Origin of the sequence: Vibrio crassostreae 9ZC13, from assembly GCF_000272045.2 — a bacterium.
GTDB classification, from domain to species: domain Bacteria; phylum Pseudomonadota; class Gammaproteobacteria; order Enterobacterales; family Vibrionaceae; genus Vibrio; species Vibrio crassostreae_C.
This window is the reverse complement of record NZ_AJYZ02000011.1, coordinates 1-57671: the sequence shown is the minus strand read 5'-3', so window position 1 is coordinate 57671 and position 57671 is coordinate 1. Positions and strand designations below refer to the sequence as shown.

The 57671-nt window shown below is 44.9% G+C and carries 56 protein-coding genes and 1 riboswitch (1 of these 57 running past the window's edge); of the genes, 17 read left to right on the top strand and 39 right to left on the bottom strand.

Going from position 1 to position 57671, the window contains the following annotated elements; all coding sequences use genetic code 11:
• Positions 1 to 84: the end of an RNA recognition motif domain-containing protein gene (locus A136_RS01540; RefSeq protein WP_017061054.1), read on the top strand. It extends 369 nt beyond the left edge of the window; only the last 84 of its 453 coding nucleotides appear in the window; its start codon lies off the left edge, out of view; the stop codon is at positions 82 to 84.
• On the opposite strand, the gene murI is transcribed toward A136_RS01540, so the two are convergent.
• From murI to btuB, 3 genes are read right to left on the bottom strand one after another with little or no spacing between them, the layout of a single operon-like run.
• The gene (murI, locus tag A136_RS01535) at positions 47 to 853 is read right to left on the bottom strand and encodes a glutamate racemase (protein ID WP_029235160.1); all 807 of its coding nucleotides are present in this window, start codon (positions 851 to 853) and stop codon (positions 47 to 49) included. The two genes, A136_RS01540 and murI, sit on opposite strands and share 38 nt — an antisense overlap.
• Positions 854 to 913: 60 nt before the next feature.
• On the bottom strand, positions 914 to 1579 hold the full coding sequence (locus tag A136_RS01530; RefSeq protein WP_017063778.1) for an ATPase: 666 nt from the start codon (positions 1577 to 1579) through the stop codon (positions 914 to 916).
• 48 nt (positions 1580 to 1627) lie between these two features.
• Entirely contained in the window at positions 1628 to 3445 is a 1818-nt protein-coding gene (gene btuB / locus A136_RS01525) for a TonB-dependent vitamin B12 receptor (protein ID WP_017063777.1), read from the bottom strand.
• Between the two features lie 40 nt (positions 3446 to 3485).
• Positions 3486 to 3689: riboswitch (cobalamin riboswitch) on the bottom strand.
• 154 nt (positions 3690 to 3843) lie between these two features.
• Here btuB and trmA point away from each other — a divergent pair.
• Positions 3844 to 4953 carry a tRNA (uridine(54)-C5)-methyltransferase TrmA gene (trmA, locus tag A136_RS01520; RefSeq protein ID WP_017061050.1) on the top strand — a complete coding sequence of 370 codons (1110 nt, stop codon included), beginning with the start codon at positions 3844 to 3846 and terminating at the stop codon, positions 4951 to 4953.
• A gap of 80 nt (positions 4954 to 5033) precedes the next feature.
• On the opposite strand, the gene A136_RS01515 is transcribed toward trmA, so the two are convergent.
• Together A136_RS01515 and fabR are read right to left on the bottom strand one after the other, a co-directional pair.
• Positions 5034 to 5405 (bottom strand): YijD family membrane protein, encoded by a 372-nt coding sequence (locus tag A136_RS01515; protein ID WP_004736696.1) that lies wholly within the window; start codon positions 5403 to 5405, stop codon positions 5034 to 5036.
• Complete coding sequence (gene fabR / locus A136_RS01510) at positions 5405 to 6046, bottom strand: HTH-type transcriptional repressor FabR (protein ID WP_010438693.1); 642 nt, start codon at positions 6044 to 6046, stop codon at positions 5405 to 5407. Before fabR ends, A136_RS01515 begins: the two co-directional genes overlap by 1 nt.
• Positions 6047 to 6373: 327 nt before the next feature.
• On the opposite strand from fabR, the gene sthA reads away from it, so the two are divergent.
• Entirely contained in the window at positions 6374 to 7774 is a 1401-nt protein-coding gene (sthA, locus tag A136_RS01505; protein WP_017061048.1) for a Si-specific NAD(P)(+) transhydrogenase, read from the top strand.
• 183 nt (positions 7775 to 7957) lie between these two features.
• On the opposite strand, the gene dinF is transcribed toward sthA, so the two are convergent.
• The 4 genes from dinF to A136_RS01485 form a co-directional block, all read right to left on the bottom strand.
• Positions 7958 to 9313 (bottom strand): MATE family efflux transporter DinF, encoded by a 1356-nt coding sequence (dinF, locus tag A136_RS01500; protein WP_017063776.1) that lies wholly within the window; start codon positions 9311 to 9313, stop codon positions 7958 to 7960.
• Positions 9314 to 9430: 117 nt separating this feature from the next.
• A complete protein-coding gene (locus tag A136_RS01495; RefSeq protein ID WP_017063775.1) occupies positions 9431 to 10309 on the bottom strand; it encodes a class I SAM-dependent methyltransferase in 879 nt (292 codons plus the stop codon).
• Positions 10310 to 10406: 97 nt separating this feature from the next.
• On the bottom strand, positions 10407 to 11027 hold the full coding sequence (lexA, locus tag A136_RS01490) for a transcriptional repressor LexA (protein ID WP_019820514.1): 621 nt from the start codon (positions 11025 to 11027) through the stop codon (positions 10407 to 10409).
• 94 nt (positions 11028 to 11121) lie between these two features.
• A complete protein-coding gene (locus A136_RS01485) occupies positions 11122 to 11484 on the bottom strand; it encodes a diacylglycerol kinase (RefSeq protein ID WP_017061045.1) in 363 nt (120 codons plus the stop codon).
• A gap of 220 nt (positions 11485 to 11704) precedes the next feature.
• Here A136_RS01485 and plsB point away from each other — a divergent pair, with 220 nt between their 5' ends.
• Positions 11705 to 14128 (top strand): glycerol-3-phosphate 1-O-acyltransferase PlsB, encoded by a 2424-nt coding sequence (gene plsB, locus A136_RS01480; protein ID WP_017063774.1) that lies wholly within the window; start codon positions 11705 to 11707, stop codon positions 14126 to 14128.
• Between the two features lie 101 nt (positions 14129 to 14229).
• On the opposite strand, the gene ubiA is transcribed toward plsB, so the two are convergent.
• The gene (ubiA, locus tag A136_RS01475) at positions 14230 to 15084 is read right to left on the bottom strand and encodes a 4-hydroxybenzoate octaprenyltransferase (protein WP_017063773.1); all 855 of its coding nucleotides are present in this window, start codon (positions 15082 to 15084) and stop codon (positions 14230 to 14232) included.
• Positions 15085 to 15627 carry a chorismate lyase gene (locus A136_RS01470; RefSeq protein ID WP_164091128.1) on the bottom strand — a complete coding sequence of 181 codons (543 nt, stop codon included), beginning with the start codon at positions 15625 to 15627 and terminating at the stop codon, positions 15085 to 15087. It lies immediately after the preceding gene.
• A 162-nt stretch (positions 15628 to 15789) separates the two neighbouring features.
• Between A136_RS01470 and A136_RS01465 the strand changes: the two genes are divergently transcribed.
• Complete coding sequence (locus tag A136_RS01465; RefSeq protein WP_017063771.1) at positions 15790 to 16197, top strand: flagellar basal body-associated protein FliL; 408 nt, start codon at positions 15790 to 15792, stop codon at positions 16195 to 16197.
• Positions 16198 to 16284: 87 nt separating this feature from the next.
• Here A136_RS01465 and glpG read toward each other — a convergent pair whose 3' ends face one another.
• The 6 genes from glpG to ftsY form a co-directional block, all read right to left on the bottom strand.
• The gene (glpG, locus tag A136_RS01460; protein WP_017063770.1) at positions 16285 to 17127 is read right to left on the bottom strand and encodes a rhomboid family intramembrane serine protease GlpG; all 843 of its coding nucleotides are present in this window, start codon (positions 17125 to 17127) and stop codon (positions 16285 to 16287) included.
• Between the two features lie 58 nt (positions 17128 to 17185).
• Positions 17186 to 17506, bottom strand: a complete 321-nt coding sequence (gene glpE / locus A136_RS01455) for a thiosulfate sulfurtransferase GlpE (protein WP_017061039.1) — start codon at positions 17504 to 17506, stop codon at positions 17186 to 17188.
• Between the two features lie 440 nt (positions 17507 to 17946).
• On the bottom strand, positions 17947 to 18804 hold the full coding sequence (rpoH, locus tag A136_RS01450) for an RNA polymerase sigma factor RpoH (protein ID WP_017055518.1): 858 nt from the start codon (positions 18802 to 18804) through the stop codon (positions 17947 to 17949).
• A 177-nt stretch (positions 18805 to 18981) separates the two neighbouring features.
• Positions 18982 to 19950, bottom strand: a complete 969-nt coding sequence (gene ftsX, locus A136_RS01445) for a permease-like cell division protein FtsX (protein WP_017061038.1) — start codon at positions 19948 to 19950, stop codon at positions 18982 to 18984.
• The gene (gene ftsE, locus A136_RS01440; protein WP_004736585.1) at positions 19937 to 20614 is read right to left on the bottom strand and encodes a cell division ATP-binding protein FtsE; all 678 of its coding nucleotides are present in this window, start codon (positions 20612 to 20614) and stop codon (positions 19937 to 19939) included. Before ftsE ends, ftsX begins: the two co-directional genes overlap by 14 nt.
• A 78-nt stretch (positions 20615 to 20692) precedes the next feature.
• Positions 20693 to 21931: a signal recognition particle-docking protein FtsY gene (gene ftsY / locus A136_RS01435; RefSeq protein ID WP_017063769.1), complete on the bottom strand. Its 1239-nt coding sequence runs from the start codon at positions 21929 to 21931 to the stop codon at positions 20693 to 20695.
• A gap of 230 nt (positions 21932 to 22161) precedes the next feature.
• On the opposite strand from ftsY, the gene rsmD reads away from it, so the two are divergent.
• Both rsmD and A136_RS01425 read left to right on the top strand, forming a co-directional pair.
• The gene (rsmD, locus tag A136_RS01430; RefSeq protein ID WP_017061036.1) at positions 22162 to 22764 is read left to right on the top strand and encodes a 16S rRNA (guanine(966)-N(2))-methyltransferase RsmD; all 603 of its coding nucleotides are present in this window, start codon (positions 22162 to 22164) and stop codon (positions 22762 to 22764) included.
• Between the two features lie 10 nt (positions 22765 to 22774).
• Positions 22775 to 23041 carry a DUF1145 domain-containing protein gene (locus tag A136_RS01425; RefSeq protein ID WP_016784000.1) on the top strand — a complete coding sequence of 89 codons (267 nt, stop codon included), beginning with the start codon at positions 22775 to 22777 and terminating at the stop codon, positions 23039 to 23041.
• A gap of 117 nt (positions 23042 to 23158) precedes the next feature.
• Here A136_RS01425 and A136_RS01420 read toward each other — a convergent pair whose 3' ends face one another.
• The 4 genes from A136_RS01420 to A136_RS01405 form a co-directional block, all read right to left on the bottom strand.
• Positions 23159 to 23743 (bottom strand): YhgN family NAAT transporter, encoded by a 585-nt coding sequence (locus tag A136_RS01420; protein WP_017063768.1) that lies wholly within the window; start codon positions 23741 to 23743, stop codon positions 23159 to 23161.
• A gap of 217 nt (positions 23744 to 23960) precedes the next feature.
• Positions 23961 to 24197, bottom strand: a complete 237-nt coding sequence (locus A136_RS01415; RefSeq protein WP_017063767.1) for a YecH family metal-binding protein — start codon at positions 24195 to 24197, stop codon at positions 23961 to 23963.
• A 90-nt stretch (positions 24198 to 24287) separates the two neighbouring features.
• Positions 24288 to 24908, bottom strand: a complete 621-nt coding sequence (locus A136_RS01410; RefSeq protein ID WP_017063766.1) for a lysoplasmalogenase — start codon at positions 24906 to 24908, stop codon at positions 24288 to 24290.
• A gap of 928 nt (positions 24909 to 25836) precedes the next feature.
• Positions 25837 to 26211 (bottom strand): hypothetical protein, encoded by a 375-nt coding sequence (locus A136_RS01405; protein ID WP_004736595.1) that lies wholly within the window; start codon positions 26209 to 26211, stop codon positions 25837 to 25839.
• A gap of 244 nt (positions 26212 to 26455) precedes the next feature.
• On the opposite strand from A136_RS01405, the gene A136_RS01400 reads away from it, so the two are divergent.
• Positions 26456 to 26785 carry a DUF2500 domain-containing protein gene (locus A136_RS01400; protein WP_017061032.1) on the top strand — a complete coding sequence of 110 codons (330 nt, stop codon included), beginning with the start codon at positions 26456 to 26458 and terminating at the stop codon, positions 26783 to 26785.
• Between the two features lie 60 nt (positions 26786 to 26845).
• Here the strand turns inward: A136_RS01400 and A136_RS01395 are convergent, their stop codons facing one another.
• The 7 genes from A136_RS01395 to rhtB form a co-directional block, all read right to left on the bottom strand.
• Positions 26846 to 27859, bottom strand: a complete 1014-nt coding sequence (locus A136_RS01395) for an acyltransferase (RefSeq protein WP_017061031.1) — start codon at positions 27857 to 27859, stop codon at positions 26846 to 26848.
• Positions 27860 to 28028: 169 nt separating this feature from the next.
• A complete protein-coding gene (arsJ, locus tag A136_RS01390) occupies positions 28029 to 29249 on the bottom strand; it encodes an organoarsenical effux MFS transporter ArsJ (RefSeq protein WP_029235159.1) in 1221 nt (406 codons plus the stop codon).
• A gap of 96 nt (positions 29250 to 29345) precedes the next feature.
• Complete coding sequence (locus tag A136_RS01385) at positions 29346 to 29837, bottom strand: cyclin-dependent kinase inhibitor 3 family protein (RefSeq protein ID WP_017061028.1); 492 nt, start codon at positions 29835 to 29837, stop codon at positions 29346 to 29348.
• A 21-nt stretch (positions 29838 to 29858) separates the two neighbouring features.
• Entirely contained in the window at positions 29859 to 30860 is a 1002-nt protein-coding gene (locus A136_RS01380) for an ArsJ-associated glyceraldehyde-3-phosphate dehydrogenase (protein ID WP_017061027.1), read from the bottom strand.
• 173 nt (positions 30861 to 31033) lie between these two features.
• The gene (locus tag A136_RS01375; protein ID WP_017063763.1) at positions 31034 to 31375 is read right to left on the bottom strand and encodes a metalloregulator ArsR/SmtB family transcription factor; all 342 of its coding nucleotides are present in this window, start codon (positions 31373 to 31375) and stop codon (positions 31034 to 31036) included.
• Positions 31376 to 31474: 99 nt separating this feature from the next.
• Positions 31475 to 32695, bottom strand: a complete 1221-nt coding sequence (locus A136_RS01370; RefSeq protein WP_017061025.1) for an EAL and HDOD domain-containing protein — start codon at positions 32693 to 32695, stop codon at positions 31475 to 31477.
• Positions 32696 to 32740: 45 nt separating this feature from the next.
• On the bottom strand, positions 32741 to 33358 hold the full coding sequence (rhtB, locus tag A136_RS01365; RefSeq protein ID WP_017061024.1) for a homoserine/homoserine lactone efflux protein: 618 nt from the start codon (positions 33356 to 33358) through the stop codon (positions 32741 to 32743).
• An 81-nt stretch (positions 33359 to 33439) separates the two neighbouring features.
• Between rhtB and A136_RS01360 the strand changes: the two genes are divergently transcribed.
• Together A136_RS01360 and A136_RS01355 are read left to right on the top strand one after the other, a co-directional pair.
• A complete protein-coding gene (locus A136_RS01360) occupies positions 33440 to 34420 on the top strand; it encodes an alpha/beta fold hydrolase (RefSeq protein WP_017063762.1) in 981 nt (326 codons plus the stop codon).
• A 182-nt stretch (positions 34421 to 34602) separates the two neighbouring features.
• Entirely contained in the window at positions 34603 to 35430 is an 828-nt protein-coding gene (locus tag A136_RS01355) for a Cof-type HAD-IIB family hydrolase (protein ID WP_017061022.1), read from the top strand.
• An 87-nt stretch (positions 35431 to 35517) separates the two neighbouring features.
• Here the strand turns inward: A136_RS01355 and A136_RS01350 are convergent, their stop codons facing one another.
• Positions 35518 to 35985, bottom strand: coding sequence for an EVE domain-containing protein (locus A136_RS01350; RefSeq protein ID WP_017061021.1), 468 nt, complete (start codon positions 35983 to 35985; stop codon positions 35518 to 35520).
• 39 nt (positions 35986 to 36024) lie between these two features.
• Between A136_RS01350 and A136_RS01345 the strand changes: the two genes are divergently transcribed.
• Positions 36025 to 37569 (top strand): COG3650 family protein, encoded by a 1545-nt coding sequence (locus A136_RS01345; protein ID WP_017063761.1) that lies wholly within the window; start codon positions 36025 to 36027, stop codon positions 37567 to 37569.
• A gap of 2 nt (positions 37570 to 37571) precedes the next feature.
• Positions 37572 to 38168, top strand: coding sequence for a tRNA-uridine aminocarboxypropyltransferase (locus tag A136_RS01340; protein WP_017063760.1), 597 nt, complete (start codon positions 37572 to 37574; stop codon positions 38166 to 38168).
• 145 nt (positions 38169 to 38313) lie between these two features.
• Here A136_RS01340 and A136_RS01335 read toward each other — a convergent pair whose 3' ends face one another.
• The 8 genes from A136_RS01335 to lptM all read right to left on the bottom strand — a co-directional run bounded on the left by A136_RS01335 (position 38314) and on the right by lptM (position 48284).
• Positions 38314 to 40794, bottom strand: coding sequence for a bifunctional diguanylate cyclase/phosphodiesterase (locus tag A136_RS01335; RefSeq protein ID WP_017063759.1), 2481 nt, complete (start codon positions 40792 to 40794; stop codon positions 38314 to 38316).
• A gap of 192 nt (positions 40795 to 40986) precedes the next feature.
• On the bottom strand, positions 40987 to 43485 hold the full coding sequence (locus A136_RS01330) for a bifunctional diguanylate cyclase/phosphodiesterase (protein ID WP_017061017.1): 2499 nt from the start codon (positions 43483 to 43485) through the stop codon (positions 40987 to 40989).
• Between the two features lie 168 nt (positions 43486 to 43653).
• Complete coding sequence (gene yigB, locus A136_RS01325) at positions 43654 to 44370, bottom strand: 5-amino-6-(5-phospho-D-ribitylamino)uracil phosphatase YigB (RefSeq protein ID WP_017063758.1); 717 nt, start codon at positions 44368 to 44370, stop codon at positions 43654 to 43656.
• Positions 44371 to 44385: 15 nt separating this feature from the next.
• The gene (gene xerC / locus A136_RS01320; protein WP_017061015.1) at positions 44386 to 45318 is read right to left on the bottom strand and encodes a tyrosine recombinase XerC; all 933 of its coding nucleotides are present in this window, start codon (positions 45316 to 45318) and stop codon (positions 44386 to 44388) included.
• The gene (locus A136_RS01315) at positions 45287 to 45985 is read right to left on the bottom strand and encodes a DUF484 family protein (protein ID WP_017061014.1); all 699 of its coding nucleotides are present in this window, start codon (positions 45983 to 45985) and stop codon (positions 45287 to 45289) included. The genes xerC and A136_RS01315 overlap by 32 nt, the downstream gene beginning before the upstream one ends.
• Positions 45986 to 46029: 44 nt before the next feature.
• Positions 46030 to 46860 carry a diaminopimelate epimerase gene (dapF, locus tag A136_RS01310; protein ID WP_017061013.1) on the bottom strand — a complete coding sequence of 277 codons (831 nt, stop codon included), beginning with the start codon at positions 46858 to 46860 and terminating at the stop codon, positions 46030 to 46032.
• Between the two features lie 11 nt (positions 46861 to 46871).
• Positions 46872 to 48125, bottom strand: a complete 1254-nt coding sequence (gene lysA, locus A136_RS01305; protein ID WP_017061012.1) for a diaminopimelate decarboxylase — start codon at positions 48123 to 48125, stop codon at positions 46872 to 46874.
• A gap of 42 nt (positions 48126 to 48167) precedes the next feature.
• Positions 48168 to 48284, bottom strand: coding sequence for an LPS translocon maturation chaperone LptM (gene lptM / locus A136_RS23205; RefSeq protein WP_017063757.1), 117 nt, complete (start codon positions 48282 to 48284; stop codon positions 48168 to 48170).
• Positions 48285 to 48359: 75 nt separating this feature from the next.
• Between lptM and cyaY the strand changes: the two genes are divergently transcribed.
• The gene (gene cyaY, locus A136_RS01295) at positions 48360 to 48674 is read left to right on the top strand and encodes an iron donor protein CyaY (RefSeq protein ID WP_017063756.1); all 315 of its coding nucleotides are present in this window, start codon (positions 48360 to 48362) and stop codon (positions 48672 to 48674) included.
• 71 nt (positions 48675 to 48745) lie between these two features.
• Here cyaY and A136_RS01290 read toward each other — a convergent pair whose 3' ends face one another.
• A complete protein-coding gene (locus A136_RS01290) occupies positions 48746 to 51274 on the bottom strand; it encodes a class I adenylate cyclase (protein WP_017063755.1) in 2529 nt (842 codons plus the stop codon).
• Between the two features lie 344 nt (positions 51275 to 51618).
• Here A136_RS01290 and hemC point away from each other — a divergent pair, with 344 nt between their 5' ends.
• From hemC to A136_RS01270, 4 genes are read left to right on the top strand one after another with little or no spacing between them, the layout of a single operon-like run.
• Entirely contained in the window at positions 51619 to 52557 is a 939-nt protein-coding gene (gene hemC / locus A136_RS01285; protein ID WP_017061008.1) for a hydroxymethylbilane synthase, read from the top strand.
• 2 nt (positions 52558 to 52559) lie between these two features.
• The gene (locus tag A136_RS01280) at positions 52560 to 53288 is read left to right on the top strand and encodes a uroporphyrinogen-III synthase (RefSeq protein ID WP_017063754.1); all 729 of its coding nucleotides are present in this window, start codon (positions 52560 to 52562) and stop codon (positions 53286 to 53288) included.
• Positions 53289 to 53307: 19 nt separating this feature from the next.
• Positions 53308 to 54534, top strand: coding sequence for a uroporphyrinogen-III C-methyltransferase (locus tag A136_RS01275; protein WP_017063753.1), 1227 nt, complete (start codon positions 53308 to 53310; stop codon positions 54532 to 54534).
• Positions 54534 to 55715, top strand: coding sequence for a heme biosynthesis protein HemY (locus A136_RS01270; protein WP_017063752.1), 1182 nt, complete (start codon positions 54534 to 54536; stop codon positions 55713 to 55715). Before A136_RS01275 ends, A136_RS01270 begins: the two co-directional genes overlap by 1 nt.
• A gap of 724 nt (positions 55716 to 56439) precedes the next feature.
• Here A136_RS01270 and A136_RS22045 read toward each other — a convergent pair.
• Positions 56440 to 57475 (bottom strand): IS630 family transposase gene (locus tag A136_RS22045; protein WP_102394396.1). Its coding sequence is split into 2 segments (ribosomal slippage): positions 56440 to 57015 and positions 57017 to 57475, totalling 1035 coding nucleotides; the frame shifts between segments, so codons are not numbered across the junction.
• Between the last annotated feature and the right edge of the window lie 196 nt (positions 57476 to 57671).

Here is a 57671-nt window from a genome sequence, read left to right as displayed (position 1 = left end):
AAAGATTACATGCAACGCACTTTAAAAGTACGTGTTGCAAATGATCCTAAACATCCTGAAGCGGACGAATCTGAACTGAGCTAAACCCTAACTGCTTTAACATACTATTTAGTGCACTTTCTTTTTTAGGAAGTGCACTACAAAAAACTTCACGTACTCCCCCTTCTTTATTAACGCTTTCCAAACCCAACAAATCTTGAACCCGCTTAGCTATCGCTTTACCAGAATCTATCAGCACTACACTTTCACCTAGTACTTGTTGAATCTCTGATTTGATCAATGGGAAATGAGTACATCCTAATACAGCCACATCAATTGTGTTGATCATCGGCTGAAGGATTTGCTGTAACTCTTCAAGGCTAATCTCCTCGCCTCTGAGTTTATCTTCGGCCATATCCACCAGCCGAGTAGAACCCAACAGCTCTACTCTTTTATTACTCGAGAAGTTTTTGATGAGCTCGTGTGTGTATTCACGAGTAATCGTCGCGGGAGTCGCAATAAGGCCAACCGCTTTATTAGCCAGTAACGAAGCAGGTTTGATTGCCGGGACTACGCCGACAATAGGGATAAGGTTATTAGCGCGAAGTGTCGGCAGGACTATCGTACTGGCCGTATTACAAGCTATCACCACGATATCAATAGCGTGACTCGCCACAAAACTGGCGACGATACTTTGGACTCGCTGAATGAGGACTTGCTGATCGAGCTCACCATAAGGGTAAGCCTCGTTATCGAATACATAGATATAGTTGTGATTGGGTAGTAACTGGCTTATCTCTTTATATACAGACAGACCGCCAACTCCAGAATCAAAGACCAATATGTTTTTTTGTAGACTATCCGACACAACGATTACCTATAATAAGTTTCGCTGCAATGATACTCCTTCGCTTAGTTTTCGCCAATCCTCACTCTATATAATGCAAGCCTGATAGCGTTGATGAACAAAACGCTCACCTTGCTCTACATTTTCTAACTCTATCTTGAGCTTTCCTTTAAAACACGGTGCTGACGTCACTAGTGTATGGAACTCACCATCTTCTCCACATGGGTCGACGTGACTTGGCAAACTGTCTATTAGTTCAGGCGTGTATTCTTTCCCGCAATAGCTCATATCTAGTGCATCTCTATCAACTGTGACGAGTAAGGTTTCGATTCCTCTGTTTATTATCTCACTAGCAAGAGCCTGGCTACTCTCTCCCATTAGTGGAAACACACACTCCCAGCCAGCCGGTTCTATATAGCTTTTTCTATAGTCGGCAATGCCATTGCAAAACATATCGCCGAATGCCACGGCATCAATTGATAAACCCGACCCTTTAAGCGCCGTAACAATCGTACTTTGATAGATCTCGTTACTTGGGAAGACTTCCGGCAGCTCAATAGTTATTAATGGCAAGCCGATCAATGTTGCCTGCATTTTGACAACCTCGATTGGCGTGACTTGGAAAGGAACCTCATCTCCAACATACGTAGTATAGAGAGCAACAACTTCATACTCGGTGCTTTCAAGTAGACGTTCTAGGGTTAATGTAGAGTCTTTGCCTGACGACCAACTTATGACGACTTTCTTTTTCATTGATATATCCAATAAGAAAAAACCGCCCGAAGGCGGTTTAGGTGAAAATTAGAATTGGTAAGTAGCATTTACGTAATATGTACGCTCTGGAGATGGGTATCCACCAGCTGTCTCGTACTCTTCATCAGTAAGGTTCTCGACTCGACCATTTAAAGTAAGATTTTCATTTGCATAGTAGTTAACTGAAACATCAAACAAACTGTATGCAGCCAACTCTTCAGAGAAATCTGGTCGTGCTCCTACGTATTGGTACCCCAATGACAGATCAACATCATCGAAACTAGCTACCGCGTTATACTTATAAATCTTCTTTGCGCGGCGAACTAACTGCTCACCAGATTGATCTTCGGGGTCTTGAAAGTTAGCGCTCACTTCATGATTAATAAAGCTAGTATCAAATCCTACGACCATTTCCACACCACGTAGTTGGCTTTCGCCATCAGTATTGTAGTACTTGCTTGTCGCGTAGTTATAATCTATTAAGTCTTCGACGTTCGTATCATAGCCAGTAATCGACCAATCAACATCCTTGATTAAGCCACCAAAAGTCAGTTCAAATGAATCTGCCTTTTCAGCTTCTAACTGTGCATTACCGTAGTAGCTATATAGTTGATACAAGTTAGGTGCTTTGAAGGATGTGCCATAAGCTGCTTTTACAACAAGCCACTCAGCATAACGATAACCTAACCCTGTGTTGTAAGTAGTTTCTGTACCAAACTGCTCATTGTCATCAACACGAAGACTCAGTTCTCCGAACGCTTTATCCGCATCTGCGTTTAATGCAGCGAAGTACGCAACATTCGTTCTGTCGTATTCAGTATTCGAAGGCTTAACAATATAAGCCTCATCACGCCAATCTACACCACCACTAAGAGTCAGTGACGACGTTAGTTTGTATGAATTCACCCATTGAACATTTAGCTGTTCAAGCTCATCAGATGTTGCTGACGCTGAGTTCTTGCCTAAAGACTGTTCGTAGTTCCAGTTATCTTGATTCTGATAGTTAACTAAGAAATCAGACTTAAGTTCACTGCCACTATATTTAACACCAGTAGCAAAGGTCGAATTTTGAACTTCAGCTTCTTTGTAAGAATGGTCTGTACCAAATGAACCATCGTACTGAGAAATGGTTTCAAACATACGGAAATTCGCGAAGCCACTCCATTGCTGATCAAAATTATGAACATAACCAATTAGAGCATTGCGTGATTCAAAACCATGGCGATCACCATCATTAACACCTGGTAATGGATGAACGTTGTATCCCTCATCGGAATCGTAACCAACAGATACGTTCAAGTGACCATTTTCACCGACCTTAGTACCACTAACAAAGCTCAGCTCTTGGTAATCTAAGCTTCCTAAACCTGCACTAACTGCCGTTTTTTCATTGTCAGAGTTTGCAACAGTAATAATGTTGATAACACCGCCGATAGCTTCTGAGCCATACATAGCGGCACGAGCTCCTCGAACGTATTCCACTCGGTCAACGAATGTAATTGGTAACTGGCTAAAATCGACACCACCCTTTGCAGCTCGCGCAAAACGAATACCATCAATGAGAACAAGCACTTGATCAGAATTAGCACCACGAACAAAGATCGAAGCTTGCTGTCCTCGGCCTCCATTTTGTGAAACCTGAATACCCGTCAATCGTCTAAACACATCTGTTAGAGACTTAGCTTGAATTCGATCGATATCTTGGCGTGTTACTACTTCAACTTGAGCGACAACACTTTCCGTGCTTTGCTCAAAACGGTTAGCCGTAACCACCATGGTTTCGTCGGCAGAGGCTTCTTGGGCGTGTAAATTGGAGATAGGTGAAAGCAGCGATGCTACAGCTATCGCTAAAAGGGATTTGTTCATGTTGTTATCCTAAATCGCGTAAATTCCTACCAAACCACATCTTATGGTTTAGCTACTGGCAGGTATTCGGACTCAAGAGCACAACCTTTTGGTTACCTTATATTCGACTTCCCACAAAAAGCTATTTGCAGTGTCTTGTGAATACTTGTTCTCTTTTACCGCTGCGCGTCAGTTCTGGATTCACACCAGATTCCCTCTTCAGCCATCTATACATCTAAATGGCACCAGCTTGCCGAAGATAGTATTGACCTCTGAATCATTTGTCTAGTCTAAGATAGTTATAAGCTATAGTTTTCATGGTCGATTTACATTGAATGGCGCTCAACACTGGACAAGCGCCTGTGATTGAATAAAATCTGCGCTCTTGATTTAAAAGCACGACAGCAAAAGGCATAACCATGGCGAATTTAGATGTAAACCCGCAACGCTACCAAGAACAACTGGCAGAAAAGACAGAGCGTCTTACAGAAATGTTCTCAGAATATGATGTGCCTGAACTGGAAGTGTATGAATCTCCAGAACAACACTACCGCATGCGTGCTGAGTTCCGCGTGTGGCATGAAGGTGACGATATGTATTACGTCATGTTCAATCAAGAGACTAAAGAAAAATACCGCGTAGACCAGTTCCCTGCAGCTAGCCGTCTTATCAATGACCTAATGCCTCTATTAACAGATGCAATGAAGGACAACCACTCTCTGCGCCACAAGCTATTCCAAGTAGACTTCCTTTCTACGTTAAGCGGCGAAATTTTGGTGTCATTGCTTTACCACCGTCAATTAGGTGAACAGTGGATTCAAGATGCTAAAGCACTTAAGCAGCAATTAAACGATGAAGGTTTTAACCTAAACCTGATTGGCCGTGCGCGTAAGATGAAAATCGTACTGGACCGCGACTACGTAATTGAAAAGCTAGATGTGAATGGTGATAGCTACATCTACCAACAAGTAGAGAACAGCTTTACTCAACCCAACGGCAAAGTGGCAGAGAAAATGTTGGAATGGGCTGTCGATTGTACTCAAGACAGCAAAGGCGACTTACTTGAGCTTTACTGTGGTAACGGTAACTTCTCATTAGCGCTAGCACAAAACTTCGAGCGTGTACTGGCAACTGAACTGGCGAAACCGTCAGTAGAATCTGCGCAATACAACATCGCTGCGAACAACATTGAAAATGTTCAGATCATCCGTATGTCTGCAGAAGATTTTACTGTAGCAATGGAAGGCAAGCGTGAGTTCCGTCGTCTACAGCAAGCGAACATCGATCTTAAGAGCTACAACTGCAACACTATCTTTGTTGATCCACCGCGTTCAGGTATGGATGTTGATACTTGTAAGATGGTTCAAGGCTACGAGCGTATCATGTACATCTCTTGTAACCCTGAAACATTGAAAGAGAACCTAGACATCCTAAGCGAAACGCACGACATCACTCGTTTTGCTCTGTTTGACCAGTTCCCTTACACGCACCACATGGAAGCTGGCGTATTCCTAGAGCGTAAAGCGTAAGTATCGCTTTCAGGTCTAAGCCAAACAGCAGATACAAAAAAACGAGCCCATTGGCTCGTTTTTTTAATTTCTAAATCAGCTTAAGCAGTTTTGCCGATAAAGCCGAGTTTCTTACCTACCCATGCAAGAAGCAACATCGCGACAATAATCGCAAAGAAGTTTGAGCCAGCATCAGGGTGTTGTGCCTTCACAAAAGCCGAGTGGCCAAATGCACCCACGAAGAAACAAGCTAAACCTACCAGTGGGATATCTTCAGATACTGGGTTAGTTAGGTACTCTTGGTAAAGCGCTTGTACAGCCAAAACTAAAGCGATAAGCGGGAAAATAGAGAAGCCCACTTCGCTCATTGTTACCCAAGATAACAATGCATCACCACACACACCGGCTACAACAGCAAGTACGAGTGTTTTTCTTTCAGAACCACGGTTTACAGTATTATTTTCATTCGACATTATTCAATCCCGCCTTTTAATCGGTTACGTTCACGTTCTTTACGATACCAAAAAGCTCCTTTGGCCATCATTCGCAATTGCATGATCAAGCGTTCAGCCAATTCATCTCGCTGACGTCGATCTAAATCTAATGCTTCTGCCCCTGAGTTGAAGACTAAGATAACCGAGGCTTCCGCTTGAGTGAAAGCTTCGTCCCTTGTCATGCCAGTCGTTATCAAATATTCGGTTAACTCAGCAGAGAAGTGCTGTATCTCACGAGCTACCGCTGCACGAAACTCAAATGAAGTTCCTGAGCGCTCTCGCAATAACAGTCTGAATACGTTAGGGCTGCTTTCAATGAATTCCATAAAGGTTTCAACCGATGTACGAATCACACTGCCTTCTTTTACTATGCGTTGCCTAGCTTGACGCATTAACTGGCGCAGCAGTAAGCCACCTTCATCAACCATGGTTAAGCCAAGCTCATCCATGTCTTTGAAGTGACGATAAAAGGAAGTCGGTGCTATTCCAGCCTCACGAGCGACTTCTCTCAAGCTTAGATTGGAAAAACTACGATCGGCGCTGAGTTGGCTAAATGCTGCATCGATTAAGCTGCGACGAGTTTTTTCTTTTTGCTGTGCGCGAATGCCCATTGGTTTCATACTTTATCAATTTCTTCTTTTACAGCCTAAACAGGCATGTCTAATACTCTATTCAATATAACGCGAATCACTTATTTATATAAGGCACTCTGGTTATATAAGACACTAAACATACCTCTTTGTTCACGTACCGAAGTAAATACGTTCGAAGAAAAAATTTCAATATCCACACTGTCATTTGGAGACATACGACATACCAAATATTATTTTTTCGATAACACTGCGTGATCCCACCGACTCTCTGATGCCCTTTTCATGTACCCAAGAACAGAATCAGTTAAAATCTCGCTAAAGCAATGTTACTCAAATATAACAAGGAAGATATCTATGCCGCACTCCAACCACTTTGATGTAATCGTAATTGGTAGTGGCCCCGGAGGAGAAGGGGCAGCGATGGGATTAACCAAAGCCGGGTTGAACGTTGCAATCATTGAGAAAGAGAGCAGCGTTGGTGGTGGTTGTACTCACTGGGGAACCATTCCTTCAAAGGCACTGCGTCATGCCGTAAGTCGTATTATCGAATTCAACAGTAATCCGCTGTTTTGTCAGAACAACAAAAGCATACACTCAACGTTTTCTAACATTTTGGGGCATGCCAAATCGGTTATCGACAAGCAGACTCGATTACGCCAAGGCTTCTACGACCGCAACCAGTGCACGTTGGTCTTTGGTACTGCACGTTTTATCGATACCAACACTGTCTCGGTAATGCAAAGCGATGGCACTGAAGAACATTACAGTGCAGACAAATTTGTTATCGCGACAGGCTCTCGCCCTTACCAACCAGATAACGTCGACTTCCTGCATGAACGTATCTACGACAGTGACTCGATTCTTTCTCTTAAACACGACCCGCAACACATCATCATCTATGGTGCTGGCGTTATTGGTTGTGAATACGCGTCGATTTTCCGCGGTTTGGGTGTAAAAACCGATCTTATCAATACTCGTGACCGTCTGTTGTCATTCCTAGACAATGAAACCTCAGATGCACTTTCTTATCACTTCTGGAACAGCGGTGTCGTGATTCGCAACGATGAAACCTTTGAGAAAATTGAAGGCACTGATGATGGCGTGATCATTCACCTAGAGTCAGGTAAAAAGATGCGCGCTGATTGCCTACTGTATGCCAATGGCCGAACGGGTAATACCGATAAACTGAACCTTGGTGCTGTTGGCTTAGAAGCGGACTCGCGTGGGCAAGTCTCAGTAAATACCAATTACCAAACCAATGTTGACCATGTTTACGCTGTCGGTGATGTGATTGGCTACCCTAGCCTAGCAAGCGCGGCTTATGACCAAGGTCGATTTGTGGCTCAGGCAATTGTGAAGGGTGAAGCTGAACGCCACCTTATCGAAGACATTCCAACCGGCATCTACACCATTCCGGAGATCAGCTCTGTTGGTAAAACCGAGCAAGAACTTACCGCAGCTAAAGTACCGTATGAAGTAGGACGTTCTTCTTTCAAACACCTAGCTCGTGCTCAAATTGCGGGTAAAGATATTGGTAGCTTGAAGATCCTGTTCCATCGCGAAACCAAAGAGATTTTAGGTATCCACGTGTTTGGTGAGCGTGCCGCTGAAATCATCCATATCGGACAAGCGATCATGGAGCAGAAAGGTGAAGCAAATACCATCGAGTACTTTGTGAATACGACCTTTAACTATCCAACGATGGCGGAAGCTTATCGTGTTGCAGCACTCAACGGGCTTAACCGTTTATTCTAGATATAGAACCAATAGGAGTATTTGACCACCCATAGGCCAAATGCATAAAACAGCAAGCCATGCGCTTGCTGTTTTTATTTAAGATATTGAATGTTAAGGTATTGATAGTAATTAGATCATGATGTTCTAAATACCCCTTTACCTGTACAGCCTCATTTACTCTCCACAAACAGAGCCCTCGAGCTAAGCGAGAAACTCCCCTTTCTTCCACTGAGAAACAAACAACACACCAAGACCAATTCCGCGCATTGCCATAAAGCTCAGCATCGCTAGCCACAGTGCATGGTTCTCTAAACCTGATGCTAAATAGAAAATCGCGAAGAAACTGCAGGTCGCAACAAACATACTATTGCGCATATCCTTGCCCTTGGTTGCTCCAACAAAAATACCATCCAACAAGAAGCACCACATAGACACCAATGGCATTGCGACTAACCACGGTAAATACACCTCGGCTTGACTCTTCACGTCTGGGATTGTGGTGATCATATTGATTAAGCTCGAGCCAACGAGTGCGAACACTATGGTCAGTACCAAACAAATATTGAAGCTCCAGAAGAAAGTTCCAATCAATGACTGGTTCAGCTCATCTTTGTCTTTCGCGCCTATCGCCTTACCGACCATCGCTTCCATTGCGTAGGCAAAGCCATCCATCCCATAAGAGATGATCATCAAGAAACTCATCAACACGGCATTGGCCGCAACAACATCATCGCCAAAGCTTGCACCTTGGAAGGTCATGAAAGTGAAAGTCGCTTGTAGGCATAATGAACGAAGAAAGATATCGCGATTCAATTTCACGAAACGACTCAAACCTTGGCTGGTTTTCTTAAGCAGATCCCATGGCGATGGTAACTGCTTCTTCGCCCAGATTCGGTAAACACAAATTAGGCCAAATGTTAGACCGGCATAATCAGCCATTACAGATGCCAATGCAGCACCTTCCACTTGCCACCCTAAGCCGATAACAAAAACGATATCCAAAACGATATTGGTGATATTGGTGATGATCACCATCCACATTGGCGCTTTGGCGTTTTGAGTCCCGAGCAGCCAACCTAGAATCACAAAGTTAGTCAGCGCGGCAGGTGCACTCCAAGCGCGGATTGAGAAATATTGCTGACCATAGTGCTTAACTTGATCACTGGCGCTACTCAATGAGAAAACTAAATCGGCGACTAAACTGTGTAAAAGTAAAAAGACACCAGCAAACCCTAAGGCCATGGTCACGCCTTGCACAAAAACTAAGCCTAGTTGCTTGCCATCATTCGCACCATAAGATTGTGCAGCTAGCCCTGTTGTCGACATACGCAGGAAACCAAGCAACCAAAAGGTCACGCTGATCATTGTGCCGCCCAGCGCCACACCACCTAAATACCAAGAGTGCTCTAGGTGACCGATAACCGCCGCATCGACTAAGCCCAACAGTGGAACAGTAATATTAGAGAGAACCATCGGGATCGCGAGCAACAGCACTTTTTTATGCATCGCCTGATTGGATAGCGTTTGAAAAATAGTTTGGGGATTAAATAACTTCACGATCACCTCTTAGATTAGAGGCGATAGTTTAACCTAGTGGGTGGGCTTTCACTATGTTGTGGAATTTTACTTATACCGGCTATGTACTCAGTTACTCGAAATACAAAACACCTAGGATTACCACTTAACGAGCACTAACTGCGGCGTTAAACGCTTTTTGACCTGAGAGATCTTACAAAGAAGTCGCTGCCACAATTTCCAACGGTTGCATTTTTGGTCTAGTGGAGAAAACGCTTTTACCCATTGTGCCCATGGCAACCAATTGAGAACACTGTCTATTGGAGAAGATAGGCCATGCGCATACTTTCCTGAACCAAGTTTTTGCCCCAACGTACTTGAGCTTTTATCTCCAGCTAAGACTAAACACGCATGCGCATGAGTAAAGTAACGGCTCAGCGATTGAATAAAGTGCGCGGTTTGCTGTTCATTGCAATCCAGCAGAGCATGTTCACACACCACCATCACCGAGGCTTGTTCTGGAATATTGAGTTCATCCAACCAAGTCAGGTCATCGACAGAACCACACTCCAAACGATAGCGTTCATTTTTGTGGAACAGACGTTGGCGCCACACAAGGTTTTCCGTGACATCCAGCTCAACCCAATGGCAGCGTCCATTATCTAAACGGTAGAAGCGGGTATCGAGCCCTGCTCCAACATTGATGATCCAAGCATCTGGGTTGTGAGATAGAAATTGCTGAACTTGAGAGTCACAAAGTTGAGTCAGTGTTGCGTAGAGAAGTTGTTGTTGGTCTAGCTCGCCAGTAAGACATTCAGGTGCGAGCTGGCAACGCTTGCAGGCTTGAGCTGCGATGGGGTCATAAACGAGACCATCATCGGCTAGGCTTTCACGGCTACGAAACCAAAGATGCTGAACGAGGTTCGTCGGAACTTGGAATTCTTGATGTGCAGACCCTTGTTCAGAAGAAGCCTTTTGAACAGAGGAGCGCGGCTTACGAGTAAGCGGCTTCATTTGAGGTTTGGTTGGGTTTGGCATCATCATCTTCCTTGTATCTCGACAAAGAAGATGATAATGAATATCAATTACAATGACAAGTTATTGAGAATAAATATCAATAAGCTGTTTGTACTGACTACATCCAGTCGGTGTTGCGAATAATACCAACCGCAAGCCCTTCAATAGACAAGTGTTGAGATTCTAGATCGACATGGATTGGAGAAAACTCTTCATTTTCAGCATGTAACAGAACCGTTGAACCTTTACGTTCTAGGCGTTTTACCGTTACATCATCATCGACACGAGCCACTACAACCTGACCATCGCGTACATCTTGTGTTTTATGAACAGCTAATAAATCACCATCCATAATACCGATGTCTTTCATACTTTCGCCATTTACACGAAGTAAGAAGTCAGCTTGTGGTTTAAACATGCCTGGATCAACTTGGTAATGCATTTCTACATGCTCTTGAGCCAAGATAGGCTCACCAGCGGCAACCTGACCGATTAATGGTAAACCTTGCTCTTCGTTTGCTGCATCTTCAAGCAAAATACGAATACCGCGAGACGCACCCGGGATAATCTCAATCGCTTCTTTACGAGCAAGAGCTTTCAAATGTTCTTCTGCAGCATTAGCAGAACGGAAGCCTAGTTCACGCGCGATTTCTGCACGTGTCGGTGGCATACCGGAATCTTCGATCTTACCTTTGATAAGGTCAAAGACTTGTTGCTGGCGGGGCGTTAACGGCTTCATGATTCACCTGTCTTTTTATACAGTTGACTGTGAGTATATCCAGTAACTGAACAAAAGCAAAGCAATTGGTTGTTTTTAGTTCATTTTTAGCAAATTACAAAAACAGGATCTCTAGCCACACATAACCTGCGAGTGCCAAACAGATGAAAACTGCTGCCGAACCGACATCTTTAGCCATCCCAGAAAGCTCATGATGTTCACTGCCGATTCGGTCGACAACCGCTTCAATCGCGGTATTGATTAGCTCGACAACCATCACCAATACCACCGATGAGATCATTAAGATTCGTTCAACTTGGCTTACATCTAGGTAAAATGCCAACGGAATAAGCACGACCGCCATGAACACTTCCTGTCGAAATGCAGCCTCATTTTTAAACGAACTCGTAATGCCTTGCCATGAAAAGCCTGCTGCTTTGATGATGCGTTTGAATCCGGTGTTTGATTTTTTGGTCATTTTTAACCCTATACTCAATCAGTCGATGAATGATTTTCCACAAACTTAACGGCAATATGACTATTTCCATTAAAAGGTTAGACCAGTTTCTGGTATTCTTACATCGATTAAATTTACGCCTAGGCTTATCCCTATTTCACTCATAGGATTTATCCTTTTTATCAGAGAAATAGAGATACGCTTCAGCACATTGAAATAACTATTGAGGCAGTGAACCTATATGTCTTCTGGACAATCTTTTTCACGTTCATTAATGAAGCTACCTTTATCCGTATTGGTAAAGGGCACATCAATTCCTTCAAACCCTGTTGAGGATTTGAACATTGATTTGAGCAAACCGATTGTATACGCCTTACCGTTTCGCTCAAGTGTCGACATTCTTACATTGCAAAAACATGCACTTGAATTAGGCCTACCTGATCCGTTGAGCAAGCTTGAAATCAACGGCAAATCACTGCAACGCTACGTTTTCATCTCTTCTCGCAAAACTCTGCTGCAAGACGATGATTATGTACCAAGCTCTTCAATTGAAGTGTTCTCTGAATTGCTTTCACTGCACGCCGACGACTCTGAACTCGATGTTCAAGTTATCCCTGCTACCGTTTTGTGGGGGCGCAAACCTGGTAAAGAGAATAACCAGAAGCCTTACCTACAGGCAATGAACGGCTTAGAGAAATCAAAAGCGGTATTGCTAGCCGGTCGTGACTGCTTGGTTCGATTTAGTCCTGTGGTTTCTCTGCGTTACATGGCCAACTCACACGGCACCGACAGCACCATCGCGCACAAACTGGCGCGCGTGGCACGTATTCACTTCTCTCGCCAAAAGCTTGCAGCATCAGGCCCTAACCTGCCAAGCCGCCAAGCTCTGTTTGATCGCCTGTTAAAATCAGAAGCGATCAAAAAAGCGATTGAAGACGAAGCACAAGCAAAGAACATCTCGATCGAGAAAGCGAGCAAAGAAGCTCAAGACATTATGGACGAGATTGCTGCGAACTTCTCTTACTCGCTGATCAAGCGTGGTGAGAAGATTCTTGGTTGGCTGTGGAATAAGTTGTACCAAGGCCTGCATATCAGCAACGCTTCAACGGTTCGTAAGTTGGCTCAAGATGGTCACGAGATTGTTTACGTGCCTTGTCACCGTAGCCACATGGACTACTTACTGCTTTCTTATGTGCTTTATCATGAAGGCATGGTGCCGCCGCATATCGCTGCGGGTATCAATCTGAACTTCTTCCCTGCCGGTCCTATTTTCCGTCATGGTGGTGCGTTCTTTATTCGTCGTAGCTTCAAAGGCAACAAGCTGTACTCGACTATTTTCCGTGAATATCTGGCGGAATTGTTCGCCAAAGGTTACTCGGTCGAGTATTTCAGTGAAGGTGGTCGCTCTCGTACAGGTCGCCTGCTACAAGCTAAAACCGGCATGTTGGCGATGACTATTCAGGCTATGCTGCGCGGCATGAACCGTCCAGTGACGTTAGTACCTGTGTACATCGGCTATGAGCACGTAATGGAAGTGGCGACCTACGCAAAAGAACTTCGTGGTAAGCGCAAAGAAAAAGAAAATGCGAGCCTAGTGATTCGTACGCTCCGTAAACTGCGCAATTTTGGTAAAGGCTACGTGAACTTTGGTGAGCCGATTCAGCTTAACCAATATCTGAACGAGCACGCTCCAGAGTGGACTAAAGATATCGATCCAATGGGAACCAGCAAGCCACAATGGATGAATCCAGTGGTCAATGACCTGGCAACCAAAATGATGACACACATTAACGATGCGGCAGCGACCAACGCACTAACACTTTGTGCAACGGCGTTACTGGCTTCAAGACAGCGTGCATTGTCTCGTGATTCTTTGGTTTCTCAGATCAACTGTTACCTGTCTCTGCTTAAGAACGTACCTTACTCTGATACATTTACGGTACCAAAAGACAGTGCTGAAGATCTGGTAAAACACGCTGAATCGCTGAACAAGTTCCTAATTGAATCAGACTCAATGGGCGACATTATTTCGCTAGACCGTCACCAGTCAATTCTGATGACCTACTACCGAAACAACATCATTCACTTGTTCGCTCTGCCATCTTTAATTGCCCAGATGACCATTCGTCAGCGCGGTTTATCGATTGAAGCGATTCAAAAGAATGTTGCAGCAATTTATCCGTTCTTAAAGAAAGAGCTGTTCTTAAGCTACGACGAATCACAGCTTGAAGGCGTAGTATCAAACATCATTGATGAACTTGTTAGCCAGGGCATGATTGTTGTGTCTGACAATGAAGTGACGATCAACCAATCGAACAGCCAAGCTCTTATGCTGTTAGGCCGTACGATTTCAGAAACGCTACAGCGCTACTCTATTGCTCTAAACTTGCTGGCAGAGAATCCGGAACTGGACAAATCTGACCTTGAGCAGAAAAGCCAAGACATCGCACAGCGACTTGGTCGATTGCATGGTATCAATGCTCCCGAATTCTTCGATAAAGGTGTGTTTGCTTCTATGTTCGCAACGTTGAAGCAGCAACAGTACCTAGATAACGACGGCAACTGCGATTTAGAGAAGACTCAGCAATTCGCTAAGCTTCTTTACTCGATGCTTTACCCAGAAGTCCGTCTGACTATTCAAGAGAGTATTCACCAAGTCGAGTAATTCCTGTATATAGCAGGGCTCTGATAGCAGATTCAACGCGATCAAAAAAGGCACCCACTGGGTGCCTTTTTCTTGAATATTCGTTTGATAAAAACTGATGCTTACCAGAAGGTAACGAACAAACCGACCGTTACGGCCATACCAACATAGTTGTTATTTAGAAAAGCTTGAAAACATAAGTCTCGGTCACGATGCCGCATCAAATGTTGTTGGTACACAAACAAGCTGCCTGCGGCTAACAATGCCCAATAGAAAGTATCACCCAATTGGTAGTGCATACCTAACACAATCAGCATCGCTAGAGTAACAAGTTGCAAAGAGCCGACGATAAGCTTATCGAAGCGACCAAATAAAATAGCCGTCGATTTAATACCAATCTTCAGGTCATCATCTCGGTCTACCATCGCATATTGCGTGTCGTAAGCAACCGTCCACAAAGCATTAATAACGAAGATAAACCAAACAATACTTGGTAGTTCATTGGTTTGTGCAGCCCAAGCCATTGGTATCGCCCAACTAAACGCTAAGCCAAGAAACAACTGTGGAAGATGCGTAAAACGCTTCATGAAAGGGTAAATGAACGCCAGACCCACACCAATAAATGAGAGTTTAATGGTCAGTGGATTCATGGTGAGTACCAGCAAGAATGAAACTACGGCTAGCACTAAAAAGAGCAGAATCGCTTCCTTACTGGAAACCAAACCAGACGGCAGTGGACGCTGCTTGGTACGTTTAACATGACCATCTACTTTACGGTCCGCAAAGTCATTGATCACACAGCCAGCTGAACGCATCAACACCACGCCGAGTACAAAAACAACCAAGACATCAAAATCAGGCATACCTTGTGCGGCGATAATCAGTGACCACAAGGTCGGCCAAAGGAGTAATAGGGTACCAATCGGGCGATTCATTCGCGTTAATTGCCAATACGCCTTCGCTTTGGTGGCAAGCATTTACACACTCTCCTTAGAGTAAATGGGTGATGTTGGTAAAAACAGTTCTGCCACAAGCATCGGTTTATGGTTCATCCATAATCGAGAACGACGCGCGAGTAATCGCTCATCGCCTGCGATAACCCAACCAACTTGCAGCGCATCTCGCTCCACGTTCTCAGCACTAAAAACGGTCAATCCAAGCGGAACATTACCTTGTTGAGAAAGGTCTGAGTGCTGATGATCTTCTAATGTGACTCGGGGAATCAAGGTTCGACCTAACACCCACGGTTCGTCATCACCCTTTAAAATCACTTTACGCAGTAAGCAATCAAACGATGATAAAAGATGTTCCTCGTCTTGTTGCAGCATTGAGCGTTCTACAACTTGATTATGAAGCAACTCAACAGACAGGTGCTGACAGCACTTCCCCAACTTGCGGGAAAGAGAACCTTGCTCCATCAGCCACTCTTTGGTGGTTTCATTAGGAAAATCAAATGTTTCTGTACTTTGCCAATCTACATTCATTAACGAATTAAGATACAGCGATATTGGCTGATTCATACTAGTATTCAATAGGTGACTTTACACGTACAATAAAGCTTCAACTTTCGAACAAAATTAAAGCGTTCTTCGAATTGTAAACGTATTTAGATTTAGACCGCTCATTGTAACAAGACTAATGCGTTTCGAATATCGCGAATAAACTAAAGAAAAGTCACAAATATGCACAAACGTTATGTAGCCCAAATATTTCTTGCGATTACCCTACTCTTTTCAGCATCAAGTTTCGCGGAAGAGGAGTCGGCAGCTAAACTCGCCTACTTCACGCTAGAGCCAGACCTGACCACCAATTTTTACACTAAAGGTAAAAAACTGGGCTACATTCAGGTTCGCCTCGACATCATGGTGGCAAATAGTAGCGACTTGGCCGCTATTGAGCATCACCAACCACTGATTCGCGATGCGGTGATTGAATTGCTTGGCAAACAAAACGAAGAAACCATTAAATCTCTATCTGGCCGTGAAGACTTAAGAAAATCCTTAGTTGAACACCTCAACAAGATTTTGCTTCCAGAGACAGGTAAAACCCTGATTGCTGACTTACTGTTTACCAAATACCTTTATCAGTAATGATGTAAAACGAATCCCAATAAAAAAGCGGCTCATCTGGCCGCTTTTTTTGTCTCTATCGTTTGGCTACTCATTAGAAGATATGAATTAGCTTCTTGCCGAGCTTGGTGCTTTCATCGCATCGATAAAGCCAATAATCACACCAGCGGCTAGACCAGCTAAATGCGCCGTATTGGCGATAGCCATAAATGGCTGCATGTACCCAAGCACCAACCACACCAACATAAAGCCGACAATCTGTCTTGGGATACCTAAACCAAGTTGTGGCGCCTTCGCACCAACCACCCATAAGTAACCAACCAAGGCATACACAACACCAGACAAACCACCGAAGTTCGCCCCTTCAACCCAATACTGCCCAGCACCTGAAAGCGCAGAAGAGACAGCAAAGATCTGAAGTAGCTTGAGGCTGCCAAGTTTCTTCTCAATGTCTCCACCTAGCTGCCACCACCACAAAATATTAAATGCGATGTGCATAACAGAGAAATGTAGAACGGCATGACTCAACCAACGCCACAGCTGCCATTGCTGTCCATCCACCGCTGGGAAATGTAGGGCATTGAAAATAGCTTGGCCAAAACCGATCTGTTGCAGCGCAAAAATCACCACACACACCAACATCAGGCTTAGTGTCACTGGGCCTGCTTTGGCTTTGATCATGCCCATGAAGCTTGGCGTGTGGTAATGGAAGTTGCTCTTTCTGGTCTCTGCCATGTCCCAAGATGCAGCTTGATAGCGCTTATGATTGGGCTCAGCCAGAAAACGATTCAGCTCAGCTTCGGTTTCAACCTGAAATTGGCCATCAAGAAGCCAAAGAGCAAAACGCCCTTCTCCCTCTGGAGACATCTGAATAGGGATCTGACGAGAGGCCATATAATCAATAAATGCTTGAGCAAGACGTGGATTGTCTAACACCATCAATCTAATCATTGTTACTTCCTATTCATTCTATGAGGGATGCTTGAGGCGGTTCAGGTGATGAAAGTCATTAACCTGCGATCACTGGAAGTTCAGCACGATGCCAAGCTTCGAAACCACCATCAACACTATATACCTCTTCAAAGCCTTGGTTCACTAAATATTGTGCCGCACCTTGGCTACTGATGCCGTGGTAGCACATCACTAAGATAGGTTGTTCGAACTCAACCTCATCCATGAATGACACCATCGTATCGTTAGTCAGGTGGTAGGCTGTTTTTGGGTGGGCAACCGCAAAAGACTGCGGGTCACGTATATCGACAAGTCGAGCTTCGCCTTGTTCGATGAGGGCTTGAGCGCCTTTAACATCGATATGTTTAAACTGGTCCATGACTTTCTCTTTTTATACTGATTTACTTTGCTGCCATTGTAACCTATCCCAAGGCTAACATTCACATCCACTTAATAAGGTTATCCACCAGCGATCACTTTTACACCATTTGTGGATAAATCTGTGAATTGCGTGAATAAAGTGTCTTTTCAAAAATAGATCCACAACATGTAGTAATGATCCTGATCTAACTGTGGGTTAACTGAAACATATCCCCACTCGAAAAACCCCGTCAAAGCCTTACTACACACTGCTTTTAGATAGCTGACGAATAAACTTCTCACAGAGTTATCCACAAAATCATTTTGCAAATTTCGATCGCAAAAGTTGAGAAATCGATCCAAAACAAAAAGGCCGAGATCTCTCGATCTCGGCCTTTTCAAAATTCAGCTATTTGTTAGCTCTACTAGAAAGTAGAAGCTAATAGAAACTAGATGCTATTAGAAATCACCAACGGCTTGTTTCAATTTCTTCATCGCATTCTTTTCTAACTGGCGAACACGCTCAGCTGATATACTGTAGGTATCCGCTAAGTCTTGCAGGGTTGCCTTGTTGTCGTCTAACCAACGTGAGCGAACAATGTGTTGGCTACGCTCGTCTAAGCTTGCTAGTGCTAGCCCTAGGCGATTATTGGTGTGTGACTCCCAGTTAGCCGCTTCAACCGTCTCAGCAACGTCTGACGCCTTGTCTTCTAGGTAGTAAACTGGAGCAGTGTAAGCAGAACCGCCATCGTCATCGTCCATAGGCGCTTCAAACGTCGCATCTTGTGCTGCTAAGCGAGATTCCATCTCACGAACTTCTGAAGGCTCAACACCCAGTTCACGAGCAACCGTCTCAACTTCACCGTTATTGAACCAACCCAAACGCTTTTTAGACTTACGAAGGTTAAAGAACAGTTTACGCTGTGCCTTAGTGGTCGCAATTTTAACGATACGCCAGTTACGTAGAACGTATTCATGGATTTCAGCTTTGATCCAGTGAACAGCAAACGAGACGAGACGAACACCAACTTCTGGATTGAAGCGCTTAACAGCCTTCATCAAGCCGATGTTACCTTCTTGGACGAGATCAGCCATTGGTAGCCCGTAGCCAGAGTAGCCTCTTGCAACGTGCACCACGAATCTTAGGTGGGAAAGGATCAAGCCTTTCGCAGCGTCGATCTCACCTTTGTAATGTAATCGCTCTGCAAGTCCACGTTCCTCTTCAGGAGTCAGCATAGGGTAGCTGTTCGCTGAGCGGATATAGCTATCTAAACTATCTTGTGTGACTAAAGCCATTTGATACGCTTGGTTTGCCATTCGGTTCCTCATCAATCTCTGATCTGGAGTAATACATCTATTAAAACCCTACAATCTTGAACCTAAAATGAACAGGTTTCAAGGAGGGGGAAGTAATTATGCATAATCAATTCGTCTATACAAGGCAAAAACTGGTTAAGAAGTGCCTATTTTTCGTCTAAATATGACTCTATTCACCTAAACTGGTTCAATTTCTTTTAGGTGACGCTGTGCAGAAAGCTTTGCAGCCACACTACCAAGCAGAGTTCCGACGATCAAAAGCAGTAAAGATTCATCCCAACTCAGGCCAATTAAACGGAAGTGGCTGTCGTATAGCTGAGCCAAATCATCCACCGCGCTGTTCAGCAATACGGTAATCAATGCCGTCATTACCCAAGCGCTAATCGAACCTAAAACGCCAAACCACATCCCAGCATAAAGGTATGGTCGAAGAATGTAGCTGTCGGTCGCACCAATCAGCTTCATGGTTTGAATCTCTTCTTTATGCGCCAACACATTAAATCGTAGTGTATTGCCGATAATCAGAAATACCGCGCCCAGCATCAATACCGTTAAGGTAATCACGATGACAGCCGCTAATGCTTTGATCGCATCTAATCGCGCTAACCAATCTTCGTCTAGGCGAACATCGGTCACTAATTCTTGTTGTTTAACTGTGCCTGCCAGCTCTTTAATTAAGGTATCGCTGTGCACGCTTGGCGTAATCACCAGCACACCTGGCAGTGAATAATCGTCGAGAATGGTTAGGGCGTCTTCAAAACCAGAATACTGGCTGAGGTCTGCAAGCCCTTGCTGCGGAGAAATGTACTCCACGAGCTCAACTTGATCCCAACTTTCGATTTCATCCTTAAGCACCATTACTCGTGGCTCAGGAATACCATCCTCTACATAAGCACTTATTTGTGACGGGCTAGTGACATCTTGCGCCACTTCCCCTACATTTTTACCTAATAGGTACAAACAAGCTGGCATCGCCAACGCCATAGAGATCACCGCAAGGGTCAGTAAGTTGCCTAACGGGCGCTGCCACATTTGCGAGAACGATGACTTGGCTTGTTTCCAGTGAACAACAAAGAAGCCGTCGCTTGAAGCGCGGTTTGCTGCTCGATTAGATTGAGGTTTTTTGATGCGCTTATTCGCGGCCATAGTCTTCAACCTCACTCAAAAATCCTTGGTTTAATTCAAGATGGCGGTACTGAGGGCGAGTGTTCACTAACCCGATATCGTGCGTCGCTAGGATGATCGTCACACCTGCGCGGTTGAATTCTTCAAATAATCGCAACACACGGTTAGATAATTCAGGGTCTAGATTACCGGTAGGCTCATCGGCTAAAAGCAGAGTTGGACGGTTAACCACGGCGCGAGCAATACCCACGCGTTGTTGTTCACCACCAGAAAGTTGGCTTGGCAAACAACGGGCTTTATCTAATAAACCGGTTTTATCCAACGCAGCACTGACTCGGCGTTTTATTTCGTTTTCAGAAATAGATTCAATACGCATAGGCAGAGCGACGTTATCGAAAATCGAACGGTCCATCAGCAGGCGATGGTCTTGAAAAACAATCCCAATATTACGGCGTAAGAAAGGAATGTCTTTGGCTGGGATACGAGTGATATCGTGATCGTTGAACCAGACACGTCCATCAGTTGGACGCTCTATCGCGCAGATCAACTTCAGCAAGGTACTTTTACCAGCCCCAGAGTGCCCACCCAAAAAAGCCATCTCTCCACGTTTCAGGTGAAAGTCCACTTTTTGGAGCGCTTGTCTTCCACCTCGGTAGGCTTTACTCACTTGCTGAAATTTGATCACCGAAAATTCCTCTTACGATCACTAATATCAAATTTAAAAACGGTAGCAGATTAAGGATAAACCACTTTGCTACTCGCGTTACTCTTCGCGGCTAAATAGTGCTTCAATGAAGTCTTTAGATTCAAATGGACGCAGGTCATCAATACCTTCACCCACACCAATGTAGCGGATTGGAATCTGGAACTGGTCAGCAATTGAGAAAATTACACCACCTTTCGCCGTACCATCTAGCTTAGTCAGTGTAATACCCGTAACTGGAGCCACTTCACTGAACAACTTCGCTTGGCTGATAGCGTTCTGACCTGTACCTGCATCGAGCGTTAGCATGATTTCGTGTGGCGCAGAGTCATCAATCTTCTTCATTACACGAACGATCTTGCGTAGCTCTTCCATCAGGTTGCTCTTGTTCTGCAAACGACCGGCTGTATCAGCAATCACAACATCAACACCACGAGCCTTCGCTGCTTCAATCGCATCGTAGATAACAGACGCACTGTCCGCACCAGTGTGTTGAGCGATAACTGGCACATCGTTACGCTGACCCCAAACCTGAAGCTGTTCAACGGCTGCAGCACGGAAGGTATCACCCGCTGCTAGCATCACTTTCTTGCCTTCATTTTGGAATTGTTTCGCCAGCTTACCGATCGTAGTTGTCTTACCTACACCGTTCACACCCACCATTAAGATAACGTAAGGTGTTTTAGTGGTATCAACAACCAGTGGCTGTTCCACTTGGCTTAAGATGTCTGCCATCTCTTCTTTGAGCAGACCATAAAGCGCTTCACCGTCTTTTAGGTCATTGCGAGATGCTTTTTCTGTCAGGTTTTCAATGATCTTAACCGTGGTATTCATACCCACGTCAGCAATCAGAAGTTGCTCTTCTAGCTCTTCAAACAGGTCTTCATCGATTTGCTTGCCTTTGAACAGACCAAAGAAACCAGCACCGATGTTTGCTTTAGTGCGGCTTAGGCTGCGCTTAAGACGAGCAAAGAAGCTTTCTGTCGGCTTCTCTTGTACTTCTTCAACCTTAGCTTGAGGAACTGCCACTTCTTCCTGTTCTGCTTCTGCTTCTGCTTCTGCTTCTGCTTCTGCTGCGACAGGTTGCTGCTCTTGTTGAGCTTCTTCAAGCGCTTGCTCAGATTCAGTTGGCTTAACTTGTTCAGCTTCAGGCGCGACCTGTTCAGCCTCAACTTGTGATTCAACTTCAGTTTGATCTTCAACGCTTTCTACGTTCGCTTCATTCTGAGTTTTTGGGCTTTGTTCTTCTTCACCAAAACCAAGCCACGATAATAATCCGCGCTTCTTTTTTTCCGTCATCAGAGGAGTTTCCTAGATCTACTAATTAGCTGTATTGACTTAATACACGTCGACTCTTTGCTATTGTTATACAATACAAGCTTGTACAAACGAATAGTAAAGAAAAATGACAAAGCAGTGATAAGTTTGCTTTTAGCTTGATACACTTTGTCATTGCAAATTTATTTAATACACGAACCCACTTAAATTGGGCTCGGTATAGTATCACTTTATTAGCGGTCAAAAAATCTATGGTAAGACGTCGCCAGCAAAACACATCACAAAAAAAGCCATCCGGAGGCTTTGTTCGAATTATTAGTGGCTCATGGAGAGGTAGAAAGCTGCCTGTTCATGATTTAGAAGGATTACGCCCAACCATTGACCGAGTAAAAGAAACACTCTTTAACTGGGTGGCTCAAGATATCCCACATTCAACTTGCTTGGATGTATTTGCCGGTTCTGGCGGTCTAGGTTTTGAAGCAGCTTCTCGCCAAGCCAAAATGGTGACACTGCTCGAAATGAATCAAAAGGCGGCTAAACAGCTTTCTGATAACGCGAAAGAGCTCAAGGCAGACAACATTAATGTCGTGAATACTGATGCTATCTCTTTCCTTAAGAAACCAGGCACTCCTTACGATATGGTTTTCCTTGATCCACCATTTCGCAAAGGCTTACTGGCAGAAACAGTACAACTGCTTGAGAGTAACGGTTGGCTTGCAGACAATGCCATCATTTACGTCGAGACAGAGAAAGAACTGAAACTCGAAGCTATGCCAGAGAACTGGGAATTGCATCGCGACAAGACCACCGGACAGTCAAGCTACCGACTGTTCAATCGAATCACTGAAGAATAGGAGTTATTGAATGAAGTTCTTGCTTCCACTAGCAAAAGCAGCCATCGCCTTTGTTTGGTTTATCTTAATCGTAAATATTTTCTACCCGTTTCCGGGTAATGCTGCGATTGCGCTTTATATCATGACCGCATTCTTGTTCTTCATGCACGGCCTGCAGATGCTGATTTTCATCGGTGCATTCGGCGATAAGATCGAGATGTCACGTTGGGAGAAGTGGTCAATATTGATTTTCGGTGTCTTCGCCTTACTCGATATCCGACGCAAACACATGATGTAATCGAGCTTAAGCCCAGATATAAAACGCTTAGCTACAGAAAACATCATGACAGAAACAGTAGAGACAAAAACGCCGCTCATTTAAGCGGCGTTTTTTTATTCAGCAATGATATTGATGTTAGCCCATGTAGCCTTTCACACCATCGAGGAACATTTGCGTCGACAGCATAACCAACAACAAGCCCATCAAGCGTTCGATGGCTTTAAGACCTCTCTCTCCCAGCACTCGCAGGAAGAAGCCATTAAACATCAGAATAAAGAAGGTAGCACCCCAAGCCAGCATCACTGCGCCTGAAAGCTCTAACATATTGTCAGGGTGCTGTGTCGACAACAGAATCAATGCCGCAATCACTGAAGGGCCAGCAATCATTGGGATCGCCATTGGCACAATAAACGGTTCTTCACCCGCCGCGAGGCCAGTAATACTACCCGCACTTGGGAAAATCATCTTAATCGCGATGATGAATAGAATAATACCGCCAGAGATACTCAAGGTTTCAGGCTGCACGTGCAGGAAGTTCATGATGCTTTGACCAGCAAACAAGAACAACAGCAGGATAACCAGCGCAAACATCAGTTCACGAACAAGAACAATACGGCGACGCTTCGGATCAATATGCTTAAGGATAGAGAGCACGATTGGTAGATTGCCAAGCGGGTCCATAATAAGAAACAGCATGGTTGCTGCAGATAAAATTTCCATAAGTTTGTCTCGAAAAGCGTAAGTGCGCGGAGTATAGCAGCCTCAACATTGATTTTCGAACGCAGTAATAAAAGGATTAATTTACGTAATTAGAAGGGAATTTTGCGAGAGCAGATAGAAAGCTAGAAGATATAATTTAAAGAGTGGAGCCGAAACATCGCATCCACTCTTCTTATATAAAAATCAAAGGGCTCAAAGAACCAGTTGTTACTCGAGATTAGTGGTTACACACGCGTTCGCGATTGGTGCAAAGTTTGTCATCAACAACTACGACCTTTTCCATCTTGAGGAAAAATTTCAGCAGGCCTTCCAAATCCAGACCATTTAGCTTACACGTATGGAAGCGAGCTTCTGCGCCGTAAGTTTGAGCGAGCTCTTGCGTCAACTCTTCACGGGTCAGGGGCTTTTCACTCAGTAGGTTTAAAACATTGTGTGCATGAATTTCGGTAGTCATAACTCTATCTCATGTTTAATGAAGTAGACGTAGAGTACCTACTTTCATCTGAGCTGCCTTGATGTAGCTCAGAATTAAGCTAGCTCTACCCTAAATGGTAAGGGAAGCAACAATGAGAGCGTGTGCGAGAAAGTAACTGCCCGTCACCCAAAAATAGGCACCTTTGATTGGGCTACGATAGAAATTTAGCGCATACGCCAGTGCCGAAAGTAGTAACACGCTACAGCCAGCAAAACCAACCGCATGTGACAATTGAGGATCAAGCAACCAGAGCTCACCAGAAGCCCATGCAAGCTGAATAAGCACGATACCCATGATGACCACAGGAAAGACGAGTTTGTCTAAGCGAGGCAGAAGTAAGAAGAAAGCAACGACACAAGCCGCTAATAGGAGCGCGAACAACCACCAGACCATTTCTCCTGATAGCTGTAACCAAAATGCTTTGCTGTAACAGAGCTGAGCCAATAAGAAGCACACAAAATGCAAAGGACGCTTTTGAGTCACCGTATGAAGGACATCTGCGATTGCAGAGATCGCCAACCCAGCAACGACCCAATAGGTAAAATCAGCAACGACAGATTGAGTTAAAGCAATGGTCGCTAATAATACATAGGTAAAAACCTTATACGATAAGGCCTGACCGATATGTCCATGTTTCGTTCCTGCTATTGCTCCGATACCAGACAAGGAAACCGCCAACCAACTCCACATACCATTTGCCCTATTGCTTTAAATCGTCGCCAGTCTAGGCACACGAGTGTTGATGTAAAGCCTCAGCGCCTCAAAATTGGATCTTGATTACGCTTCCACTAAAAAGAGTCTCTTTAGATTGAAGTCGTAACAATTACCACCATGACAATGGCCATTCGTTTAAAACTAGAACGAATCATCATAAAACCCATTCAAACTGGCATTAGAGTCGCCATACTTGAGTTTTGGCCAATTCTAACCTATCGACTTCACCAAAATCGGCTTAATTCCGTCAAATACCACACTTGAAAAATTAAAATAACCACCTTTAAATCAAACAATAACAATAACTTAAACAAAGAAACTCAAGATTAATAAGGAAATAAAAACGCCAACCAAGCCTAGACTTGTAAAGTAGCCAGTTTTCTTTTTTTAAATCCCAGTTTTGTCAGGTTATTTCAAGCCCCCGGTAAAAACCGCCACAAAAACCAAGTCGAAAACTTAAAAAACCAACCAAAACAAACCTAGCCACCACCAGCCCCTATTAATACAGTTTAACAACCTTTAACAATATAAATTACACAAAACAACCATTACAAAACAACAAGTTAAATCAAATTAGAACAAACATAAATCACAACGAACAAAATAAGAACACACCATAAAACACAGTTAAACACTGCCAAACAAGCCAAAAACTCATAGTTTTCTACTACTTTTAAAGCTTTCGAAAGTAATTCTTGATCTAAAGCCATAAGTAGTGCTATTCTTTAAAACATAGCGAGAGACAACCAAATTTAGGAGTAGTGTTATGATTTCATCTTCGCAAAGACAAGGACTTGTAATGATCGCGGTAGTTGTAGGTCTAATGACACTACCGATGATGTACTAAGCAAGTTACAGATAAAAAAAGGGACGCCATGAGCGTCCCTTTTTTTGTTCAATTTTTTCACTTCGAAAACAGATGCAGTGTTAGCACATCCCAGTTCGCATAATAGAAACCTGCGGCAGCTAAAGTCATTGCCATCATCAGTAAGATCGCAACTCGCCAGATAAAACGACCACTACGTGGAGTCAGCTCCTTCTCACAGTCGTTACACATCATGATGAACTTATGTTGGTCTTCCAACTTAGCCTCATGTTCATTGACTACCTTGTTACGACACGTTGCGATATAACGCAGCTTGCTCACCATATCGTGCGGTAGCCTTTCTTCACAGCTTGTTACAAGCTCATGCAATCCTTCGCCTTCGGCATGATATTGAAGCCTCAATAATTTCTCTATATTGCGAGTTCTTGTCACCACTTTTTCAATATCGGTCATCTTGGCCCTCCCACTCCACACTATAATTCTAGTCGAGCATTTCCCTATTCTTATACAAAATCACTGTTATTTACGAGAGAAAGAGACAATAAATAACAATGCTTTATCCCAAACCGACCATTAAATGTGATGTCTGCCGAAAAATAATCAGCTTGGCTTACAACAGTTCACGAATAACGGCTTTAAACACATATCCCTATTGCCTGAAAGACTAGAATAACCATCACGACTACATGGAGGTTATATGCCTAATTCACTCTTTTTTGCCATCTTTGCTCTCGCTGCTCTAGCGGCTTGGGTATTTATTGGTTTCTATCGAAAACACTCGCAAGGTGAAAATGCGCCAGAGAAGAAAGTGAATGTCACGGTGTTAGACAAACAATCGATCGACCTTCCTGACGCAGAACCGGGCCAAGAAGATCAAGAGTACTGGATTTACGTTCAACGTGGTGTGGTTGGTCCGAAGCGAGAATTCCAAGTCGGCATCCACTACTTCCACGCCCTTAACCCTGGCGACAAAGGAACCTTAACCTACCAAGGCGATAAGTTCTTACACTTTGCGTTGAAGCGCTAAACGTCAGCCGCTTCAACTGTCTCCCCTAAGTAATCCATCAGAAAGCCTTAGCAATCACCGCTAAGGCAATAACCAACGCGTTTTCTCTGACTTAGACACCAACCAGCTCATCCATAATGCGCCAGCTCCGCTGATCACAATCCATAATGGAATAACCCATGCCGGATGTCCTTGGTACCAACCAAACTCTTTCATCGGCCACAAGAAAATCGGGTGCAGCAGGTAAATACCTAAGCTGTGCTTACTGATAAAGCCAACCACTTGGTTACTCTTCTCAGACAGGCCTTCACCATAGTAACGGCATACCATGAACACCATGCTCGCGGCTAATACGGTATTCAACGTTTTGTAAGATAGCCAGCGCCCTACCGTGTACTCTTCTGCTACCAAGCTTGCATCAACCACCATGTAAACCGTGGTTAGTAACGCTAGCCCACCCAGTAACACACTCACGCCAACGGTCATCTTGTTAAGTGGCACAATCTTATACAGCAAGTAACCCAATGGTAAGTAACCGGTGTACAACCACAATTCGTGACTCCAAGGGCCATCGATTTTCAGTAAGAACAGCAATGTTGTGAACAACCATACCGCCGTAAAGGCATAGACCGATCTATCACCGTACTTTCTAACCATGATCTGCAAGAACGGAATCACAAAATAGAGTGGGATGAAGTAATAGAAGAAACCAAGGTGGTAATAGGTGTAATGATGGTAGCTATTAAGCAACACGTCCCAACTGACGTCGGCATCAAAGCCCATTGCTGACCAGCCCGACAGATAGGTATAGAAAAGCGACCAGACAATGAAAGGTATCAGTACCTTGCCCAAACGACGCTTGAGGTAGTATTTGGCGTCAAACGGGCGCTGATCACTGAGCATCAGTGCGCCAGTAATCAAAATGAACACAGGTACTGCCCAGCGGCTGAAACCGTTTACCGTAATGGCAGTAAGCCATTCACCGAAAGGAATAGTGCCCAACTCATTGCGATAAGGCGCCAAAACATGAATCGCGATAACCGCTACGGCCGCGACACATCGTGCTAAATCAAAAAAGAGAATTCGCTGCTTCATGTAAATGCCTGATTAATATTCAATCATTCTACTATAGCAATAAAAAAGCTGACCGGAATAAATACCAAGTCAGCTTAGTGTTAAAGGAGATACTTATCGCGAATTTAGCTCATACGACTCTAGCTTCTGCGACTTGAGCTCTCACAAATGAGGCTCATGTGGCTGAAGCTTATGCCGCTGAAATTTGCGGCACTTTCGGTAAACGCAGAGAGATCACCGTCGTTATCGCCAAGAATGCGAAGGAAACCCACAGACACGCAGACAAACCGGCCATTTGGAATACCAAGCCCGACAATATCGTGCCAATCAAACGGCCCATCGCGTTTGCCATGTAGTAGAAACCGACATCAAGAGAAACGCCATCACCTTTCGCATAACTCACAATAAGGTATGAGTGCAGCGATGAATTCACCGCAAAGATGGCACCAAACACCATCAAGCCACCGATAATAACGAACTCGGGTTGCCAGCCAATTTGCACCGCATAGGCAATACCTGCAGTCACGATAGCCAACGCCCCCGCCCATAATAGCGCTGCATGTCCATCAGGCACCTTGCCTTGTGCTTTACCAGTAATCTTGGGTGCAATGCCCTGCACAAAGCCGTATGCGATGGTCCAAGCCGCTAAAAAGCCACCCACCCATGAGTGATCCCACCCAAACACGCTGCCTAGGTAAATCGGCAAAGCAATCACAAACCACACATCACGAGCGCCAAACAGGAACATACGTGCTGCGGATAGGATGTTGATGGATTCAGACTTAGAGAAGATCTGTTTAAACTTAGGTTTAGTTTTCGCTTTACCCATGTCCGCTTCTAAGCTCAACACACTGCCAACGAAGACCAATGCCAACACGGCTGCCATCGCAAGCACAGCGTATTGGAAGCCAATCGTTGAAAGTAGTAAACCACCAATAAAGAAGCCTGCCCCTTTAAGCGCATTCTTAGATCCGGTCAGAATCGCAATCCACTTATAAAGCGCGCCTTGTTGTTCATCAGGAACCAGAGTCTTAATTGAGCTCTTGGCACTCATCTTATTGAGGTCTTTAGCGATACCAGACAAGGCTTGCGCCGCCATGACCCAAGGAATGGTCAGCATTGCCGTTGGCACCGCGAGCATACCCAAGGCGACGACTTGCATGCCTAACCCAATGTTCATGGTCTTATTGAGGCCAAGACGCGCCCCTAACCAGCCACCGATTAGGTTAGTCACCACACCAAAGAATTCATAGAAAAGGAACAGTGAGGCGATTTCTAACGAACTGTAGCCAAGGTCGTAAAAATACAGAACCACCAACATGCGAAGTGCACCATCAGTAATGGTGAAGTTCCAGTAGTTAAAAGTCACCAACATGTATTGGCGAACGCTCTTACTTAGATTTGAAAACATAACGCTATCTCTGCAATCTAAACAAAAAGAGCTTTTGGATCATGATAAGTTCAACACTCCAGATACCAAAAGCTCCCTGTCTAACACTGATGACTATTAGCTATTCGCTACGCCATTAATGTATTCAACCTGGATAGGTTTAGTGAAGGCACCTGGACGCAGTGCCTGCACCTCTTGAACTACCTTGCTCAAATCCCAGCCTTTTTCTAACAGTAGGTGAGCTGCGAACAAACCAGTGCGACCAGAGCCGCCCATACAATGCATTGCAACCTTGCCGCCGTTATCGACGATGTTATGTAGCTCAGGGCTAGCTGCTTGCCACTTCGCAGCAAAACCAGCACCCGGTGCACAGTCGTCTTCAATTTCGATCTGGAACCATTGCATACCTAACGCACGTGTTTTTTCACCAAGTGCCGCCACGTCTTTGCTTGCAAGCTCATGGTCATCAAGTGCTGTCACGATAGCTTCAACGCCTTGCTCTTTTAGCTGAGCCAGTGATGCATCAAGCGTTGCTTCTTTTGTGCCTGGGCACGGAGTAAGCACTAGCGCACCTTGCTCTAGGTCTAGTTGCCATGTTGGATGTATCATTATATCTTCTCCAGATTCTTATTAAGCAAGGCCAACGGTACGAACAAGCTCAGCGGTACGTGTTGCGTAACCCATCTCATTGTCGTACCAAGCGTAGATCTTAACCATGCGCTTACCGACCAACATCGTTGATAGTGCATCCACGATTGTTGAGCGTTGGTCGCCTTTGTAATCGATAGAAACCAGTGGACGCTCTTCAAAGCCAAGAATACCTTTTAGTTCATTCTGAGACGCTTCTTTCAGCATCGCGTTAACTTCTTCTGCCGTGGTGTCTTGCTTCACTTCGAAGATGATGTCTGTCAGAGAAGCGTTCGCTAGCGGTACACGAACTGCGTGGCCGTTGATGCGGTTTTCTAGCTCAGGGAAGATCTCAACAATCGCTTTGGCGCTGCCCGTCGTTGTTGGGATAAGACTCATGCCACATGCACGTGCGCGGCGTAAGTCTTTGTGCGGCGCATCAAGAATAGTTTGCGTGTTAGTTAAATCGTGAATAGTGGTGAAGGCTGCGTTCTCGATACCAAGCTTCTCGTTGATCACCTTAACCACTGGCGCGATACAGTTCGTTGTACAAGACGCTGCCGTTACGATTTTGTGTACCGCAGGGTCGAAGATATTGTCATTCACACCAACAACGATGTTTGCGATGCCTTCTTCTTTCACTGGCGCCGATACCACAACACGTTTCACGCCCTGCTCTAGGTATTTGTTTAGGAAAGAGGTCTTACGGTGAACACCTGTCGCTTCGATAACCACATCACAACCAGACCAGTCGATCGCATCGATGTCGCGCTCTTGTGTGGTCTTGATGCGCTGGCCATTAATGATCATCTCATCGCCTTCTGCAGTTACTTCGTGGTGAAAGCGACCTTGAACTGAATCAAATTCTAGAAGGTGGGCCAGTGTTGTTGTGTCGCCAGCAACATCGTTAATTTGAACAAATTCTAGCTCATCCCAATCGAATGCTGCGCGAAGTGCTAGACGGCCGATACGACCAAAACCATTAATACCTACTTTGACTGTCATTTTCTGTTCTCTCAGTTAATTGCCTTCATATTTGAAGCCGCAGCGTTGTTGACTACGTTCACTTACCGGAGCGCCGGCCGCCCTAATTACATAGAGCCACTATGCTCATAGGGATAAGTTCACTTGTCGCCTAGCTGCAACTACAACTATTTCGGCATTAAGTTTTAATGTATTTAAACGCAACATACTGGGCGTGAGTTCATCGACTCTAAGCGCTCAATATCTTGCTGGTATTCAGTTTTCAAACAGTTCGATGCAATAAGGTCGTCAATTAACTTTAGCATCCAACCTGGTAAATCTTGTGACAGGCGGTAAAACACCCACTGCCCCTGGCGAACATCAATCAAAACACCGTTTGAACGCAGCTGCGCAAGATGGCGTGAAACCTTTGGCTGACTTTCTTGCAATGCCTGAGTCAACTCACCAACCGATAAGCACTCATTGCGAACTATCAACATTAAGCAACGCACTCGCGTTTCATCGGACAGTAATTTAAAAAATTGGTGAGGAAGCATAAAAACATACTCATATATGGATATACACATATCTTAGATATAAAAAAACGCACGTCAAGGCGTGCGTTTCAATTGTCATAAAAGTTTAACGAAGAAATATCAGAGCTTGTTGGTCACGGTATGGCTCCAACGGCGCGCTTCAGTAAGCTCCGTTTTAACCTGATCCACGCTTAATCCTAAATCGGCGCAGTGCTCATCAATCTGTTGCCAATCGGCATGCTCAAAGCTCTCTTCAAGTGCGAGCAAGGTACCATATGGCCCTTCTCTACGTAATAGAGCAACCTTGATACTTTTACACAGCGGCAACTGCTCGACTAAGTTATCTAACGACAAGTCCAACAGAGCATCCAACAAGGAGAATAAGCCAATCATAAAGGCCTGTTCTCTATACCCTTCAAATGCCTGATAGCGAGACATACGCTGACAAAACTGAGCACGCTGTAGAGACAATCCATACAGCTCTTTAGGCTTTTTATCGGACACATAAGAGGCGACGGCTAACGAGACAAACATTTTCAGTTTCTCTTGACCTAGATATACCAAAGCCTGACGAAAAGAAGAGATGGTAACTTCAAGGCGCGGCGACATAGTATTCACAAAACGCAGCAGCTTATATGAGAGCGCCACATCTTTCGCGACAATGCTCTCCACCCGTTGAAAGTCCACATCGGGCTTACACACTTCTTGAAACAGCTCCATAGCAATCACTTGCTCAGGGCTAATGTATTTACTCTTGATGATTTCCGGTTTATTGAAAAAGTAACCTTGGAAAAACTTAAAGCCAGCCTCTTTGGCTTGCTGGAATTCTTGTTCGGTCTCAACGCGCTCCGCCAAAAAGCTAAACTTTTTCCCTTGATGCGCCCTAACCAAATCACACGCTTCATCCAAACCCATCTGCATAATATCGAGCTTTACGATATGCGTGTATTTAAGGAAACGTTCCCATTCTGGGGTCGAAGTAAAATCATCTAGGGCAATCATGTAACCCGCTTGGTAAAGGTCTTTAACCGCTTCCAACAATTCATCTGTTGGTTTACAGGTTTCCAGAATCTCTACCACCACCTTATCTTTCGGCAAACTTAAGGGCAGTCGACGAATCAAACTTTGATAAGGGAAGTTGATAAAGCAGCGTGAAGATGGAATAGAAGGGTTAAGACCAACAGACAAGAAGTTCTCAACAATCAGACGATACGTTGCTCGATTAGACTCAATATGCGCTGGGTACGCATTCTTTTCTCCATCGCGAAATAACAACTCATAGCCGAGTGTATTCCTCTTGCGATTTAAGATAGGTTGTCGAGCAACGTATGTAGCGGTCATTTCTTGATAACTCTGATTGGTTTAACTATAACTCAGTCGCTTAATCTAAGCTTTCGCGGCAGCTAGCAAAGCACCGCAGCCCATGAACATACCACCAAATATTTTATTTATCTTACCCATTATGCGATCAGAGCGAATAAAACGTCCCATTTGTGACGCTAATGAGGTGTAACCCAACATAACAACGCTATCAATGAATACTGTCGTCACACCTAGCACTAATAACTGAGGTGCTTGAGGTTGTGTAGGGTCAATAAACTGAGGAAACAAAGCCACCAAAAACACGATTGATTTCGGGTTAGTTAGGTTGATAAGCACAGCGTTTCTCAGCAGTTTGCCACTCGACAGAGTAGAGCTTTCTTCAGATGCTACTAGGCTCGAGCTATCACGCCACTTTTGAATACCTAACCAAAGTAAGTACACCACGCCGACCCACTTAATGATGGTGAACGCCAACGCAGACTTAGCAACGAGTGCACCGATACCCGCGCCCACCAGCATAATGTGAAACGCAAGACCAAGCTGTAAGCCAACAATTGATGCGAGTGACTTTTTAGTGCCATAGCTAAGCCCATTACTGATTGAGTTAACGGTACCCGAGCCCGGAGCCAAGCTAAACAAAATCGCTGTGACAACATAAGCAAGCCAAACATGAGTATCCATTTGCATTTCCTTACTAGTTCTTTAATCTAACAACATTAGTAGTAATAAAGCTCTCACACGCATCAGTTCAGGTAATTTCCCATGGAAAACCACAGCGAAGCCACCTTCCCTTACACTCAAGAACCTCAGTTCGATCATGCGATTAAACACCCGATCAACGCTCTTTGGCAACAAAGAAAAGAGGGGTTTTTAACATCGTCTGGTAAAAAGAAACTGTACTGGTGCAGCCTCACCTCAGAAAAGCACAGCAAAGCTATTGTGATTTCAAATGGCCGTATCGAATGCTGCCAAAAATACCAAGAAATCTTTTATGATTTTTATCAACAAGGCTATGACGTTTATTCATTTGACCACCAAGGTCAAGGCCAGTCTGAACGTATGGTAACAGACTCTGACATTGGTCACATTCATGAGTTTGATGATTATGCATCTGACATGTCTGACGTCATTGCCAGTTTTGATCTCAGTAAGTATTCCAATCGCTACCTGCTCGCACACTCAATGGGCAGCACCATAGCCACTCGCTACCTACAAACCCATCCAGACCACCCGTTTGATAAGGTAACTCTGTGCGCTCCGATGTTTGGTATCAATACCGAGTGGTACCTGAAACCTATCGCGATGATCGTTGGACAAGTGCTTACCGCTTTTTATGCCAAGCCAACTTACGCGCCGGGCCAGCAAGCATATTATTCGAAGCCTTTTGAAAACAACTTACTGAGCCACAGTAAGGTTCGCTATCAGTGGTTCCGTCGCTTATATGACGAGTCTCCATCTTTGCAAGTGGGTGGACCAAGCACGCGTTGGGTGTGGCAAGGGTTAATGGCCGCCAAGCAAGCAATTCAACAAACTCGTCAAATCAAGATCCCTCTGCTATTGATTCAAGCTGGGGATGAAAAGATTGTCAGTAACAGTGCTCAAGTAAAGTTCATCTCTAAGCTGAAGAAAACCAACTCTGATTGTCAGTTTAAGTTGATTGAGGGTTCTAGGCATGAGGTGTTGTTTGAGCAGGATGAATATCGCAATCAAACACTGGATGCGATCAATCAGTTTTTCGCCTAGAGCTAATAGGCTAAGCAACCTACCAAGAAAATAAGCGCTAAAGAGGAAGAGAAGTAAGTGAGCTTTGCCCTCTTTTCTTGCATGAATTTGGCATACAATTTCTACCTAGAGATATTGTAGTTAAAACGATTCTAGCGCTGGCTAGCGTCAATATTGGTTAAGCATTTTGCAATGAGGGTTAAATGAGTATTCCTGCACTAAAAGATTCCGTGAAAATTGTTGCTTCTGATTTAGATGGTACGCTTTTGGCTCCCAACCATCAGCTAAGCGACTTTACCAAGCTAACGCTTAAGAAATTACACGACCAAGGTTATACCTTCATCTTCGCTACGGGTCGTCACCACGTCGATGTGGCGGGTATTCGTCAGATAGCAGGTATTCCGGCGTACATGATCACTTCAAACGGTGCACGCGTGCATGACCAAAACGATCAACTGATGTATAGCCAGAACGTACCTCAGGAACTCGTTCAGCCAGTTATTGATATTGTGCGCCAAGATCCAAACCTCTTTATTCACATGTACCAGAATGAAGATTGGTTACTAGACCGTGAAGATGAAATGTTGGCTAAATTCCACAGTGAGTCTGGCTTTAGCTACAAGCGCTTTGAAGCTGAAAACGCACCAAGCGAAGGCATCGCGAAAGTCTTCTTCACACATCCAGAACAAGACCACGAATATCTCGTCACGTTTGAACAAAAGCTAAGAGATGCTTTTGGCGACAAACTGAACATCGCCTTCTCTACACCTTGGTGTCTGGAAGTGATGGCAGCTGAAGTCTCTAAAGGCCACGCTCTAGACGCTGTTGCAAAATCACTAAACCTGACTCTAGATAACTGTGTTGCCTTTGGTGATGGCATGAACGACGCTGAAATGCTGGCTATGGCGGGTAAAGGTCTAATCATGGGTACATCACATGAGAAAGTGATGAAAGCACTACCTGACAATGAAGTGATTGGCAGTAACGCAGACGATGCCGTTGCTCACTACCTAGAAAAGCATCTGCTCTAATCTCGCTCGTTGAACAGATCTGAATAAATAAAAAGGCAGCCAACTGGCTGCCTTTTTTGAACCTTACGTAAAAAGCTCTCTCTAACGCTATCGAGAACCTAACACTTCTTTGCTTAAGATTGCCTGCCACTCTTGTTCGGTAACCGGCATGATCGATAAGCGATTACCGCGTTTCACCAAGGGCATTTCGGAGAGTTCAGGCATGGCTTTAAGCGTAACCAAAGGAATCAAGCGCTCAGTCACTCGCACAAACTCGACATCCACCATGATCCAGCGTGGGTTATCGGGTGAAGACTTAGGATCGTAGTAATCACTCTCAGGGTCGAACTGAAAGTGGTCTGGGTAGGCTTCTCTGGTTACTTTAGCGATCCCCGCTACGCCAACTTTTTTACATGATGAGTGGTATATCATCACCAGATCGCCAAGCTTGACGTCATCACGCATCATGTTTCGAGCCTGATAGTTGCGTACACCCTCCCAACAAGAGGTTTTTTGTACTCTAAGAGTCTGAATAGAGAAGGTGTCGGGTTCTGTTTTAAATAACCAATATGCCATAATAAATCCAATTAACGGTTGCTCCGAGGAAGATATAACATGAAGGTAATGAAAAACCCAGTGACATGGCTAGTCGCGTTCGCTCTACAAGGCTGTGTTACGGCACCTGATACGCCGCAACAACCTGAACAGCCCCCAGCAAACTTGGATGAGCCACTGAGCATTCAACCGCAAACCTTCATCATGCGTGGTCAGGTGGTGGTTGGCCATGAAAGCCGAACCTTCACTCCTTGCGGTAGCCAACAACAATACTGGTTAGACTTATCTCCAGAGTTAGCGTTAGAAGCACAAGGGCTCTCAACGAGACCTTACCAAGCCTTATATGGCGAGCTGATTGGTCACCTAACCGTGCCGAGCCAAACGGGTTATAACGCAGACTTCACAGCGCGTTTCGTGGTTGACCAAGTGAACATCCTAACCGCAGAGAACCCAGATCGCTGCGACCAACCGCTACGTTCAACACGAGTATTTGGTAATGAACCCTTCTGGTCAGCAACCTTCGATAAAGACCAGCTGAAATACACTAAGATGGGCGAACAGCCACAGACCCTCGATATTGAATCAAGCCGCACCACATCGAGCAGCCGTGATTACCAATTAGAAGGTAAAGCAGCACAAGGCAAACTCAACCTTACGAAAGAGAGCTGCAGCGACGGCATGAGCGACTCTATCTATGGGTGGCATGCCAAGCTTAACCTCAATGACAATGACTATAATGGTTGTGCGACGGTCTCTAACCAAGATCCAACACTGGACTGGAGCGGACTCTACTTCGCTAGCTCAACGCAAAATTCAGGGTTCTCTATCAACCTTGAACTCAACGATGACCACAGTGCTATCACAACTTACTCATACAGCAATGGAGACCCTTCTATTGTTGAACAAGGCTTCTGGCAGCAACTGAACCAAAATCAGGTACAAGTGGTTATGACTCGCCACCAGCAACAGTATTTGATCTCCGAGCGCATCTTCACACTCGATAATGGCAAGCTAATCGCTGAAAAAGAGAAAGTGGGTAACGTGGTGTATCCGATTGCCAATGGCGGTCTGGTGCTATTCGAAGCTAAGAGTGCGCAAGCGCAAGTAAACACCACCACTAACGTTGATCTAACCGCAAAGCAGGTGAACTCCAGTGATCAACTTGATCCAAAAGTCGACCAAGCGATCCGTGAATACTTTAAGATCAACAACAGCTCACCTGACGACACTAAATACCGCTGGTTAACCTACGACCTCAACGGCGACGGTAAAGAAGAGCTGTTCGCCCAACTCGATTGGTGTGGCTCTGGTGGCTGTACCCTGCTGATTTTCGAAAACCATCAAGATAACTGGCGCTTCAATAGCCGGGTGACACTGGTCAAGGGCGACATACGCTTAGGTAAATCGCAAAACCATGGCTGGCAGGATCTGATCTTCAACGTCAGTGGCGGCGGTGCAACACCGGCGAAACACACACTGTCATACTCTGGAGTCAGCTACCCGCTAAACCCAAGTGTCGCTCCAGTTGCAGATGATGCTGATATCAGCGACGTGGTTTTGTTTGCTGATGGTATCTCACCCGCACAAAGTGGAGTTAAGTTGTAAACATGAGTAACCAACAAGCTTGCCATGGTTGTAGCTTCACTCACCAATGTATTTGTCACCTGATACCTAGTGTCGCAAACCAAATCGATCTTGTACTGCTCACTCATGAGAATGAACTGTCACGCGATACCAATACAGGGAAGCTGCTTCAGCAATCCCTTGATCAGTGTCAGTCCATTGTATGGCAAAGGAAAACACCACCAGCGGAGCTCATCGCACTGCTTGACGATGAAACACGACAACCGTTTCTTTTATTCCCAAGTGATCAAAGTGTCGAGTGCCAGCAAGCTGTAATGACCCAAGCCCAGAGTCGTAAGCCGCTATTCATCATCTTGGATGGCACATGGCAAGAAGCGAAGAAGATGCTTAACAAGAGCTCGTGGTTACAAGCCGTTCCGCAAGTTCACCTCGATATTACCAGCGAATCTTCATACACCTTGCGCCGCAACCAAGACAGTGGCCACTTGTGTACTTGTGAAGTGGGTATTGAGTTACTCAAATCTTTAGGTGAAAGTGAATCTGCCAAGCTCATTGATGACTACTACCAGCATTATCTAAAAGTGTTCCACGCCGACAAGTGTGGCCACGCCCTCAAATAGACCAAGCAGGCGCGCGGGAAGGTAAAAACACATTTCGGGACGAGACAGACACTAAAAACAAAAAGGGTGAGCCATAAGCTCACCCTTTTTACATCGTATTTTCGTTATTGAGCCAACCAGTGTTTCACGTGAAACGCTCGCTCCATCAAAACAAACGCTGAGGTTGACCAAAGTAATACCCTTGCAAGTAATCGACCCCCATGTCTTCAGCAATACGGCACACCTGCTCATTATGAACGAACTCCGCCACCGTCTTAGCATTCAGAATCTGGCATAAGCTCACCAACTGCTGAGCGATCTTGCGCTGCTTTTTATCTTTATCAATATTGCGAATCAAACTGCCATCAAGCTTGATCACCTGTGGTTCTAGCTTCAATATCTCATCAATGTTCGAATAGCCCGAACCAAAGTCATCAACAATAATATTCACACCAAGATCGCGGAAGTGATTACACACCTCAATCAAGCGACCGTAATCCTGAATTTGTTCCGTTTCTAACACCTCCAAGCCAATACGCTGTGGGTGACTGATTTTCTTGATCGCTTGTTCAAGGTGAAGAATGGTTTTCTCATTGCTGAAATCTTGTGGCGCTAAATTAATTGAGAACGAATCGGTTCGCTGACTCATAAAATCGAAGGTGCGCGTTATCATCTGACGACTGAGGCGTGTATAGAGATGGGTTCCTTCAATGATTGGCAAGAACTTACCCGGTGCAATTAACTGACCGTCCTCTTCAATTCGAACCAAACACTCGTAGCTCTCTACCTGATGACTGTGTGCTGAAACTATGGGCTGAGAGCACGCCACAATATTCTGATTAAGCACCGCGCGACTCACGCACGACAGCCAACCAAGTTGCTCTTGGCGATGCTTCTCCAATTGAATGAGTGCCTTGGCGCTCACTAGGTGCTTGTTCTGGCTGACAGCGCTGCGCCTCGCATCAATCGCCTTCAACAATAAGTCATCAATAGAGGTAGTCGGGAAATCTCGACGGCTGGCGATACCCGCACAGATAGACACCGACAAGTAATCAATATCGGGTAAACCGGTAGGCTCAAAATTCACATGCTCGGTTTGATCGGCAAATTCCGAGAATCGCTGATGAATATGTTCTTGGCTCGCCCAACTATCAAACACCACCGCCCACTCACCAATACCGATGCTGTAGAGCTGACAGCCCTCATCAAAGAACTGCCACAGCGCCTTTTGAAAGTACTCACTCAAATCATGCAGAAGCTTGTCACCTACTCGATAACCATACTTCTCATTGATCTGACCAAAGGTCGTGACCTTCAAAGCTAGTAAGTGGCTATCACTGCTCATCTTCGACAGTTTCTCACGCAGCACACTTCGATTGGGTAAACCTGTACGGTGATCAATTCGATAGCTTGCCGTCAATGCAGTGGCTTGCTGCTGAATCTTACTCGCCATGCTGTTGTTCATGTCATCGACATCAAGCAGTGCATTTCGGATCAATGAAAACAGAGGGGATATGTTGGTCGCGGGTTGCGTCTCTAATGGCAATACCGCCTTACCCTCGCCTTCTCTAAGCGCAAGATAAGTGAGGCTATGGTGCAAGATTCGCTGTTGGCCATTCTCTTGATAAAGTTCTCCCATGCAGTAAACGCCATAGCTGTCGGCCAATTTTTGGAAAACCTCAACCTCTTGGTTGCCATCAATAAAGTCGATACGAGATGTACAGTTATAAATGAAGAACTGTTCTGGCCTATGAGAGGCGATCTGCTGCACGCCCAGTCGTATCTGCTCTAAGGTCAGTGATGGATGGTCATAACAAAACCGGACCTCATCGCCCACTTGGAACAGGCCGCTGAATTCTATCTCTCCACTTTCCGTTACCTTGAGCGGTAAGTGAATGTTTTGCTCTTTCGGGTCACCGACCATCAAGGGAAAGTTATGCAGTTGCTCAAAAGGCACTTCGAGGCCATCAGCGAGGTAACGATTGTAGAGTTCGCGAACAGGCATCCCATCCAGTTCCAACAACCGGTTCTCTTGAGCACCTGTCACTCGAAAAGTTCGACCAATCGGATTCCATTCAGTGTAGTAACCCTTAGCGATGGAGAGCTCAACACTGTGCAGCGCCAACATCACATAGGCATTTTCATAGCAAATGCCGTCTAACATCACCCATCGCCCATTATCTGTGATGGTCGATGCACCGCCACAGATCGGTAATGAATACATCGACTGCTCAAACGCTGAAAATAGATCTCGGTTATTTATCTGCAAGCGGTCTGCGAAACAGATGATGCTTTGAGTATTATCATTGCACTCAAGCTGTTGCCACATAGCGTGGCTATCGAGCAATGGTTGTTCGCTATATTCGACAACACCACAAGAGTAAGACGTCGCGTCAAAGCGGGTAACAATCAGATAAAGACCTTGGTGCAGGATGACACCTTGACTAATGTAGTGGTTAGCACTGCAACCAATCAATTTGGCATTGGGAAAAGTCGATTGAATCACTTGGCAGGCAGCCAAAACAGAACCTTTCTCGAAAGACGAAAACACCTGAATCAGTAGGCTTTCATGTTGATGAAAATCTATCTTTTCCAATTCACGTTGGGTTTGCTCAATGTCTTGTATCAGGAGAGAAGTCGACTGCATATTCACATTAATCGTTACGTTAATGATTTATTATTGTGCTTATTATAGATAAGGCTTGCACGGAATACTTGCGATCGCGTTATGAATAATGTGACCTTAGTTAGACATCATTCATTCCGCCAAAAAACAGTCATTAATGGCGGCGCAGTACTTTTATAGCCAGTCGTTACACAATGCGGGAAGCTTTAACTGCTAAAACAGTCGCTTAGGCTCACCGAAGTAGTAACCCTGCAGATAATCGACACCCATTTGCTCTGCTATCTCACAAACCTGTTGGTTATGGACAAATTCAGCGACCGTTTTGGCATTGAACACTTGGCACAAACGAATCAACTGAGAGGCTATGTTTCTTTGTTTTTGATCTTTGTCGATATTACGAATCAAGCTACCGTCGAGCTTAATGATCTGTGGCTCAAGCTTAATGATTTCCTCGATGTTGGAGTAACCAGAGCCAAAGTCATCAACAATGATTCTCGCCCCGAGAGCACGGAAGTGATCACACACCTCAATCATGCGACCATAATCTTTAATCTGCTCAGACTCGAGAACCTCTAGGCCAAGTCGAGTGGGATCGTTCATAGCACTGATGGCGGTCTCGAGCACCTCAAGCGTCTTGTCGCTCAACAAATCTTGCGGGGATAGGTTGATAGAAAATGGGCTTTGCTTATCCGCCATATAACCTATGGTGTTCTTAATCATGTGTCGGCTGAGGCGAGTGTAAAGGTGCGTGTCGGCAATGATAGGTAAGAACTTACCTGGTGGCACAATGGTACCGTCTGACTCCATGATTCTGACCAAGCACTCTTGGCCAATCATTTCGTGCGTAACCGACTCCACAATTGGCTGGGAATAAGTGATGATGTTCTGATCTAAAATCGCACGACTTACACAGCTCAGCCAGCCTAGTTGCTCTTTGCGATCTTCTTCACTCACCTGAATGTCTTTAGCATTGGTGATGTGGGTATTGTTACGTACTCCATAGCGTCGAGCTTCGATCGCTTTCAATAAGATCTGGTCACCACTGTCGGTTAAGAAGTCACAACGACTAGCAAAGCCGCCACACAGAGAAACTGACAGGTAATCAATATCAGCCAAACCATATGGCTCAAAATTTATGTGTTCGATGTCATCGGCGAACTCAACGAAACCTTCTTTTATTTTCGTACTACCAACACTAGCATTGAAGATAATCGCCCACTCTCCAACACCAATACTGAATAGCTCTACCTTCACGCGAGGCTCTTTAACCACACGAAGCTGTAATCGCTCGATAAAGTGATTAGACAGATCGAGTAGCAGCTGATCCCCCACTTGATAACCATACTTCTCGTTAACCTGATGGAAGTTGGTTAGCTTTAAGGTCAGCAGATGTTCACTGAACAGAATCGTATTGAGGCGCTCTTTCAGTACGATACGGTTCGGCAAACCAGTACGCGAGTCAATGCGATAGCTTTCGGTTAAGCGACGCGCTTGTTGATGGAGTTTCTTTTCCATCTGAGTATTCATACTGTCGAGATCAGCGACTGCATTTCTGACTAGGTTAAGCAATGGCGACACGGTTGAGCCACACTGAAAGTCTTCGCAATGAAACTCTTTAATCTCGTCAGACTCGCGCATAGCGATATAAGTCAAGCTGTGGTGCAGTATCTCTTGGCGGTCTTCATTACGGTATAGCTCCCCCATGCAGTAGGCACCACATGTATTCACTATCCCTTCAAATGGCTTGAGCTCAAGTTTACTGTCGATAAATTCAAGTCGAGATACGCAGTTATAAATGATCACCGATTCAGGCTGATGCATGGCTAGCATCTCGGCACCGTGGTGCACCTTTTCTGCAGTGAGCGATGGGTGGTTATAACAAAACTGCGCCTCTTCACCGACATGCCAAGGGCTATCAAACTCAATACTGCCATCATCATTAATACGTAGCGGCGTCGAGATACCCTTCTTTCTGCCAAGTTCTCGATAAAGTGGAAAGCTCATCAGTTGACTAAAAGGAAGGTCTTTGCCATCCGCAAGGTAATGTTTGAATACTTCAATAGCCGGCTTGTCGTTCAATGCGTATAAGCGATTTCCGATTGCGTGTGTGACTCGTAACTTCATCCCAATCGGGTTCCACTCAGAGTACGCGTCCGACCAAACCTTCAATCTTGGGTTAGTCAGAGCCACAGCAACACAGGCGTGCTGGTAGGTTTGCTCGTTATACATAACCCAACGGCCAAATTCATTCTCATGGCACAGTCCACCAGCTATCGGCAAGGCGTAAGGCAAATTTTCAAAAGCGCTATAAATAGGATAATCACGCCCTTCAACCTGATCGCACAAGCTGATGACCGTTTTGGTTTCTTCTGTAAGGCGCAGCTGAAAAGCTAAGTCTTGGCTGTCTTGATTTGGATTGCCGGAAAAAGGCTGGACCGCAGAGGTTAGATGGGTTTCGTTGAACTCACTGATGATGACTAAGGTGCATGCACTTTCAAGGCAATTATCACAGATAACATGACGAGCACTCTGGCCAATTAGCGTCGCATTATTTAAACGATTGAGGGCAACACCCGCGATTTGACGAGCTAGATCTGAAGATTGAGCTGAGAAAATTTGAATAAGGTACTGTTTGCTGTCACACCATTCTCGCTGATCAAATTGAGCTCTAAATAACGCCTCAGTATTTGCGAGAAATGTAAATGTTTGCATGCCAACCCTTGTTCAAAATCGAGTGAAGTAACAACCCGCAACCACTGCTATGACTGAAATGAATCGATAAAAAGTAGTCGCCAATTATCCTAGCCTAATCAGGCTTTTATAGGCGACCAATGTAACAATTCAATAGCATAAATGCGACACAATAAGCTTACCGAGCCATTAAATTAGTCGCATAAGATCGCTAAGTTGGCCTATTTCAACATCAGGGAGCACACTCGCCTTCGGGGAGCGGTATAAATTGGAACCAGTGTCATTAAACCAGCACGCTTGGAAGCCATTTTGCTTGGCTCCATAGACATCCGTTTTGAGGTGATCGCCAACATGAAGAATATTCTCAGCGTCACAACCTAGGTGTTGCTGAGCTTTTTCAAACATATCTGGATAGGGTTTTGCTCTGCCATCAGGGCCGGCTTTAAGGATTAATTGAAAGTACAGCCCTAAGCCAATTTTGTGTGGATCGACATTGCCATTGGTAATCGCAACCAGAGGAATACGTTGGCTAAGTTCAGTCATCACTCGATGCGTTTCTTGAGGGACATCGACTTGATTACGCAACCACAAGGCATGCTCAATGCCCTCTCGAGCCGCTTGCTCTGCTTGCTGCAGAGAGTAACCCAATTGCAGCAAACCACTCTTAATCTGAGTTTCACGCCACACGGTGACATCATGTTTCAAAGCTGGGTTTTCAGATGCGACTTGCTGCTTAATGCCCTGCCACTCTTCAAGCGATAAAGAAGCCGACACTGGGTGCTTTTGATAAAGCCACTGTGCCATCTCTTTCTCAACCTTCATGATCACAGGCCAGTTGTCATACAGGGTGTCATCCAAGTCAAAGGTCATGGCTTTGATGGGCTTTAACCCTCGATAAATTCGCATAGTAAACCCTTTAATCTAATCTTTATTCTTCTTACGAGCTCTCGGGTGAGCCTGATCATAAGCTTGTGCTAAGTGTTGGAAATCTAAGTGGGTATACACTTGGGTCGTCGAGATGTTTTCATGGCCAAGCAACTCTTGCACAGCACGAAGATTTTGGCTCGATTCCAGCACATGCGTTGCAAAGGAGTGACGCAGTTTATGCGGGCTGATGTGGCTCGCGACAGATTGCTTCTTGCCCCACTCTTCCATGCGCTTTTGCACGCTGCGGTGAGAGATACGAGTCCCGAGCTTAGAGACAAACAGCGCGGTTTCACCCGGTGAAGCCAATTCACCACGAACTTTGAGCCATTTATCGACCCACTCTTTAGCTAAACCAGAAAAAGGCGCTTTGCGTTCTTTGTCGCCTTTACCAATCACTCGGATTTCGCCTTGTCGACCCAACACATCTTTCAGATTGATGCCGACCAGTTCTGCCAGTCGTAATCCAGCACCATACATCACCTCCATCATCGCTCGATCACGAATCGACAATGGATCGTCCTCATTCACATCAAGCAGTTGACCCACTTCATCAACATCGAGGTTTTTAGGCAAAGGGCGTTGTTTGCGAGGTGCAGAGACACCTTTGGCTGGATTGGCGGTCATTTCGCCACGCAACACAAGGAAATCAAAGAAGCTGCGCAGTGACGATAAGCGCGTTGCAATGCTGCTCGCTTTCATTCCCTCACGCATGCCTTTACTGGCCAGTTGTCTGACCCACGCCGCATCGACTTGCCCCCAATCCTTTAGCCCTAGAGTGACTAAATGACCGGCCATGGTTTCAAGTTGTTGTTTGTAATTACGTTGGGTGTGTAGGCTGAGTCCCTTCTCGCTTCGGAGATATTCATAGAAGCGAGAAAGTGGCTTTTGAAGGCTGTTAGGAAGAGGTATTTTGGGCTCTAGGCTCATTATTTATCTGCCAAGGTAAGGTGTCCGCCAAATGAGCGACAACAAGTGCTAAATGGCGTAAAAAGAGCGTATCCATATGGGGTTGGAAATGTCCGCCATCTTCACTAGAAAAGGCGAGCAAACCCAATGGAGACTGCTTAGCAAGCGGTAGTACTACATAAGAGCCTAGCTCTGGAACTGGATAATCACCAAACAAATCGTGTCTGTCGGCTTTTCTCAAGCGTCCAAGATAAGCATCTTTGCCATTGAAATGGTTAAGCGAAAACTTAGAGTAACCCTCAGCACTCAACTGATAAAAGCCAGATTGCGAAAGAATACGAACATGAGCCTTAAGCCCAAGATCTAACGCTTTTTGTTCAACGGCTTTTATCACCTGCATGAAGTCACTGCATTTCAGCACTTGCGCTTGCAGATCCATAAACTCATAGAAGGTTTTATCGTTATTTGCTGCCAACGACATCAAGCCAGTGATCTCTTCTTCAAGCTCTTCGATTCGATGACGTTGGCGTTTAAGCTGAACCTCAACCAGAGAAACAGCGCCCTGCTCAACGTTATTGATAGCAAGGCGATCAACCAAATCTTTTCGGTCTTGGAAAAAATCTGGGTTATCACGTAAATATTCCGCGACCACTTCTGCGGTGAGTGCGTCGGCTTCAACGTAAGACAAAACCTATCCTTTATTTTTATGAATATATTTGTTTTGGGTCGTTATTAGCAAGAAAGTTGACCATCAAACACATGCGTTGCAGGGCCGGTCATAAACAGAGGTTTACCCGGGCCTTGCCAGCTAATGTGTAAGTCACCGCCTGGTAGACGAACCTTCACATTCTCAGCCAGTAAGCCTTGAGTGATACCCACTGCAACTGCGCCACACGCTCCGCTGCCACATGCCTGAGTTTCACCCGCGCCGCGTTCGTAAACACGTAGACGAACTTCTTCACGGTTAACGACCTGCATAAAGCCAGCATTAACACGCTCAGGGAAACGTTCATGTGATTCAAGTAGTGGGCCTAAGGTGTCCACATCAGCCGTGTCGACGTCATCAACCACGGTAACCACATGTGGGTTACCCATGCTTACCGCACCACAGAATAAGGTGTGTACATCCGTTCTTAGGATATACGTCTTCTCTGGCTGCTTGGCCTTGAATGGAATCTTGCCGGGTTCGAACTCAGGAATGCCCATGTTCACCGTGATCAGGTCATTCTCTTCAATCTTGAGAACCATTTTACCTTTCTTGGTACTCACGTTGATGCTGTACTTATTCGTTAAGCCTTTCATGCGAACGAATCGTGCAAAACAACGTGCACCATTGCCACACTGCTCCACTTCACTGCCATCCGCATTGAATATGCGGTAATGGAAATCAGTTTCTGGATCATAGGGAGCCTCAACCACAAGTAGCTGATCAAAGCCCACACCAGTGTGACGATCCGCCAAACGACGGATCAAATCTGGAGAAAAGAAAATATTTTGAGTAATGCAGTCCACGACCATGAAATCATTGCCCAAACCATGCATTTTAGAAAAGTGGAAGTGCATAACGCTTAAAATTACTCCGGAAGAATGTTTTCAAGTTCCCACAGACTCGTAAGCTCTTCACGCTGACGAACCAAGTGAGTTTTATCGCCATCCACCATCACTTCAGCCGCACGCGAACGAGTGTTGTAGTTAGATGACATCGCGAAGCCATAAGCACCCGCTGAACGAACTGCTAGCAGATCACCTTCTTCAAGAACAAGGTCACGATCTTTACCTAGGAAATCGCCTGTCTCACAGATTGGGCCAACCAAATCGTAAGTCACAGCTTCACCCTGACGAGGGCTAACAGGAACAATATCCTGCCAAGCTTGATAAAGTGCTGGGCGCATTAGGTCGTTCATTGCTGCATCGATGATGGCAAAGTTCTTGTGCTCTGTTGGCTTGAGGAACTCGACTTTCGTTAATAATACACCAGCGTTAGCAGCAATCGCTCTTCCAGGCTCGAAAATCAGCTCTAGATCAGAATGATTGTCTAGGCGAGCCAATAAGGCTTTCGCGTAGTCAGAAGGCTGTGGTGGTAATTCATCACGATAAACCACACCCAAACCACCACCGACATCAAGGTGTTTGATGTTGATACCGTTAGCACGTAGCTGGTCGATCAGCGCAAGCAGGCGATCGGTTGCATCGATGAAAGGTTCGATATCCGTTAACTGAGAACCAATGTGGCAATCAATACCATGGATAGACAAGTTATCGAGTGTTTTTGCAAACTCATAGACAGCAGGAGCACGGTCGAAAGCGATACCAAACTTGTTATCACGCAGACCAGTAGAGATATAAGGGTGAGTGTTCGCATCAACGTCTGGGTTGATACGCAGTGAAATCGGCGCTTTAACACCAAGCTCACCAGCTACTTTATTCAGTCGCTCTAGTTCTGGTTCAGACTCTACGTTGAAACACTTAATGTTCAACTCAAGCGCACGCTTCATTTCAGCGGCTGTTTTACCGACACCAGAGAATACAACTTTTGCTGGATCGCCACCGGCAGCAACCACACGCTCTAGCTCACCGCCAGAAACGATATCGAAGCCAGAGCCCAAACGAGCCAAAGTATTCAACACGCCAAGGTTTGAGTTAGCTTTAACGGCATAACACACCAAGTGCGGATGCTCACCAACCGATGAATCAAACGCATTCCAGTGGCGTTCTAATGTTGCACGAGAATATACATACAGCGGTGTACCATATTGCTCTGCTAGTTGTGAAAGTGCGACGTCCTCAGCCCAAAGCTGGCCATCTTCCTGATAGTTGAAGTAATCCAAAGTTCTTATCCCTTATAAATAACGATTTCTGCGTGTTTTCACTTATTGTGATTGTTCGGTTTGCTGAACTTCATCAGGATCGTACAAAGGACCCGTTTGACCACAACCAGAAAGTCCAATAACGGACATCATAAATAGAGCAGCAATTAATTTTTTCATTTTGCATATCGTGATTATTAACTCAATGCCCCCTATAATCGCACCACACTCAGGAAAAGCAATAGGATAGAAAGGATGAACGAGACTGAATTTCATCAGCTGGTCGATATACAGATGCAAAACATCGAAGAAGCTATCGATGAATCAGAGGCAGATATTGATTACGAAGTGACTGGTAACGTGATGACGCTGGAGTTTGAGAACCGCAGCCAAATCATCATTAACCGCCAAGAACCAATGAAAGAAATCTGGTTAGCGTCTAAATCTGGTGGCTTTCACTTCAAGCTAGTTGACGACAAGTGGACATGTTCAAAGACGGGCATGGAGCTGTTTGAGATGGTTAAAGAAGAATGCGTGAAGCACGCAGGTGAAGCGATCTATTGGGTCTAATCATTTGTAAGCAAAACTAAAAAGGAGTGAATCAATCACTCCTTTTTCAATATCAATCGGGCTTAGTAAGACTAGATGTTGACTATCTTTGAGCTCCGAGAAGCTAAAGTTGCATCGTTACGATAAGGCACAACGTAAGAATTGCCTTCTTCAGGATGAACGATTTGGTAGTACTGAGGTAGGTTAAAGTTAATCAACTTAGACGACATCTTCGACTCATCTTTTACCGATGTGTAGAAAGAATTCACGCTCGCGATCATCTCATCTTTTTCACCGCTGTACTGGTGGTAGACCTCAACTTGGTTCGACTCGTCCAATACATAAATATTGAAGCCTTTGTCGGTATCTTCGAAAAAGAACTGAATCAAGCCCTCACTCGCAAAACCATCCACCACTTCTGGTAGCTGATACTCTTGCTCTTTATCGAGCATCAGTAAAGGTGAGCCTTTGAGCTTATTGGTTGAGATGCTACGGTAGAAATCGACCGAGTTTTCCAACATCTGTACCGACACACCACGACGTTCGAAGAACAGACCAAACATCTTATTAGCTAAACGAATAGCCTTAAAGCGGCGGCGCTTCTCGGGTTCAATCGGTTTCAATCGTAAATCGATACACTCAGCAAGCAGTTGATACACCATGTTACGCATCACACCACGCAGGTTTTTGCTGTAACAGAACACATCAACCGATTCTGGCGGTAAAGCATCTTGGTGCATTTTGCCAAGTACCGTCTTCAGCGCATCCAGCATTGCCGTATCACCTTGGAAATGCAGCGTACGTACTTCATGCCAAGAGTTACGATAAACTAAGTCGACACTGCCGACTAAGCTCTTACCTTCCTCACCAAAGCTGAAGATATCGGCGTTCTTGAGGTCCACTTTTAATGCACGACCACTTAATTCAGACGTCGGGTCATTTTCAAAGTTGATGAACATCGCTAGCTGGCTTATCTCACACGGGCTCGCCAGTGCTTGCATACTTGGGCGACGCTTACGCAAAGAAAACGTATTACGCAGGTCGCTCACCATTTGATAGAACTTATCGATATCGATGTGAGCGTCACGTACCACAGAGTGCAAACGTGTCGACTCGGTAATCAAGCCATTAAAAAACGACCATGCTACCAACTTACTCAAGTACTCATGGTGCTCTAGAGAAGGCTGACCAAGAATGCGGTGTGCAACCAGTGGCTGCTTATACAAGTACCAACCTGCTTTATTCGACTGACCCTGACGAACTTCGATGAAGCTCAAGTCGGGTTCATGCAGATCCGGAGAGATTTGTGGGTTCAGCAGTGTCACTTTACCTGGCAATACCTCAAACGCAGCGTAAAGCTTACGTGCCAAGATACTGATATCTTGTGGGCTGATTGCCGAAGTGATGTCGTTACGACGCGCAAATTGAATCAGATTACGGTAGCTCAGCATCAAGGCATCAAGCAGTGCATGGTGCACCACTTTAACCTGCTCAACCTTCCAGTTACGGCGGTTATCGAGCTCAGCAATGGTTTCATGTCCCCAATTCCAAGACTTAGTCATCTCAGTCAAGGCTTCACGACGCCACGCAACAGAACCAATGCCCGCATCTCGTGACAGCTTCTCGTGGGTCTTAAGATAAAAACAGCGTCTTACCAAGTCCAATCGAGTGTGGTCGTTAATGCGTTCTAGATAGCGCGTTACCTTTTCAAGCATCAGATAGTAACTATCCATGCCATACAGATCCGGTTCATCCGCAAAGAAGCGGCGCTTGGTATCAATACTCAGCAGTTGGGTGTTTGGGTATTCCCACGAATAGGCCTCTAACAGGATCGCCTTCAAAACCGATTTATACGGTGAGTCGATACTCTTATAGAGCTGCCACAGGTTTGAACCAAAGTACTCTTCAGCGGGAATACGATTCAGCTTGCCGAAATCGATCCACTGCGAGCAATCAAGATAACCATCCTGACACAAACCTTGAACATACTCGTCGTAACACTCTTCCATTTCTGGCGGAATGATTTGCCACAACAAACGCTGACCAGCTAAACGAACCGCAGAGCGATAGAACTCATCAAGCAGTAATAAATGCTGTGAAGAACCACAGTTATCGCCTGTCATCTCTTCTGAATGGTTCGAACGGAAACGCTCTTCATCCATCAAGAAGAAGTTCGCTTCAACCCCTAAGGTTTCAGCCCAATCAGTAATCAAGAGACACTTGTTGGTTAGGCTATCGCGAGATGCGCCATCCATATCCGGGGAAACACACACCCAGATATCAAGATCACTTGAAGTGCTTTGACCAATAGAAGAAGTACTACCCATGGTGTACAAGCCAAGGATTGCAGGTTCATCAGCTTCGGTGAGTTTGCCACCCAGCGTTAATTCGGTATCAGAGACAAATTGCTTTTGGAATTCATTAAGCGTGAAGCTACGAATTCCAAAAGGAACTTGTTGGTCATAATAACCAGGCATCATCGGGTGATTGAAGTGAAGCAGTGCGGGAATAAGGTTGAATACTCGCTGGCCTTGCACATTCATCAACGCCAACGCACGATCAATGCGCTGCTGATTTAGATTGTCTAATCGTTGAATCAAAGTTTGAGTGTAAGCCTGCAAGGTAAGTCCTTGGTTTGAGGTTAAGTGCAGTTCTGTTTAGTTACTGAACGAAAGGAGCAACAAAACGTGATCAATTTAACACTTTTACCCTTAATGGTAAAGCAAAGGAACCCGTCATACTGGTCAATTCCTTGATGACAGAAAGTTAAACTCACGGCGTCGTAGTGTCCTCTTTATTGACTACTTCTAATAATAGCCCATGTTTCAAATGAGATACCAATCACACTATTTTGGTGAACTCATGAAAATCTCTCAGCTATCAAAGTATGGAATGATCAAACAGTAAGAATTCTCGCCTCATAATGGTAGGATTAGGCTATTACAGAACCTATATCGGAAACACCATGACAAATTCAGCACCAATCCGTATCGCGACCAGAAAAAGCCCTCTTGCCCTTTGGCAGGCATACTTTGTAAGGGATGCACTGCAAGCTGCTCACCCTGGTTTAGAGGTTGAGTTGGTAACTATGGTGACCAAAGGTGACATCATCCTAGACACTCCGCTTGCTAAAGTGGGTGGTAAAGGACTGTTCGTTAAAGAACTTGAAGTAGCCATGCTAGAAGGTCGTGCTGACCTAGCGGTTCACTCAATGAAAGATGTACCTGTCGACTTCCCTGAAGGTCTAGGTCTGGTAACAATTTGTGAGCGCGAAGATCCGCGTGACGCTTTCGTATCAAACACTTACAACAACATCGACGAACTCCCACAAGGTGCTGTCGTGGGTACGTGCAGTCTGCGTCGCCAATGCCAACTGTTAGAATACCGCCCAGATCTGATCATCAAAGAGCTGCGCGGCAACGTTGGTACTCGTCTAGGTAAACTCGATGATGGTCAATACGATGCGATCGTACTGGCTGCTGCAGGTCTTAAACGTCTAGAGCTAGAAGAGCGTATTCGTAGCTTCATCGAACCAGAGCAGTCTCTCCCTGCTGTTGGCCAAGGCGCTGTTGGTATTGAGTGTCGCCTTGATGACGAGCGTCTGATTAAACTCCTTGAACCACTGAATCATAAAGACACGGCTGATCGTGTACTGTGCGAACGTGCAATGAACCTTACCCTAGAAGGTGGCTGTCAGGTTCCTATCGGCAGCTACTCATTATTAGATGGCGAAAACATCTGGCTACGTGCATTAGTTGGTGAACCGGACGGTTCTAAGATGGTTCGTGGTGAGATCTCTGGCCCTCGCAAAGATGCAGAAGCACTTGGCGTGACTCTGGCAAATCAATTGCTGGATGATGGCGCGAGAGAAATCTTAACCAAGCTCTACGTTGACCAAGAATAATCATGACAGTGTTGGTGACTCGTCCCGGTTCAGAGGGACAATCGCTTTGCCAACAACTAGCGGATGAAGGGATTCAAGCAATCCATCATCCGCTGATTCGTATCGTGGATAATCCCAACTCTGCGGATTTAAGCACCCAGCTTAATAACAGCGATATCATTATTGCAGTCAGTCACCATGCCGTGGCGGCTGCCCAAAGCATCCTTTCAAAAACCTCATCCATTTGGCCTACTTCGCCGCTTTATCTTGGCGTTGGTCAAAAAACTGCGCACGTTTTAAGCAAAGTCTGTAAACAAAAAGTAAACTATCCTCAAGTTAGTGATAGTGAACATCTTCTTAAACTTACTGAACTTAATGGCGTAGAAAATAAGTCCATTTTGATACTACGTGGCAAAGGTGGGCGTGAGCTCATTAGGGATTCTCTACTCAATCGAGGTGCACAAGTCTCTTATTGTGAGACCTACCGTAGAGAATATATTCCTATTAGCGACCACAATACCTATCAAACATGGATAAACAAAAAAACGTCCAAAGTTGTCATCACTAGTCAGGAACAATTGGAGTATCTCTGCTCAATTACCCCTGATGAGTATTTGGCTTGGCTTTCAACAAGACATCTATTTGTCCCAAGCCAGCGCATTGTAGAACGAGCACAACAACTCGGCTTCTCGAATGTGACCAATACTCACAGTGCTACGAACCAAATATTACTGGCTGCTCTCCGGCCTTAGCTAGAAACAGGAAATAAGCATGACAAGCAAAAAAAATAATGAGCATATTGAACCTGAAAAGAAACAAGATACTCAGCCAGTAGTTGTTGAAAACGAAAAAGCTGACTCTACAGAGACAAAACAACCTGAACAGAAGCTTGATGCCTCTGCTTCAAATACCGCTAAAAATGAGCAGCCTCAAGCTGAGCATAAAGAGCAAATAGAGAAAGCAGAAAAGCAAGGTAAGCGCGGTGTCAAACTAGGCGCTATTGCGATCGCTATTTCAATTATCTTCAGTGGCGGTATCGCATTTCAAATGCAGCAAAAGAGCGCTGAGTACTCGGCTCAAATCGCCGCTCTTCAAGCACAACTGCAAAATACCCAATCTGCAGTAAATAAAGACCTACAAACCATCAAGCAAGAGACTATCCAAGAAGCGTCACACGCGGTGGAGAAAACTCAGGTCGTACAGTCTCAACAGCAGAAGAGCATTCAAAGTTTGCAGTTAGCAGTGGCTGACGTGAAAGGTCGCCGCCCAAATGACTGGTTACTTGCTGAAGCCGATTACCTTGTGAAACTAGCAGGACGTAAACTGTTCCTAGAGCATGATGCCGTTAGTGCAACCAAGTTAATGGAAAGTGCCGATCAACGTATCGCAGCACTGAATGACCCGAGCTTAGTATCACTGCGTCAATCAATGACCAATGACATTACCAAGCTTCGCACTATTCCTCTGATCGACCGTGACGGCTTAGTTCTGCGTATCACAAGCCTGCAACAGCAAGTCGATACACTGCCGCTTGCCAATGCGATTCTTCCAGAAGCTGCGGCTGTTGAGAAAAAAGCGGTATCGCAAGATATTAATGATTGGCAGAACAACCTGATGACGTCGATGAAAGACTTCTCAGAAAACTTCATCACATTCCGCAGTCGTGATGGCGAAGTTATCCCTCTACTATCACCAGAACAGCACTTCTACCTGCGTGAAAACATCAAAGGTAAATTAGAAACCGCGATTCGCGCCGTCTACAAAGAACAAGGTGAACTCTATAGCGCAGCTCTTAATACCGCTAACGAGTGGTCGAAAGCTTATCTAAATCAAGATAACAACTCAGTGATTGAATTTGAGAAAGCGATTAAACAGCTAAGTGAACAGAACATCTCTGTGAAATACCCTGTAAAGCTTGAGTCTCAAAATGAGTTGTCAGATGTGATACGTGAGCGCCTACGTCGTGAAGTCACCGTTATGACCACGGAGGAAAAATAATGATTCGTTGGATTTTTCTTTTTCTCGTTCTAGGTGCTGGGTTAATTGTTGGTACTCAGTTCTCTGGTCAACAAGGCTACGTTCTGATCTCAATTGCGAATAAGACCATTGAGATGAGCGTGACAACACTGGTTATCTTCGTCATCGCTCTTCTAGCGGCTCTATTCGGCTTAGAGTACCTATTTAAAAAGCTTATGTACGCGAGCTCGACAACTTGGAATTGGTTCAGTGTTCGTAAATTGAAACGCTCTCGTCGTTATACCAATGAAGGCATCATCAAGCTGCTTGAAGGTGACTGGAAAGGCGCTGAGAAGAAGGTAACACGTTGGGCTAACCATCACGACATGCCTCTACTTTGTTATTTAGTCGCTTCTCAAGCGGCGCACGAACAAGGTAATACGAGTGAGCGTGATAAGTACATCGAGCTTGCTAGCCAACAGGACGACTCTCTACTGGCGGTTGAGCTAACTAAAGCTAAACAGCAAATCAGCGAGTCAAACTACGAAGCTGCATTCGATACACTTTCTACCCTAAAAGGCACATACCCTAATAACACTGCTGTACTTGGCCTGTTAAAAGCCACTTACTTGCAACTGAAGTTATGGCAGCCATTGCTAGAGTTAACGCCTAAATTAGTTAAGAACAAACTTCTAACAGCTGATGAGCAACGTGAATTAGAACAGAAAGCACAATGTGGATTACTTCATGATGTAGCTCAACAACAAGGTAGCGAAGGTTTAATCAGCCATTGGAACAAGCTTTCAAGAAAGCAGAAACAAAGTTCGCACCTTGTATCTTGCTTTGTGAAGCAACTGATCGCTCGCAAAGCTGACTCAGAAGCGTTCACAGTGATCAAAGAGAACATTGCGAAGAGTGGTTCAAATGAGCTCTACATGTTGCTTCCAGAGTTGAATCTAGCCGATCACCACCCAGTAGTGGTCATGCTAGAACGTGCAATCAGTAAAGACAGTGGTAATGCCGAAGCACACAGCGCTCTGGCTCAGTTCTACTTAAGAGAGCAGAAGTGGGCGGAAGCACAAAGCCACTTCGAAAAAGCCCTAGCACTTCGCTCAAATGTTTCAGATTACGGATATCTATCTGACGCCCTAGAGAAGCAAAACTTAACAAAAGCAGCTCACGAGGTTTCTCGTAAAGCGCTCGCTCTAGTTCAACCCGCTTAATTCAAAGTGACTCAAACTAAGCCGATGTCTAACATCGGCTTTTTTGTATCTGTTACTTATCCCTAGATAACTTCTACAATACCTATAAACCAAACGCCTCGAACCCTACCCATCCAATGCTACCAAACCAACTAATCATGAAATTGCTCAATCGGGCCTCTCAAACAGACGGAGAACGACTTTAATTATGTCTGTACGTAGTTTTACCATTCTTATAAACAACCCCAGAGAAGAGACTCAGGAAGAGCCATAGAGAAAAGTGACACCTTTAAGCCCAAGATTAAATGAGTCTCACCTTGAAAGAAGGCGTTTAAAGATATTTACCCGCAGACAGATACCCACTTTAAATCACGCTGAATTAACAATTAAATAGACATCAATGTTCCAACTATAAACCGTTATAACCGGGGAGTTCACGTAACTGCCTGTAGATTCATCTATTAAGTAGAAGGGATATAGCAAGAGTTACCGACCAACAAAACCTTGTTATTAGAAACGAGGCATCTTTATCAGCCAGTTCAAATTAGTAGGAGATAGAGCTCTCAAGACGCTCAGGAAAAGTTAATCAACGAACCAATAGCCACAAGTATAAACTTACGTAATCAAGCGCTGCTAGAGAGAGCAGAGCTTAATAATAAGTGTCGGAATATCAGAGCTCGTGATCAACGTAAAGCGCCTCTACAAACTCTGAGACGAATAATAAGACTCATACCAATCCGGAAAATTAACTGATCAGGTCAATCCAATCTCTTGTACACATTTTTGTGACGCGATCTTTGCACTCAAGAAATCCATTCCAAGCGCTACAGACCTTCGAAACAATATCGTTATAATCAATGAAGTTTTGGTTTGCTAGATAGTGTTGCCTTAACCAACTCCACACTTGCTCTATAGGGTTAAGCTCTGGTGAGTATGGCGGCAATTTGATAATACTGACATTATCAAATGGGTTAGCAATATCATCGGTATGCCATCCTGCGCCATCCATTATTACCACTGAATGACGGTCTTTTTCTGTGACTTTAGATATCTGCTCTAGATGGTTTATCATGATGTCTTTGTTAACCCAAGGGACGACCATTGCCTCACCAATCCCTCTCGATGGGCACACTGAGCCAAACAAATAAGCGTATTCAAATTGCTGCTGTTTTACTACGCGAGGTCTCGTTCCACGAGTAGCCCAAAGACGTGTTGTTGTGTTCTGCTGACCAAACCTAGCTTCGTCTTGAAACCAGACATCAACACTCTCTAGCCCAATATGGCCGGGGATCTTAAGGATCGTTTCGATTTGGAATTTTTTTAAAATCGTCTTGTATTTGCTGTGATTGTTTAGGGTGTTTGGAACGAGAAGTTATCCAAGAAAAACCCATGTGGTCGAGGAGATAATAGATGGAATTAGGGTGGTAGTGCTTGTCAAAGTGTTTAACGATGTAGTCATGTATATCGCTTCCAACAAGGCGGCCACCAGAAGGTGATTCAGCTTCTTTTTTTATGAAGGCACTGAGTTGAGCCCGCTGCTCATCGGTGAGGTATGCAGGCCTACCAGTCCGAGGTTTTTCTTGAAGTCCTTCTAGGCCTTCTTCAAAAAAAATCCGAACCCATTTATTGACACTGGTTCGACTGACTTTGAGAGATTTTGCAATTTGTGTACGAGAGAGGCCGTCTTTAAAGTGTGCGAGCGCAAGTAAACGCATCTTCATCTGAATGGTTTTTTGCTGGCTCGCAAGCTTTTTGAAGTCAGTGTTATTAAGGCTATCCATGGCTAAATTTCACAATAATTCATCAATCTTAACTAGATCACATTTTTACTTTAATTGGTATTACAGCACTCATAAAACCTAACAACAAACACTTTTCTTCAAATGTAAAAAAGCCCTGCTATTGCTAGCAGGGCTTCTCTAATAAGTGGCGGAGTGGACGGGACTCGAACCCGCGACCCCCGGCGTGACAGGCCGG

Coding starts and splice junctions, on each gene's coding strand:
- A136_RS01530 (WP_017063778.1), bottom strand. CDS start 1,579: ATGAAAAAGAAAGTCGTCATAAGTTGGTCGTCAGGCAAAGACTCTACA.
- btuB (WP_017063777.1), bottom strand. CDS start 3,445: ATGAACAAATCCCTTTTAGCGATAGCTGTAGCATCGCTGCTTTCACCT.
- trmA (WP_017061050.1), top strand. CDS start 3,844: ATGGCGAATTTAGATGTAAACCCGCAACGCTACCAAGAACAACTGGCA.
- A136_RS01515 (WP_004736696.1), bottom strand. CDS start 5,405: ATGTCGAATGAAAATAATACTGTAAACCGTGGTTCTGAAAGAAAAACA.
- fabR (WP_010438693.1), bottom strand. CDS start 6,046: ATGAAACCAATGGGCATTCGCGCACAGCAAAAAGAAAAAACTCGTCGC.
- sthA (WP_017061048.1), top strand. CDS start 6,374: ATGCCGCACTCCAACCACTTTGATGTAATCGTAATTGGTAGTGGCCCC.
- A136_RS01495 (WP_017063775.1), bottom strand. CDS start 10,309: ATGCCAAACCCAACCAAACCTCAAATGAAGCCGCTTACTCGTAAGCCG.
- lexA (WP_019820514.1), bottom strand. CDS start 11,027: ATGAAGCCGTTAACGCCCCGCCAGCAACAAGTCTTTGACCTTATCAAA.
- A136_RS01485 (WP_017061045.1), bottom strand. CDS start 11,484: ATGACCAAAAAATCAAACACCGGATTCAAACGCATCATCAAAGCAGCA.
- plsB (WP_017063774.1), top strand. CDS start 11,705: ATGTCTTCTGGACAATCTTTTTCACGTTCATTAATGAAGCTACCTTTA.
- ubiA (WP_017063773.1), bottom strand. CDS start 15,084: ATGCTTGCCACCAAAGCGAAGGCGTATTGGCAATTAACGCGAATGAAT.
- A136_RS01470 (WP_164091128.1), bottom strand. CDS start 15,627: ATGAATCAGCCAATATCGCTGTATCTTAATTCGTTAATGAATGTAGAT.
- A136_RS01465 (WP_017063771.1), top strand. CDS start 15,790: ATGCACAAACGTTATGTAGCCCAAATATTTCTTGCGATTACCCTACTC.
- glpG (WP_017063770.1), bottom strand. CDS start 17,127: ATGATTAGATTGATGGTGTTAGACAATCCACGTCTTGCTCAAGCATTT.
- glpE (WP_017061039.1), bottom strand. CDS start 17,506: ATGGACCAGTTTAAACATATCGATGTTAAAGGCGCTCAAGCCCTCATC.
- rpoH (WP_017055518.1), bottom strand. CDS start 18,804: ATGGCAAACCAAGCGTATCAAATGGCTTTAGTCACACAAGATAGTTTA.
- ftsX (WP_017061038.1), bottom strand. CDS start 19,950: ATGGCCGCGAATAAGCGCATCAAAAAACCTCAATCTAATCGAGCAGCA.
- ftsY (WP_017063769.1), bottom strand. CDS start 21,931: ATGACGGAAAAAAAGAAGCGCGGATTATTATCGTGGCTTGGTTTTGGT.
- rsmD (WP_017061036.1), top strand. CDS start 22,162: ATGGTAAGACGTCGCCAGCAAAACACATCACAAAAAAAGCCATCCGGA.
- A136_RS01425 (WP_016784000.1), top strand. CDS start 22,775: ATGAAGTTCTTGCTTCCACTAGCAAAAGCAGCCATCGCCTTTGTTTGG.
- A136_RS01420 (WP_017063768.1), bottom strand. CDS start 23,743: ATGGAAATTTTATCTGCAGCAACCATGCTGTTTCTTATTATGGACCCG.
- A136_RS01415 (WP_017063767.1), bottom strand. CDS start 24,197: ATGACTACCGAAATTCATGCACACAATGTTTTAAACCTACTGAGTGAA.
- A136_RS01410 (WP_017063766.1), bottom strand. CDS start 24,908: ATGTGGAGTTGGTTGGCGGTTTCCTTGTCTGGTATCGGAGCAATAGCA.
- A136_RS01405 (WP_004736595.1), bottom strand. CDS start 26,211: ATGACCGATATTGAAAAAGTGGTGACAAGAACTCGCAATATAGAGAAA.
- A136_RS01400 (WP_017061032.1), top strand. CDS start 26,456: ATGCCTAATTCACTCTTTTTTGCCATCTTTGCTCTCGCTGCTCTAGCG.
- A136_RS01395 (WP_017061031.1), bottom strand. CDS start 27,859: ATGAAGCAGCGAATTCTCTTTTTTGATTTAGCACGATGTGTCGCGGCC.
- arsJ (WP_029235159.1), bottom strand. CDS start 29,249: ATGTTTTCAAATCTAAGTAAGAGCGTTCGCCAATACATGTTGGTGACT.
- A136_RS01385 (WP_017061028.1), bottom strand. CDS start 29,837: ATGATACATCCAACATGGCAACTAGACCTAGAGCAAGGTGCGCTAGTG.
- A136_RS01380 (WP_017061027.1), bottom strand. CDS start 30,860: ATGACAGTCAAAGTAGGTATTAATGGTTTTGGTCGTATCGGCCGTCTA.
- A136_RS01375 (WP_017063763.1), bottom strand. CDS start 31,375: ATGCTTCCTCACCAATTTTTTAAATTACTGTCCGATGAAACGCGAGTG.
- A136_RS01370 (WP_017061025.1), bottom strand. CDS start 32,695: ATGACCGCTACATACGTTGCTCGACAACCTATCTTAAATCGCAAGAGG.
- rhtB (WP_017061024.1), bottom strand. CDS start 33,358: ATGGATACTCATGTTTGGCTTGCTTATGTTGTCACAGCGATTTTGTTT.
- A136_RS01360 (WP_017063762.1), top strand. CDS start 33,440: ATGGAAAACCACAGCGAAGCCACCTTCCCTTACACTCAAGAACCTCAG.
- A136_RS01355 (WP_017061022.1), top strand. CDS start 34,603: ATGAGTATTCCTGCACTAAAAGATTCCGTGAAAATTGTTGCTTCTGAT.
- A136_RS01350 (WP_017061021.1), bottom strand. CDS start 35,985: ATGGCATATTGGTTATTTAAAACAGAACCCGACACCTTCTCTATTCAG.
- A136_RS01345 (WP_017063761.1), top strand. CDS start 36,025: ATGAAGGTAATGAAAAACCCAGTGACATGGCTAGTCGCGTTCGCTCTA.
- A136_RS01340 (WP_017063760.1), top strand. CDS start 37,572: ATGAGTAACCAACAAGCTTGCCATGGTTGTAGCTTCACTCACCAATGT.
- A136_RS01335 (WP_017063759.1), bottom strand. CDS start 40,794: ATGCAGTCGACTTCTCTCCTGATACAAGACATTGAGCAAACCCAACGT.
- A136_RS01330 (WP_017061017.1), bottom strand. CDS start 43,485: ATGCAAACATTTACATTTCTCGCAAATACTGAGGCGTTATTTAGAGCT.
- yigB (WP_017063758.1), bottom strand. CDS start 44,370: ATGCGAATTTATCGAGGGTTAAAGCCCATCAAAGCCATGACCTTTGAC.
- xerC (WP_017061015.1), bottom strand. CDS start 45,318: ATGAGCCTAGAGCCCAAAATACCTCTTCCTAACAGCCTTCAAAAGCCA.
- dapF (WP_017061013.1), bottom strand. CDS start 46,860: ATGCACTTCCACTTTTCTAAAATGCATGGTTTGGGCAATGATTTCATG.
- lptM (WP_017063757.1), bottom strand. CDS start 48,284: ATGAAAAAATTAATTGCTGCTCTATTTATGATGTCCGTTATTGGACTT.
- cyaY (WP_017063756.1), top strand. CDS start 48,360: ATGAACGAGACTGAATTTCATCAGCTGGTCGATATACAGATGCAAAAC.
- hemC (WP_017061008.1), top strand. CDS start 51,619: ATGACAAATTCAGCACCAATCCGTATCGCGACCAGAAAAAGCCCTCTT.
- A136_RS01280 (WP_017063754.1), top strand. CDS start 52,560: ATGACAGTGTTGGTGACTCGTCCCGGTTCAGAGGGACAATCGCTTTGC.
- A136_RS01275 (WP_017063753.1), top strand. CDS start 53,308: ATGACAAGCAAAAAAAATAATGAGCATATTGAACCTGAAAAGAAACAA.
- A136_RS01270 (WP_017063752.1), top strand. CDS start 54,534: ATGATTCGTTGGATTTTTCTTTTTCTCGTTCTAGGTGCTGGGTTAATT.